Origin of the sequence: Thermodesulforhabdus norvegica (assembly GCF_900114975.1) — a bacterium.
GTDB classification, from domain to species: Bacteria; Desulfobacterota; Syntrophobacteria; order Syntrophobacterales; family Thermodesulforhabdaceae; genus Thermodesulforhabdus; species Thermodesulforhabdus norvegica.
In genome coordinates this window covers 1-51,620 of record NZ_FOUU01000011.1, presented here as the reverse complement: position 1 = coordinate 51,620, position 51,620 = coordinate 1, and the positions used below count along the sequence as shown (strand labels likewise).

At 50.9% G+C, this 51,620-nt stretch carries 50 protein-coding genes; 23 read left to right on the top strand and 27 right to left on the bottom strand.

Annotated features, from left to right (window positions below):
• Positions 1 to 428 precede the first annotated feature (428 nt).
• Together BM091_RS12245 and BM091_RS12240 are read right to left on the bottom strand one after the other, a co-directional pair.
• Complete coding sequence (locus BM091_RS12245; RefSeq protein ID WP_093396147.1) at positions 429 to 1,367, bottom strand: VgrG-related protein; 939 nt, start codon at positions 1,365 to 1,367, stop codon at positions 429 to 431.
• Positions 1,368 to 1,435: 68 nt separating this feature from the next.
• Complete coding sequence (locus tag BM091_RS12240) at positions 1,436 to 2,299, bottom strand: YitT family protein (protein WP_093396146.1); 864 nt, start codon at positions 2,297 to 2,299, stop codon at positions 1,436 to 1,438.
• A gap of 146 nt (positions 2,300 to 2,445) precedes the next feature.
• Between BM091_RS12240 and BM091_RS12235 the strand changes: the two genes are divergently transcribed.
• Both BM091_RS12235 and BM091_RS12230 read left to right on the top strand, forming a co-directional pair.
• Complete coding sequence (locus BM091_RS12235; protein ID WP_177193646.1) at positions 2,446 to 3,099, top strand: LOG family protein; 654 nt, start codon at positions 2,446 to 2,448, stop codon at positions 3,097 to 3,099.
• A gap of 18 nt (positions 3,100 to 3,117) precedes the next feature.
• Positions 3,118 to 3,366, top strand: coding sequence for a tetratricopeptide repeat protein (locus BM091_RS12230; RefSeq protein WP_093396143.1), 249 nt, complete (start codon positions 3,118 to 3,120; stop codon positions 3,364 to 3,366).
• 18 nt (positions 3,367 to 3,384) lie between these two features.
• Here BM091_RS12230 and BM091_RS12225 read toward each other — a convergent pair whose 3' ends face one another.
• The 3 genes from BM091_RS12225 to BM091_RS12215 are packed head-to-tail and all read right to left on the bottom strand — an operon-like array spanning position 3,385 to position 7,295.
• Positions 3,385 to 3,795 (bottom strand): glycine zipper 2TM domain-containing protein, encoded by a 411-nt coding sequence (locus BM091_RS12225; protein WP_093396141.1) that lies wholly within the window; start codon positions 3,793 to 3,795, stop codon positions 3,385 to 3,387.
• Positions 3,796 to 3,810: 15 nt separating this feature from the next.
• Entirely contained in the window at positions 3,811 to 5,784 is a 1,974-nt protein-coding gene (locus BM091_RS12220; protein WP_093396139.1) for an ABC-F family ATP-binding cassette domain-containing protein, read from the bottom strand.
• Positions 5,781 to 7,295: a carboxypeptidase M32 gene (locus tag BM091_RS12215; RefSeq protein ID WP_177193645.1), complete on the bottom strand. Its 1,515-nt coding sequence runs from the start codon at positions 7,293 to 7,295 to the stop codon at positions 5,781 to 5,783. Before BM091_RS12215 ends, BM091_RS12220 begins: the two co-directional genes overlap by 4 nt.
• 106 nt (positions 7,296 to 7,401) lie before the next feature.
• Between BM091_RS12215 and cobO the strand changes: the two genes are divergently transcribed.
• Complete coding sequence (cobO, locus tag BM091_RS12210) at positions 7,402 to 7,926, top strand: cob(I)yrinic acid a,c-diamide adenosyltransferase (protein ID WP_093396138.1); 525 nt, start codon at positions 7,402 to 7,404, stop codon at positions 7,924 to 7,926.
• Between the two features lie 12 nt (positions 7,927 to 7,938).
• Positions 7,939 to 8,130, top strand: coding sequence for a hypothetical protein (locus tag BM091_RS12205; RefSeq protein ID WP_093396136.1), 192 nt, complete (start codon positions 7,939 to 7,941; stop codon positions 8,128 to 8,130).
• 5 nt (positions 8,131 to 8,135) lie between these two features.
• Here the strand turns inward: BM091_RS12205 and BM091_RS12200 are convergent, their stop codons facing one another.
• Positions 8,136 to 8,903: an MBL fold metallo-hydrolase gene (locus BM091_RS12200; RefSeq protein ID WP_093396135.1), complete on the bottom strand. Its 768-nt coding sequence runs from the start codon at positions 8,901 to 8,903 to the stop codon at positions 8,136 to 8,138.
• Between the two features lie 187 nt (positions 8,904 to 9,090).
• Between BM091_RS12200 and BM091_RS12195 the strand changes: the two genes are divergently transcribed.
• The 6 genes from BM091_RS12195 to BM091_RS12170 all read left to right on the top strand — a co-directional run bounded on the left by BM091_RS12195 (position 9,091) and on the right by BM091_RS12170 (position 15,697).
• Positions 9,091 to 10,710: an ABC transporter substrate-binding protein gene (locus tag BM091_RS12195; RefSeq protein ID WP_093396133.1), complete on the top strand. Its 1,620-nt coding sequence runs from the start codon at positions 9,091 to 9,093 to the stop codon at positions 10,708 to 10,710.
• 81 nt (positions 10,711 to 10,791) lie between these two features.
• A complete protein-coding gene (locus BM091_RS12190) occupies positions 10,792 to 11,796 on the top strand; it encodes an ABC transporter permease (RefSeq protein ID WP_093396132.1) in 1,005 nt (334 codons plus the stop codon).
• Positions 11,797 to 11,823: 27 nt separating this feature from the next.
• Positions 11,824 to 12,714 (top strand): nickel transporter permease, encoded by an 891-nt coding sequence (gene nikC / locus BM091_RS12185; RefSeq protein WP_093396130.1) that lies wholly within the window; start codon positions 11,824 to 11,826, stop codon positions 12,712 to 12,714.
• Positions 12,715 to 12,719: 5 nt separating this feature from the next.
• Positions 12,720 to 13,703: an ABC transporter ATP-binding protein gene (locus BM091_RS12180; RefSeq protein WP_093396129.1), complete on the top strand. Its 984-nt coding sequence runs from the start codon at positions 12,720 to 12,722 to the stop codon at positions 13,701 to 13,703.
• Positions 13,696 to 14,670, top strand: a complete 975-nt coding sequence (locus BM091_RS12175) for an ABC transporter ATP-binding protein (protein ID WP_093396127.1) — start codon at positions 13,696 to 13,698, stop codon at positions 14,668 to 14,670. Before BM091_RS12180 ends, BM091_RS12175 begins: the two co-directional genes overlap by 8 nt.
• 37 nt (positions 14,671 to 14,707) lie before the next feature.
• On the top strand, positions 14,708 to 15,697 hold the full coding sequence (locus tag BM091_RS12170) for a methyltransferase (RefSeq protein WP_093396126.1): 990 nt from the start codon (positions 14,708 to 14,710) through the stop codon (positions 15,695 to 15,697).
• 3 nt (positions 15,698 to 15,700) lie between these two features.
• Here the strand turns inward: BM091_RS12170 and BM091_RS12165 are convergent, their stop codons facing one another.
• The 7 genes from BM091_RS12165 to BM091_RS12135 are packed head-to-tail and all read right to left on the bottom strand — an operon-like array spanning position 15,701 to position 22,261.
• Positions 15,701 to 16,297 carry a VOC family protein gene (locus BM091_RS12165; RefSeq protein ID WP_093396124.1) on the bottom strand — a complete coding sequence of 199 codons (597 nt, stop codon included), beginning with the start codon at positions 16,295 to 16,297 and terminating at the stop codon, positions 15,701 to 15,703.
• 24 nt (positions 16,298 to 16,321) lie between these two features.
• A complete protein-coding gene (locus tag BM091_RS12160; protein WP_093396192.1) occupies positions 16,322 to 17,614 on the bottom strand; it encodes an AMP-binding protein in 1,293 nt (430 codons plus the stop codon).
• Between the two features lie 51 nt (positions 17,615 to 17,665).
• Entirely contained in the window at positions 17,666 to 18,397 is a 732-nt protein-coding gene (locus tag BM091_RS12155) for an ABC transporter ATP-binding protein (RefSeq protein ID WP_093396122.1), read from the bottom strand.
• Between the two features lie 2 nt (positions 18,398 to 18,399).
• Positions 18,400 to 19,191, bottom strand: coding sequence for an ABC transporter ATP-binding protein (locus BM091_RS12150; protein WP_177193644.1), 792 nt, complete (start codon positions 19,189 to 19,191; stop codon positions 18,400 to 18,402).
• The gene (locus BM091_RS12145) at positions 19,188 to 20,141 is read right to left on the bottom strand and encodes a branched-chain amino acid ABC transporter permease (protein WP_093396121.1); all 954 of its coding nucleotides are present in this window, start codon (positions 20,139 to 20,141) and stop codon (positions 19,188 to 19,190) included. The genes BM091_RS12150 and BM091_RS12145 overlap by 4 nt, the downstream gene beginning before the upstream one ends.
• A gap of 18 nt (positions 20,142 to 20,159) precedes the next feature.
• Positions 20,160 to 21,041 (bottom strand): branched-chain amino acid ABC transporter permease, encoded by an 882-nt coding sequence (locus BM091_RS12140; protein ID WP_093396119.1) that lies wholly within the window; start codon positions 21,039 to 21,041, stop codon positions 20,160 to 20,162.
• 32 nt (positions 21,042 to 21,073) lie between these two features.
• Positions 21,074 to 22,261: an ABC transporter substrate-binding protein gene (locus tag BM091_RS12135; protein WP_093396118.1), complete on the bottom strand. Its 1,188-nt coding sequence runs from the start codon at positions 22,259 to 22,261 to the stop codon at positions 21,074 to 21,076.
• Between the two features lie 302 nt (positions 22,262 to 22,563).
• Between BM091_RS12135 and BM091_RS12130 the strand changes: the two genes are divergently transcribed.
• Positions 22,564 to 23,484 (top strand): ADP-ribosylglycohydrolase family protein, encoded by a 921-nt coding sequence (locus BM091_RS12130; RefSeq protein WP_177193643.1) that lies wholly within the window; start codon positions 22,564 to 22,566, stop codon positions 23,482 to 23,484.
• An 84-nt stretch (positions 23,485 to 23,568) separates the two neighbouring features.
• On the top strand, positions 23,569 to 24,960 hold the full coding sequence (locus tag BM091_RS12125) for a beta-barrel assembly-enhancing protease (protein ID WP_093396115.1): 1,392 nt from the start codon (positions 23,569 to 23,571) through the stop codon (positions 24,958 to 24,960).
• A gap of 18 nt (positions 24,961 to 24,978) precedes the next feature.
• Here BM091_RS12125 and gatA read toward each other — a convergent pair whose 3' ends face one another.
• From gatA to BM091_RS12110, 3 genes are read right to left on the bottom strand one after another with little or no spacing between them, the layout of a single operon-like run.
• Positions 24,979 to 26,451 (bottom strand): Asp-tRNA(Asn)/Glu-tRNA(Gln) amidotransferase subunit GatA, encoded by a 1,473-nt coding sequence (gatA, locus tag BM091_RS12120; RefSeq protein WP_093396113.1) that lies wholly within the window; start codon positions 26,449 to 26,451, stop codon positions 24,979 to 24,981.
• A 16-nt stretch (positions 26,452 to 26,467) separates the two neighbouring features.
• Entirely contained in the window at positions 26,468 to 26,761 is a 294-nt protein-coding gene (gene gatC / locus BM091_RS12115; RefSeq protein ID WP_093396112.1) for an Asp-tRNA(Asn)/Glu-tRNA(Gln) amidotransferase subunit GatC, read from the bottom strand.
• Positions 26,737 to 27,276 carry a hypothetical protein gene (locus BM091_RS12110; protein WP_093396110.1) on the bottom strand — a complete coding sequence of 180 codons (540 nt, stop codon included), beginning with the start codon at positions 27,274 to 27,276 and terminating at the stop codon, positions 26,737 to 26,739. The genes gatC and BM091_RS12110 overlap by 25 nt, the downstream gene beginning before the upstream one ends.
• Before the next feature lie 156 nt (positions 27,277 to 27,432).
• Between BM091_RS12110 and BM091_RS13760 the strand changes: the two genes are divergently transcribed.
• Positions 27,433 to 27,921, top strand: coding sequence for a metal-dependent hydrolase (locus BM091_RS13760; protein ID WP_143083146.1), 489 nt, complete (start codon positions 27,433 to 27,435; stop codon positions 27,919 to 27,921).
• Here the strand turns inward: BM091_RS13760 and BM091_RS12105 are convergent.
• From BM091_RS12105 to amrB, 5 genes are all read right to left on the bottom strand, one after another.
• Complete coding sequence (locus BM091_RS12105; protein WP_093396109.1) at positions 27,861 to 29,195, bottom strand: hypothetical protein; 1,335 nt, start codon at positions 29,193 to 29,195, stop codon at positions 27,861 to 27,863. The two genes, BM091_RS13760 and BM091_RS12105, sit on opposite strands and share 61 nt — an antisense overlap.
• A 3-nt stretch (positions 29,196 to 29,198) precedes the next feature.
• Positions 29,199 to 30,938: an FAD-dependent oxidoreductase gene (locus tag BM091_RS12100; RefSeq protein ID WP_093396107.1), complete on the bottom strand. Its 1,740-nt coding sequence runs from the start codon at positions 30,936 to 30,938 to the stop codon at positions 29,199 to 29,201.
• Between the two features lie 254 nt (positions 30,939 to 31,192).
• Positions 31,193 to 32,704 (bottom strand): glycosyltransferase family 39 protein, encoded by a 1,512-nt coding sequence (locus tag BM091_RS12090; protein WP_093396104.1) that lies wholly within the window; start codon positions 32,702 to 32,704, stop codon positions 31,193 to 31,195.
• Complete coding sequence (locus BM091_RS12085; RefSeq protein ID WP_093396103.1) at positions 32,701 to 33,798, bottom strand: glycosyltransferase family 4 protein; 1,098 nt, start codon at positions 33,796 to 33,798, stop codon at positions 32,701 to 32,703. Before BM091_RS12085 ends, BM091_RS12090 begins: the two co-directional genes overlap by 4 nt.
• Before the next feature lie 14 nt (positions 33,799 to 33,812).
• Complete coding sequence (gene amrB, locus BM091_RS12080; RefSeq protein ID WP_093396101.1) at positions 33,813 to 35,027, bottom strand: AmmeMemoRadiSam system protein B; 1,215 nt, start codon at positions 35,025 to 35,027, stop codon at positions 33,813 to 33,815.
• A 188-nt stretch (positions 35,028 to 35,215) separates the two neighbouring features.
• Between amrB and BM091_RS12075 the strand changes: the two genes are divergently transcribed.
• From BM091_RS12075 to BM091_RS12050, 6 genes are read left to right on the top strand one after another with little or no spacing between them, the layout of a single operon-like run.
• Positions 35,216 to 35,818 (top strand): helix-turn-helix domain-containing protein, encoded by a 603-nt coding sequence (locus BM091_RS12075; RefSeq protein WP_093396100.1) that lies wholly within the window; start codon positions 35,216 to 35,218, stop codon positions 35,816 to 35,818.
• Between the two features lie 30 nt (positions 35,819 to 35,848).
• Entirely contained in the window at positions 35,849 to 36,445 is a 597-nt protein-coding gene (locus tag BM091_RS12070) for a 2-oxoacid:acceptor oxidoreductase family protein (protein WP_093396098.1), read from the top strand.
• Positions 36,442 to 38,184 carry an FAD-dependent oxidoreductase gene (locus BM091_RS12065; RefSeq protein ID WP_093396097.1) on the top strand — a complete coding sequence of 581 codons (1,743 nt, stop codon included), beginning with the start codon at positions 36,442 to 36,444 and terminating at the stop codon, positions 38,182 to 38,184. Before BM091_RS12070 ends, BM091_RS12065 begins: the two co-directional genes overlap by 4 nt.
• A gap of 25 nt (positions 38,185 to 38,209) precedes the next feature.
• Positions 38,210 to 39,376 carry a pyruvate ferredoxin oxidoreductase gene (porA, locus tag BM091_RS12060; RefSeq protein ID WP_093396095.1) on the top strand — a complete coding sequence of 389 codons (1,167 nt, stop codon included), beginning with the start codon at positions 38,210 to 38,212 and terminating at the stop codon, positions 39,374 to 39,376.
• Complete coding sequence (locus BM091_RS12055) at positions 39,373 to 40,266, top strand: 3-methyl-2-oxobutanoate dehydrogenase subunit beta (protein ID WP_093396094.1); 894 nt, start codon at positions 39,373 to 39,375, stop codon at positions 40,264 to 40,266. The genes porA and BM091_RS12055 overlap by 4 nt, the downstream gene beginning before the upstream one ends.
• A 4-nt stretch (positions 40,267 to 40,270) precedes the next feature.
• Positions 40,271 to 42,031 carry a B12-binding domain-containing radical SAM protein gene (locus tag BM091_RS12050; protein WP_093396092.1) on the top strand — a complete coding sequence of 587 codons (1,761 nt, stop codon included), beginning with the start codon at positions 40,271 to 40,273 and terminating at the stop codon, positions 42,029 to 42,031.
• Here the strand turns inward: BM091_RS12050 and aroC are convergent.
• Positions 42,018 to 43,091 carry a chorismate synthase gene (gene aroC, locus BM091_RS12045; RefSeq protein WP_093396091.1) on the bottom strand — a complete coding sequence of 358 codons (1,074 nt, stop codon included), beginning with the start codon at positions 43,089 to 43,091 and terminating at the stop codon, positions 42,018 to 42,020. The genes BM091_RS12050 and aroC overlap by 14 nt on opposite strands.
• Before the next feature lie 106 nt (positions 43,092 to 43,197).
• Here aroC and clpS point away from each other — a divergent pair, with 106 nt between their 5' ends.
• The 3 genes from clpS to aat are packed head-to-tail and all read left to right on the top strand — an operon-like array spanning position 43,198 to position 46,607.
• Positions 43,198 to 43,512 carry an ATP-dependent Clp protease adapter ClpS gene (gene clpS / locus BM091_RS12040; RefSeq protein ID WP_093396089.1) on the top strand — a complete coding sequence of 105 codons (315 nt, stop codon included), beginning with the start codon at positions 43,198 to 43,200 and terminating at the stop codon, positions 43,510 to 43,512.
• A 3-nt stretch (positions 43,513 to 43,515) separates the two neighbouring features.
• Positions 43,516 to 45,861 (top strand): ATP-dependent Clp protease ATP-binding subunit ClpA, encoded by a 2,346-nt coding sequence (gene clpA, locus BM091_RS12035; protein ID WP_093396088.1) that lies wholly within the window; start codon positions 43,516 to 43,518, stop codon positions 45,859 to 45,861.
• Positions 45,858 to 46,607, top strand: coding sequence for a leucyl/phenylalanyl-tRNA--protein transferase (gene aat / locus BM091_RS12030; RefSeq protein ID WP_093396086.1), 750 nt, complete (start codon positions 45,858 to 45,860; stop codon positions 46,605 to 46,607). The genes clpA and aat overlap by 4 nt, the downstream gene beginning before the upstream one ends.
• Here aat and BM091_RS12025 read toward each other — a convergent pair.
• Positions 46,588 to 47,355 carry a hypothetical protein gene (locus BM091_RS12025; RefSeq protein ID WP_093396085.1) on the bottom strand — a complete coding sequence of 256 codons (768 nt, stop codon included), beginning with the start codon at positions 47,353 to 47,355 and terminating at the stop codon, positions 46,588 to 46,590. The two genes, aat and BM091_RS12025, sit on opposite strands and share 20 nt — an antisense overlap.
• A gap of 191 nt (positions 47,356 to 47,546) precedes the next feature.
• Between BM091_RS12025 and hisF the strand changes: the two genes are divergently transcribed.
• Positions 47,547 to 49,133 (top strand): imidazole glycerol phosphate synthase subunit HisF, encoded by a 1,587-nt coding sequence (hisF, locus tag BM091_RS12020; RefSeq protein WP_093396083.1) that lies wholly within the window; start codon positions 47,547 to 47,549, stop codon positions 49,131 to 49,133.
• Here hisF and BM091_RS12015 read toward each other — a convergent pair.
• The 4 genes from BM091_RS12015 to BM091_RS12000 all read right to left on the bottom strand — a co-directional run bounded on the left by BM091_RS12015 (position 49,127) and on the right by BM091_RS12000 (position 51,290).
• Positions 49,127 to 49,621 (bottom strand): MamS/MamX family magnetosome protein, encoded by a 495-nt coding sequence (locus tag BM091_RS12015; RefSeq protein ID WP_093396082.1) that lies wholly within the window; start codon positions 49,619 to 49,621, stop codon positions 49,127 to 49,129. The two genes, hisF and BM091_RS12015, sit on opposite strands and share 7 nt — an antisense overlap.
• A 23-nt stretch (positions 49,622 to 49,644) precedes the next feature.
• Positions 49,645 to 50,379 (bottom strand): tetratricopeptide repeat protein, encoded by a 735-nt coding sequence (locus tag BM091_RS12010; RefSeq protein WP_093396080.1) that lies wholly within the window; start codon positions 50,377 to 50,379, stop codon positions 49,645 to 49,647.
• A 138-nt stretch (positions 50,380 to 50,517) separates the two neighbouring features.
• On the bottom strand, positions 50,518 to 50,967 hold the full coding sequence (locus BM091_RS12005; RefSeq protein WP_093396079.1) for a DsrE/DsrF/DrsH-like family protein: 450 nt from the start codon (positions 50,965 to 50,967) through the stop codon (positions 50,518 to 50,520).
• Positions 50,964 to 51,290 (bottom strand): ArsR/SmtB family transcription factor, encoded by a 327-nt coding sequence (locus BM091_RS12000; protein ID WP_093396077.1) that lies wholly within the window; start codon positions 51,288 to 51,290, stop codon positions 50,964 to 50,966. Before BM091_RS12000 ends, BM091_RS12005 begins: the two co-directional genes overlap by 4 nt.
• Positions 51,291 to 51,620: the final 330 nt, after the last annotated feature.

The following is a 51,620-nucleotide window of genomic DNA, read 5'->3' as shown; positions in this document are numbered from 1 at the left end:
GTCGCAATCCCCTCAAATCGGGTCAGGTTTTCCGACTGCGTCCTTATAAATACACGAAATCATTAAGCCGTCAAGCGCTTTTCGGTAAACCTCCCCCAAAAAAGGCCTCCCGATGAAATTTAGTCAATCCAAAGTCACCCTCTAAAAGTACGCAAGACACCGGAATGTTTAGATAAACGATTTTCGGTAAACCTCCACCAGACCCCATTCTACCGTCAATTGAGGATTGCCGGGAAGCTCCCGTAGTCTCGTAAATTTTATTAGTTGACCCTAAAAGTGCGCAGGGCCTCTTGCTTTGAAAAACCCGGAGATCGTCAGAAAAGGGCGAAGAAGAAGAAGCACTGAAGAGGAGGGTTTCGTAATGCCGTTGCACTCCGATTATCACGAGACCCTCTGATCAAATCGGCAGAATCCCGTCCGGTTATGGCTCAGGCGGTTATTGTGAAAGTGCTTGAGTTCTTCTTTTCATTCCCCATCATAGAGAGAAGCAGCTCTTTTTCTCCGGCCAGACGGCTGAGTACCGCCCTCTCGATGCGATCGGGAAGCCTGCCGAAACGGGTGGCCCTGGCTTCGTAAAGCCTCTTCAAAAAGTCCTGCTCGTTACCGGGAATGCCATGCCGGGACACCGTTTCCTCAACGAGCCTGAAAGCTCCGGCTACCCCATGCTGGACGGCCGTACTCCAGAGGGCTTCTCTCAGGGCTTCCGAAGTACCATCAACGTCCCATCCGAAGGCCTTCTCTATTTTTTCCTTCAGGGGTTCGTAGAACTTTTCTTTGATGAAGGAGTGCTGAATTTTTGCAAACTCCTCCGGGTTTTCCGAAGCAATGGCCTTCCACTCGTCCGGAAAGGCTCCCCTCGTAGATCCCGTATCGGCATTGCCGGAGCGACGAAGCCTTTCTGCCCATTCCGGTTTCACTTTATCTAAATAGTCGAGAAATTCGTCAACGGTACCCCTTCGGGAGGAAAGTTGATAGATTCCGTAAGAGGTGCCGCCTGAGGGATCGTAGCCTATTGCACCCGGAGCACTTCCGGACTCAAAGAAGGCAGACACATAACCCATGGTACCGCCGTCGCTTTTCAGCGCCGAATCCAGTGTGCCCGTATTATGACCTCCTTCGTCACGGTTCTGACCTGCAGGGTTTTCCGACAAACCGGGGGAGGACGAAAAAACACCGGAAGGGAAGGTTAGATGTGTCACTCCGGGCCTCAGTCCCTGAGGTACTTCTAAGGGAAGGTCCCGGGAAAAATCTTCCAGCACGGACAGGAAAAGGCTTTCCTGTCTGATCTTTATCCACCTCCGTAATACAGCGCCGAAAAGGTCGTTGCTATAAACGTTTTCTGAGGACGGAATTCCTTCTGTGTTCATTTGAACCCTCTACAGGCTATGGAGTAACCGGCTTCGTTCCTCTGTTAAGCAAATAGGGTGCCAGTATTCTAGTACACCTTATAGCGGCCGTGCCTTTTTCCCAGAACTTCCAGGGTTTCATTAATTACGATGAATGCTTCGGGATCGACGGAGAAAATCCCTTCCTTTATTCTCGGCAACTCCGTCATGGTGGTTACCGTCATGATAAGAGTGCGTTCCTCGCCCGTGTAAGCCCCGATCCCTCTGAAGACCGTCGCACCACGATGAATCCTGTGCAGAATAAAATCCACTATTTCCTGCCACCTCGCCGATATAATCAATACCAGTTTTCGCCTGTTAAAACCGGCCACCACGGCATCCAGAACCCTGCTGCTGGTATAGACGTATATTATCGAGTAAAGAGCCTGCTCCATGCCGATGAAGAACCCTCCGCCTATTAGGACCAGTGCGTTGCAGAGTGTATAAACCACCCCCATGCGGATGCCCAGGCGGCGGTTCAGTACGATTGCCAGCACGTCCAGTCCTCCTGCAGATCCCAGTGAGCGCAGCACGATCCCTGCACCGGTGCCGCAGATAACCCCGGCCATAAGGGCCGCCAGTATGGGATCGTCCATGGGAAGCACCGGCGGTCGGATCAAGGAAGCCAGAAGGGAAAAGATCAGCATGCCGTAGGCTGTGTAGGCCATGAAGCGGAAGCTGAGATAGTACCAGCCCAGGAGAAAGAGGGGGATGTTGAGTAAGAAGTAATAAGCGCCGACGCTTAAAAAAGGCATCGTATAATGGAGTATGATGGCGATCCCGACGACTCCGCCGCTGAGTAGCCTGTGGGGCACAAGGACGGAGTTCATTCCCATGACGAAGATTATCGATCCGGCGCTTATGAGGAAAAGATTCGAGAGAAGAGAACGAAAATCCAGCTCTGGCTTTTTCATCGGGTAATCCCTCCGCACTCTGGGGCAAATCTTAACAGAGCTTCCTGAATATACAACTTTCCGCTCCCAACGACATCTTTTACTTTTGCCGGCATCTTTTGTATTTTGTGCTGGTCTCGTTTCAACTTTAAGGGAGGACGGCGGTGATGAAGGAAAAGCAGTACATCATCGATGCGATGACGGTACAGGATTCCTGGAGGCTTTTCAGAATACTGGGTGAGTTCGTTGACGGCTTTGAGGCTCTTGCCGACATCTATCCGGCAGTGTCCATTTTCGGATCCGCAAGGGTTAGGCCGGGAGATGAGTATTACGAGAAAACGGTTGTCATTGCCCGGGAGCTGGCCAGGGCGGGGTTCAACATAATTACCGGTGGAGGCCCCGGAATAATGGAGGCCGGTAATAAAGGGGCCGCGGAAGGAGGGGCTCAATCTGTGGGGCTCAACATCAAGCTGCCCTTTGAGCAGGAAGCAAACCCCTACGCCAATGTGCGCCTTGAGTTCCGGTATTTTTTTGTGAGAAAGGTGATGTTCGTAAAGTATGCCCAGGCCTACATAGCCATGCCCGGCGGGTTTGGAACCCTCGATGAGGTTTTCGAAGCCCTTACGCTCATACAGACCAAACGGCTCAAGGCCTTTCCCGTGGTTCTGGTGGGATCCGAATATTGGGGAGGCATTATCGGCTGGATTAAGGAGGCTCTCCTGTCCAGAGGTTACATTTCTCCCGAGGATCTGGATATAGTAACCGTTATGGACGATCCCCAGGAGGTCGTAAGGTTTATCAAACGGATCGTTATTCCCTAGGGCAGGAGGTCAAAAAAGATGGGCCTTTTGAGCTGGCCTAAGCAACTTTTTTATAATCTCGGTAGCCGTGTAGCCATTTTTCTCGTCAGGAGGAGAATAAAGAAAGGGCGCACCCAGCCTCACGTTTGGCTCGTGCTGGCACGATTACACGAAGTCCGTCGGGAATACAATACCGCCGTGGAAGTGCTCAGAATGGGGTTGAAGGAGTTCCCGAACAACCCCATTCTGAACTCACACCTTAAGCGCCTGGAGAACCACTCCGGCTAGGTTGCGGTTCCACAGAGTTCAGTAGTTGAGCGGAACCCGTTCGTACCTTTCTTCTCTGACCTGCTGGCCGTACCCCGTTCTCACCCGCACCGTTGCGTAATCGGGACCGTAGTAAACGGGATCCGACTGAACCCATTCACCCGTAGTACGGTTGTAATAGGTTACGGTATCACGCCTGTAGGCCGCTTCACGGGCAGCTCTCTGGCTTATTTCGGCAAGGCCGTATCCGGTTACGGCTCCGAGAGCTCCACCTATGACGGCACCTCTCCAGCGATTGTTTTCATCGACGAGAGCTCCTATACCGGCCCCCACGGCCCCAAGCCATGCGGATGTCTCGTAATGTTGCTGGGTTGAAGGCCCCGGAACGCAAGCCGTAAGAGACGCAAAGGTCAGGAGCAGTGTCAGCACTATCACGACCGTTTTTTTCATGGACAAACCCTCCTCTTAACCGCACAATTGTGCCCTGAACTCCCTTTCCAGCTCTTCCAGCTTAATTGATTTTTCTTCCCATAACAATGTCAAACGATTGTTTTCGCTTTTGAGTTCCGAGTAACGTCTGTTCAGTTCCCCGATTTTTCCGGGGTCCCGGTAGGTCTCGGGCTCTGAGAGTAGCTTTTCAATTTGCTCCATTTCTTTTTGTATCTCTTCAATCCTCTCTTCTATGTGGGCTATTTCGTCCATAAGAGGTTTTTTCCGCCGATAGAGGGCATTTCGGAGTTCGGCTTCCAGCCTTTTGCGCTCGTCGGAGGACTTTTTCCTGCGTTCTCCGCCGGCTTTCCGGTCTTCTTTACGGTTTTCTTCGCCTGCCTGGCACAGACGGTTCTTCCATATTTCCTCGAAATCCCGGTAGTTTCCGGGGAAGGCTTCAACCTTGCCCTTATCAAAATACCACACCTGCGTTGCCAGGGCGTCTATGAATTTCCTGTCGTGACTGACGAAACAGACGGTACCCTCAAACTCCAGAAGGGCTTTTTCAAGGGTTTCTCGTGATGGTATGTCCAGGTGGTTTGTGGGTTCGTCGAGAAGGAGGAGGTTTGGTCGTTCGAAGATGAGTTTGCACAGGCATAACCTTGCCTTCTCACCACCGCTCAACACAACCGTCCTTTTATCGAGGTCGGTATCTCCAAACCCGAAAGCCCCGAGAATCTGCCTCACCTGAAAGTTCGTGAGGTCTCCTGACACCGAGAAAGCCTCTTCCAGAACGGTGAAATCCGGGTTAAGCATCTCCATGCGGTGTTGGGAAAAATATCCTATTTTTACTCTGGTGCCCAGGGCTATAGTGCCGCAATCTGGGGTGACTTCGCCTGCGATCATCTTGAGCAGAGTGCTTTTCCCCGTACCGTTGGCTCCTATAAAGGCAATTCTGTGGCCCCGCTCGACCAGAAGGTTCAAACCTTCATAAAGGGTGGTGTCGCCAAATCTCTTGGAGACATTTCTCAGTTCCACCACCACACGACCGGACCGCTCGGGCTGTGGGAAAAGGAAGTCTATGGGTTCAACGGAAGGTGGGAGTTCTATCAGCTCCATTTTTTCAAGCATCTTTATTCGGCTCTGGACCTGCCTGGCACGATCTTTCCTCACGCGGTTTCTCGCGATGAACTCCTCAATCTGCCTGATTCTCTCCTGCTGTTGTTTGTAGGCAGACCGCAGGTGCCTCAGCCGTTCTTCCCTTTGTTCTCTGTAGGAGTCGTAGTTTCCCTGGTATTCGTAAAAACTCCCGTTTTCCAGCTCCCAGATGCGGAATACGAGGCGGTTAAGGAATTCCCGATCGTGAGATACCATGACAAGAGAACCTTTAAAGCTCTTCAGGAACTCTTCAAGCCACATGATGGAAGGCCAATCGAGGTGGTTCGTGGGTTCGTCCAGAAGGAGTACGTCGGGTTCGGAAAGGAGAAGCCTGGCCAATTCGGCTCTCATGATCCAGCCCCCGCTCAGAGAACCGAGAGGTCTGTCCCACCATGCTTCAGGAAAGCCGAGCCCCGATAGGATCTTCTCGGCGCGGGCTTTCAGGTCGTATCCGGAAAGACTCTCCAGTTGCTCAAGAGCTCTCGCGTAGCGAAGGGCCAGTTTCTCGGTTTCCTCCCGGGTTGAGACTTCTTTCATGAGGTGCTCTAACTTGCTTATTTCCTCTTTCAGCAGTTCCAGGTCTCTGTTGACCTTCTGGACGTGGTCGATCAGTGACCCTTCTGCAGAAAGCGAGCATTCCTGAGGAAGATAGGCCACCCTGACGTTCTTCGGACGGGTTACGGTACCGCCGTCGGGTTCGATTTCCCCGGCAATGATCCGGAGAAGGGTTGTTTTACCGGCGCCGTTGGTTCCGACCAGACCTATTTTGTCCCCGGGACGGATTATGGAAGATACTCCGGAAAAGACCACATCATCTCCAAAGGTTCGGGAAACATTCTGCAGTGCTATCACGGATTGCCCTCTCCCAGGTAAAGTAGTTCCAGCTTGTTTCGCAGGTAATCACAGAAAGGCCGGATATCGATCCCCCTGCCGGTTATTTTTGCAATGAGCTCCCGAGGTGTGTGGCGTCTGCCTTTGGAGTATATGTTTTTGTCGAGCCATTCCAGAATTGTGAAAAACTTTCCGCGGCTGCACAGTTCTTCCAGAGGACCCAGGTCCTTTTCCATTGCTTCTTTTATTTGAGCTGCGTAAATGTTTCCGAGAAGGTAAACGGGAAAGTAACCGAAGAGCCCGGCGCTCCAGTGTACGTCCTGCAGTGCTCCTTCTTCCTCTTTTGATGGAGAAATCCCAAGGTGAGTCTTCATGAATTGAGCCCATGCTTCGGGAACTTCCCGGACGGACATTTCCCCGTTTATGAGTTTTCTCTCCAGCCGGAACCTCAAAATAATGTGCAGGCCGTAGGTTACCTCATCGGCTTCAACCCTTATAGGAGATGGTTTCACGACGTTCAGGGCCTTCCAGAATTTTTCCAGAGGCACATCTGCAAGGATGGGAAAGTGTTTCAGGAGGCGTGGATAGAAGAACTTCCAGAAACCCTTTGACCGCCCGATCTGGTTTTCCCAGAACCTTGCCTGTGCTTCGTGAAAGCCGAGGGAGGCATACATTCCGCAGGGAGTTCCCCAGTGCGATTCCTTCAGGCCCTGATCGTAAAGGGCATGGCCCGTCTCGTGGAGTATGGCAAAGAAGGCCGTGCGGAAGTCCCCGGTGTTGTAGCGGGTCGTAATTCGGACGTCTCCGGGGCCTATGTAGGCCGTAAAGGGATGGGCACTTACGTCAAGCCGACCCGCCTTGAAATCGTAACCTATACGCCCGGCAACAAATCGACCGAATTCCTCCTGGATCTTCAGGGGAAAGTACCTGAAAAGGAAGGAATCGTCTATGCTGTTCGGCTTTTTCATTGCCAGCCCAATAGATTCTTCGATGAAGGGCAGGAGGGAACAGGAGATTTCGTGGAATTCGCAGGCGGTCATGGAGGGCTCGAAAAGGTCTATCAGGGCGTCGTAGGGCTCCTTTTCGTAACCTGCCGCCTCGGCCTCTTCTCGTTTAAGCCTCACTATCTTTTCCAGGTAAGGTTCAAAGAGACCCCAGTTTGACCGGGCACGGGCCTTTTCCCAAACGGATTCAGCTTCCGAGGTGGTTTTTGCGAGTTCCTCCACCAGCTCCAGGGGGATCTTTGTTGCCCTCCTGTGCCATCGGCTCCATTCGCGCATGTTTGCGTATTCCGCACTATCCGGTTCGTGTGAGTCCGTGGAGGCAATTTCAAGCCATTCTCCAACTCTCGGGTCTCTCTGCTTTTCATGGTAAAGCCTGCTGAGGTAGGCTATCTGTTCCGAACGGTGCGAATGACCCTTCTCGGGTATGAAACATCTCTGATCCCAGGAGAGAAGCTCCATTGTGGACTCAATAAGGAAGAGCTCTCTGCTCCACTTTACCAATTTTTCGTAAGCTTCACGGGCATTCATGGTTTATTTCTGCCTTATCCTTCGTCTTTTGTTTGTCTCCTTTTTACGACACTGGCATAATACTTAAAAAGACCTCCAGAGAAATCATTTCATAAGGGGAGAGAAAGTGAAGCGCAAGGGGCTTATAGTGGTTTTTACCGGTGAAGGTAAAGGCAAAACCACGGCCGCGCTCGGTATGGCTTTGAGAGCGGCGGGTCATAATCTCGACGTGGGAATTTTTCAGTTCATAAAGGGGTCATGGCATTACGGGGAGATGGAGTCGATTAAGAGGCTCCCCGGCGTTGAAATGTACAGGCTTGGTGAGGGTTTTACCTGGAAGAAGGAGGACACGGGTCGTGATGCAGAGCTGGCCCGGGAAGGCTGGAAAAAGGCCAGAAAGGCGATAATGGACGGACGATACGACATGGTAATACTGGACGAGATTAACTATGTATTTCATCATGGTTTTCTGGATCCTGTCGAGGTTTGCGATGTGCTCAAGAATCGGCCTCCACAGCTTCACGTTGTGCTGACGGGCAACCATGCTCCTCAGGAGATAATAGACATAGCAGACCTGGTCACGGAAATGAGGATGATAAAGCATCACTATGTGGATCAGCAGATAAAGGCGCAGAGAGGGATCGAATTCTAGGAGGGTTGAGCTATGACGGTCTATCGGAAAAAAGAAGGCAGTGATGTGTGGCACTGGTGTACCAATTGCCCTGAGTACCCTACGGGGGAAAACGTCATCGAAAGGCATTCCAGGCCTGATTACGGCACACTGTGTTCCCTTTGTGAGGTGAAAGACAGGGCAGGGGACTGCAAGAAAGACAGCCTTTTTTCCGTGAGAAAATAACCCGATCAGAACTCGAAGCGGTCTCCGGGACGTGGGAGAAAGGCCTGGAAGGTCTTCGTTGAAGCCAGTCGTCGTTCGATTTGAAGCTCATGCCACCTTCTCACATCCCGCTGAAGATGGACGAGGGCAAGGTTTTTGACCCCTGCTTCTTCTGCTGTCGATAGAGCGCTATCTACGGTGCCGTGTCCCGGGACTGCGGGCTTCACGTCAAAGGCCTCATGAACCAGCAGGGTAGCTTCACGGGCCAGGGCAGTGGATTCGGAGGTGGGTCGGCCGTCGCCGCTGTAGCAGACGGTACCGTCGGGAGAGGTCACGGCCACACAGAGATTCCTTTTTGAGTGGTCTGTTTCTGCAAAGGCCCACCTGAGGCCGTTTAACTCAAGATCTTTTCCGGGCTCGCACTCAAGGAAGGACAGAGAAAAACGGAAACGGGACATAAAGCCCGGATAGGCGAGTTCTAAGGCTTCGGTGACCACCTCCTGAATGTTCCGTTGTCCCAGAACGATTAAGGGCTTTGTGCGCCCCATTTCCCACATTCTCAAAAGCAGGGCAGGCAATCCCATGAAGTGGTCACCGTGAAAGTGAGATATCCAGATAAGATCGAGGAATTCCGGATCCGGAAAGTACTTCCAGTAGAACATGGGAACGGAGAATCCACAATCGAATAGTATGTTGCGTTCCTCGTTACCGTAGGATCTGGCGGAAATCACAAAAGAAGTATTGGGAAAACGGTCGTCACAGGCTTCTCCCACACCGACAAACAGAACCTTCATATTCCTTCCTCCGTAACCTGGGGTTGTTACTCCAAAATACCCTAATCACCGTCCAATTCAATAATCATGTTTCTCTCGTATAGCCCGAAAGACCAAAAGGGCTTTGCAAATTTTTGAAAAAAAAGTAGAAAGTCTCCGTTGGGTAATACAAAAAATTGTTTTCGTAAACTTAAACCGGGAGGGCGTTATGAAAAGGGGGATTTTTTTGTTTTTGGTCTGTTTTTGCCTTGTTTTTTCTGGAGTAGTGGGGGCCTCTGAGGAAAAACCCAGGTACGGTGGGACCCTGGTTTTCGGGCGCGGTGGAGATAGTGTCGGTCTGGATCCGGCCTTTGAAACGGACGGTAATTCTTTTATGGTCTGCGATAACGTTTACGAGCAACTCGTAGCTTATGCCGATGAATCAACGGACATCATTCCCGGTCTCGCCGAGTCCTGGGAAATATCGGCTGATGGTCTAACCTACACCTTTCATCTCAGGAAGGGGGTAAAGTTTCACGACGGTACCGATTTTAATGCCGATGCGGTGGTGTTTTCTCTGGGCCGTCAGATGAAAGAGAAGAAGGTCAAATTTTACAAGACCCAGTGGGAGTTTCCGAAGGATCAGCCGCCTCCGGAGTACTGGCTGAGCATGAACATGGACGACATCATCGATTCCATAGAGGCCGTTGACGAATACACCGTTGTTTTTAAGTTGAAGAGGCCTGAAGCCCCGTTTCTTGCCAACCTGGGTATGGACTTTGCCTCCATTGTAAGTCCCTCGGCCGTTTTGAAGTACGGGCCTGATTTTAAAAGTCATCCCGTTGGAACGGGCCCCTTCAAGTTCGTCAAGTGGATCAAGGACGATCGGATTATCCTTGAAGCTAACGAGAATTACTGGGACGGCAGACCCTATCTGGACCGGGTTATCTTCAGGGTTATTCCCGACAATTCCGTCCGTTTTCTGGAGCTGAAGACGGGCAACATACACATCTGTCAGTTTCCTAATCCCGAGGACATCGCACTTGCCAAAAAGGATCCCAATCTCAAGCTCGTTTCACAGCCCGGCATGAACATAGGTTACATAAGCTTTAACCACACAAAGCCTCTATGGCAGGATAAGCGCATCCGCAAGGCCATTGCTTACGCAATAAACAGGAAAGCCATAGTTGACAATATTTACTACGGTCTCGGAACGGTGGCAAAAAATACCATACCTCCTATCATGTGGGGATATAACGACTGCATAATTGATTATCCCTATGATCCTGAGATGGCCAAGAAGCTTCTGGAGGAGGCAAAATTTTTCGAAAAGCTCAAGGAAGCAGGCCAGACCAAGATTACTCTCTGGAGTATGCCTGTGCCGAGGCCTTATAACCCGAACGGTATGAAAGTCGGTGAGGCCGTTCAGGCCGATCTTAAAAAGGTGGGCATTGACGTTGAGCTTGTGACCTTTGAATGGGGTACTTATCTGAAAAAACAACGAGAGCAGGATCCTTCGATGGATCTTTTCCAGTTGGGCTGGACCGGAGATAACGGAGACCCGGACAATTTTCTTTCCATCCTTCTGGATGGTTATGCCGATCCCAACGTGCGAACTCAGTGGAAGAATCTCGAGTATCATGAGATTATTACCCGTGCGCGTATGACCTTTGACAAAGAAGAAAGAATCAGGCTTTATAAGAGAGCTCAGGAAATAATTCACGAGGAGGTGCCGCTCATAAACGTGGCCCATTCTCTCGTGATATGGCCGATGCAGAAAAAAGTCATGAACTACAAGCTTCATCCGACGGGGAGTGTTTTCCTGAAGAGAGTCTGGCTTGCAGAATAAACCGGTGAACTCTGGCACCGTGGGAGAGGAACCATCGTACTCACGGTGCCATTTTTGTGATCCGGGAGGGTCGATGGAGAAATGCTCAGGTTTATCCTTAACAGACTGGTTTCTCTGGTTCTGACGGTGCTGGGTATTTCAGTACTGGTCTTCCTGATGATTCACATAACCCCGGGGGATCCCGCAGAAATGATGCTGGGAGAGAGGGCTTCAGAGCAGGCTCTTAAAGAGATGAGGGAGCGTCTGGGGCTGGATCAGCCCATCTACGTTCAGTACGGGCGCTTCCTGTCCAGACTTGTTCACGGTGACCTGGGGAGAGCACTGCGTACAAACGAAAAGGTGACCAAAGAAATTGCGGAGCGGTTTCCTGCAACGGTTGAACTTTCCGTAATGGCAATGATTTTTGCTATTTCCATTGGAATGACCGCCGGCATCATATCGGCAACCCGTCAGTATTCGATTTTTGATTACCTGAGCATGTTCTTTTCTCTCGTGGGAGTTTCAATGCCCATTTTCTGGCTGGGCCTCGTTCTTATAATCCTGTTCTCCCTGCAGCTTGGCTGGTTACCTCTATCGGGAAGGCTCAGCTATGACATACATCTGGAAACCATAACCAACTTTTACATCATAGACTCGATACTGACGAAGAACTGGGTAGCGTTGAAAGATGCCCTATGGCATCTGCTTTTACCGGCTTTCACCCTCAGTACAATACCCATGGCTATAATAGCCCGCATTACCCGCTCCAGCATGCTTGAGGTGCTCAGGCAGGATTACATAAGAACGGCCAGGGCCAAGGGGCTTTCGCTCTGGGTGATTTACTATAAGCATGCCCTTAGAAACGCTCTCATACCCATCGTCACGGTTATTGGGCTTCAGTTCGGAATACTTCTCGGAGGTGCCATTCTAACGGAAACGATTTTTGCCTGGCCGGGGATAGGTCTCTGGCTTCTGAACGCGGTTTATGCCAGGGATTTCAATGCCGTTCAGGGCGGCACCATGCTGATTGCAACCACCTTTGTGACAATAAATATGCTTGTCGACGTCCTTTATGCCTGGATAAATCCCAGAATAAGAGTTAGCTGAAGGAGTGGCAGGGAGGTAAGTTTTTACATGTCAGCGGTGGCAGATTCTTACGAACGGTCTCAGAGCCCTTTTGTGGAGTCTTTAACCCGTCTGAAAAAGAACAAAACTGCCCTGGCAGGTGCGGTGATTATTATTTCTTTCGTGCTGATGGCAATCTTTGCCCCTATGATTGCACCTCACGATCCCATCGAACAATCCCTTTACTCAAAGTTAAAGCCTCCTTTCTGGTACGATAACGGATCGCTGGATTATCCTCTTGGGACGGACGACTTCGGTCGGGACATCCTGAGCCGCATTATTTACGGTGCGAGAATTTCCATGGTGGTGGGTCTAGTTTCCGTATCCATTGCTCTCCTGTTCGGAACGGTTTTGGGAGCCGTGGCCGGGTACTACCGTGGAAGAATTGACAACGTGATAATGCGTTTTATGGATTTACTGCTGGCCTTTCCTTCCATTCTTCTTGCCATAGTAATTGTTGCTTTTGTAGGACCCAGCCTGAAGAATGCCATGATCGCCATAGGGATTGTCAGCATACCTCGCTACGCAAGGCTCGTCAGGGGCTCTGTTATGGAAGAGCACGCAAAGGACTACGTGCAGTCTGCCCGTGCTCTTGGCGCAACGGATGCCCGTCTTCTGTTCATTCATATTCTGCCCAACTGTCTTGCGCCTATAATCGTTCAGACCACTCTGGGGTTTGGATCTGCAATTCTGGAGGCCGCAGCACTGAGCTTTCTGGGGCTGGGCGCTCAACCACCGACGCCTGAATGGGGGGCCATGCTGGCCAACGGCAGAGCTCTCATCCTGCGAGCATGGTGGGCGGTGACGTTTCCGGGGTTCATGATATTGCTTGCGGTACTCGGGTTTAACTTGCTCGGCGACGGCCTAAGAGACGCTCTGGATCCTCGGTTGAGGGAGTAGACGGAATGAGGGAACAGAACGGTATTGTACTCCGGGTGGATGACCTACACACTTACTTTTTCACCGAAAGGGGCGTGGCCAAAGCGGTCAGCGGGGTTTCTTTTGAAGTAAAATCGGGTGAGATGCTTGCCCTTGTGGGTGAGTCGGGTTGTGGAAAAAGCGTGACGGCTCTGTCCATAATGCGCCTGATTCCGGATCCTCCTGGTAAGATAGTCGGCGGCAGGATAATCTTTGAAGGCAGGGACCTCACCAGGTTGCCCGAAAAGGAGATGCGCTCCATCAGAGGCAACAAGATCAGCATGGTTTTTCAGGAACCGATGACTGCCTTAAATCCCGTTTTCCCTGTAGGTGATCAGGTAGCCGAAGTGCTGTTGTGTCATGGTAAGGCCACGAAAAGGGATGTTAAGGACAGGGTCATCGACTTGTTCAGACAGGTGGGCATACCGGCTCCGGAGAGGAGGATTCGGGATTACCCGCACCAGATGAGCGGCGGTATGAGGCAGAGGGTTGTAATAGCCATGGCGCTGGCATGCCGTCCGAGCCTGATTCTGGCCGACGAGCCCACGACGGCACTGGACGTTACCATTCAGGCCCAGATACTGGAACTCATGAAGGAACTACAGCAAAAGACCGGCACGGCCTTTGTTCTGATAACCCACGATCTGGGGGTTGTTGCCGAGATGGCCGAACGGGTAATCGTGATGTATGCAGGAAGAATTGTGGAAGTTTCGGATGTGGTGAGTCTGTTCAGAAATCCCCTGCATCCTTACACTCAGGGGCTTATGGAGTCGGTTCCCGGATGGGCAGAGGGGAAAGAAAAACAGAGGCTTAAAACCATCCCGGGGATCGTTCCGAGCTTACTTCGACTTCCGGAGGGATGCGTTTTCAACGACAGATGTAGCCGAAGCTTTGACAGGTGCAAGCTTGAAGAGCCCGACCTTGTAGAAATCGAAGATAAAAGGCTTGTGAGGTGTTGGCTCTATGAATAGTGGTAACTCCTTCATTGTGGAGCTTTCCTCGTTGAAGAAGTATTATCCCGTCACGGGAGGAGTCTTTCGAAAAACCGTAGGTTTTGTCAGGGCCGTGGACGGTGTTGACCTTGCAATAAAAAGGGGGGAAGCCCTGGGACTCGTTGGTGAAAGCGGCTGTGGAAAATCAACCCTGGGCAGGCTGGTTCTCAGGCTTGAAAGACCGACAGAAGGACGGGTTAAGTTTGACGGCACCGACATTCTGTCGCTATCCAGAAAAGAAATGAAACCCTATCGTCGGAGAATGCAGATAATATTTCAGGATCCTTACTCGTCGCTCAATCCTCGCCAGACCGTGGGTAGAATTATAGGAGAGGGCCTGACCATTCACAACATAGGTTCGAAGTCGGAGCGGGAAGAGAAAGTCCGTGCCATGATGGAAGTTGTGGGACTGAGGCCCGAGCACATAAATAGATACCCTCACGAGTTCAGCGGTGGACAGCGGCAGAGAATATGCATAGCCAGAGCACTTATACTGGAACCGGAGTTCGTGATATGCGACGAACCCGTATCCGCTCTGGACGTATCAATTCAGGCCCAGGTAATAAATCTTCTTCTTGATCTTCAGGAGCGGTATAACCTTACCTACCTCTTCATAAGTCACGACCTGTCGATAGTCAAACACGTGTGCGACAGGGTTGCCGTTATGTACCTTGGTAAGATAGTCGAGCTGGCAGAAAGAAAATCCATCTTCAATTCGCCACTCCATCCCTACACGAGGGCCCTGCTGGAAGCCGTTCCGAGACCTGATCCGGAGCGTCAGTTGCAAAGACCCAATTTAAAAGGAGACCTGCCCAGTCCTCTAAATCCACCATCAGGGTGCTCCTTCCATCCCAGGTGTCCTGACGCACTGGAGGAGTGTTCACGGCATTTGCCGGAAATAAAGGAAGTAAAGCCGGGTCATCTGGTCCGGTGCCTGTTATATTAATGTTGAGAAATTTCTGAAAAATCAGGGAGACCCTGTTATGAGCACAGCTCAGGAGTTCAGTATTCTTGAAGAGTTAAGATGGTTCATGAAAAACAGAGTGGTTTTTACCGCAGCAGAACTGAATATCTTCGACATCATCGAAGCCGGTGAAGCCCGGGATGCGGAGGCCCTGGCACGTCTCAAAGGCGTAAACAGTCGAGGACTAACCCGGCTTCTGGATTGCCTGGTCGGCCTTGGGTACCTTGAAAAGAAGGATGGTGAATATTCCGTTACCGAAAAGGGATCTTATTTGACATCGAAGCACCCCCGCACGATACTTCCCATGGTTCTCCATAATGCTCACCTGTGGAAAAACTGGACTCATCTCACGGACACGGTTACTCTGGGAAGCAATCCCCGACGGATTCCGGTTATGGCAGATGAGTTTTCCCGTAACGCCTTTATACGGGCCATGCACGTGATTGCAAGATCGCTTGCCGAGGACGTGGTCGGCTCCTACGATGCTTCAGATCGGAGCGTTTTACTCGACATAGGCGCAGGCCCGGGAACTTATACTATTGCTTTCCTCAGGAAGTATCCTCACATGAGGGCTATCGTATTCGATCTCCCCGAGGTTATACCCCTGTCTCGTGAATACATAGCCTCTGAGAAGCTGGAGGATAGGGTATCCTTTGTGGCAGGTGATTTTTATCATGATCTTCTTCCCGAAGGATCGGACCTTGCCCTGCTTTCGGCCATCATTCACCAGAACAGCCCGGAAGAAAACCTGGCACTGTATCGATCCGTAAACCGGGCTCTTAAACCCGGAGGTAAGCTGCTGATACGGGATCACATTATGAGCGACGATAGAGTGTGGCCCCCGGACGGGGCGCTTTTTGCGATAAACATGCTGGTCAGCACACCCGGAGGCGACACCTACACGTTTTCGGAGGTCGAAAAAACGCTAAAGGCTGCCGGTTTCAGGGACGTTCGCCTGGTAAGAAAGGGCCCGAAAATGGACTGTCTGGTCGAAGCAGTAAAGGCATAATCGCTAAGAGTGCCTCCACCTGTTGGTCCGGTCTCTTAATTGGCGTCCTTCCCCGGGATAGACGATTCTGTCGGAGGCTGGTGTGGGAGAAAGAACCGGCGGAACCTTGTCGGGCTTCGGATCTGGCCCTTCCATGGCAACTTCGGATGGTTGACTGTCCAGCATCATGGGTGTTTTCCGGATGTCCACTTCGGGATTAAGCCAGCTGAATTCTATGGCTACTCCGTTGGGATCAAAGGAGTAAAGAGAAAGAATAAATCCGTGATCGATTACTTCCGAGGTCCAGAAACCCGCCGCATCGAGCTTGTCCTTTATTACCCATAGATCGTCTCTGTGTGTAACGCCTATGGAAACGTGATCAAAGGCTACAGGCCCTTTAACGGGATACCCGTGATCCTTCTCTTCCACCTTCTCCACTCCGGGCCATTCAAAAAAGGCAATGAGGTCCGTTTCGGAGATTTCGAAAAAGTAGTGCCGGTATCCCGGCTTACCGAGACCGAGCACGAGTCTCATGCCCAGAAGATCCCGCCAAAATCGTATCGTTTCGTCCATGTTGTGTGTTACCAGAGCCAGGTGGTTTATGCCGTTGTATTTTACCATCTCAGTTCCCTATCCCCCGGTGACTTATTTTCGTGCTGCCGAATCGGCCCTTTCGTCGATGAAAAGGCGAATTCTGCCCTTTTCGTCCCTTACGAGAGAGCGCAATTCTACGAGCTTTATACGAGGAGTTATGCCGATAAAATTTGCAACCTTATGCCTCATAACATCTACCAGAGTTCGCTGCTCTTTCATCTTATCGTAAAAAAGAGACTCCGTGATGGCCACGCGAATTTCCAGCTGATCTTCGTGTCCTTCTCTGGTGGCAACGAGCTGATAAGGGGGCCTTTCTCCTTTTATCCTCTCAAGAATGTCTCCGATTCTTTCCGGTACGATGTTGATGCCCTTTATTATGACGACATTATCCGCCCGTCCTTCAATACGACTTATCTTTCTGAAGGTCCTGCCGCAGGGACAGGGTTCCTCGATTATCCTGCACAGATCCCCCGTCCGGTAACGGATAACCGGGAAGGCTTCTTTTGTTATGGTGGTGAGGACGAGTTCACCCGTGTGGCCCGGCGGAAGAGTTTCTCCCGTTGTGGGATCCACGATTTCCGCGATGAAGTGATCTTCCTGGATATGCATTCCCGTCCTTTCCAGGCACTCTCCTGCAACCCCAGGTCCCATTACTTCACTGATTCCGTAATTGTCGGTGGCGGTGGCAAAAAGCCGCTCCTCAATTTCACGACGCATTCCCTCGGTCCAGGGCTCCCCGGCGCAGACCACGTACTTCAGAGACAGGGTCTTGGGATCCACGCCAAGTTCTTCCATTCTGTCGGCAATTATCAGAGCGTAGGAAGGAGTTGAGACCAGGACGGTCGTTCTGAAATCCTTCATTATCTTTATCTGTCGTTCCGTCCTTCCCGTTGATGTGGGCAGGACCGATGCACCGATGAGCTCTGCTCCGTAGTGAATTCCCAGACCGCCGGTGAGCAATCCGTAACCAAAGGTCACCTGGATAACATCGTCGGCGGTAACACCCGCTGCAACAAGAATTCGGGCTACCAGGTTACTCCAGGTTTTGAGGTCGTTTTTCGTGTAACCCACAACCCGCGGATTTACCATAGTCCCCGATGAAGTATGAATTCTTACCACTTCTCTCAAAGGTACGGCGAACATTTCGTAAGGGTAGCTGTCGCTCACGTCAGAGCTCGTCGTAAATGGGAGCTTTTTCAGGTCTTCCAGATCGGTCAGGTCGTCTTCCGGCACAAAACCGATTTCTTTAAAGCGTTTGCGGTAAAAGGACACGTTTTTGAAAACCCGGTTCAGCGTGGCCTGAAGTCGCTCAAGCTGTAACTGCCGCAGGCGTTCTCTGTCCATGCATTCGTATTCGGGATCCCATATGTGCGGATTACCGCCTTCTCTCACGGCCTAAGCCTCCCAGATTCTCGGAGTTCCTCTGCCCAGATAGGCCCTTTGGACCTCGCTGTGCTCCAGCAGGGCCTTCCCGGTTCCTTCGAGTACCACCTTTCCCGTTTCCAGTACGTACCCACGATCGGCAATCTTCAACGCCGCCCTGGCATTTTGTTCTATAAGCAGTATGGTTTTCCCTTCAGCACGGAGCTCCTGAATGATCGTGAAGACCTCTTTTACGACGAGCGGAGCAAGACCCATGGAGGGCTCGTCGAGTATAACGAGCTTTGGTTTACTCATAAGAGCACGGGCTATGGCGAGCATCTGCTGTTCTCCTCCGCTGAGCGTACCGGCCAGCTGATTGCGCCTTTTCCTTAAAATCGGAAACCGTTCGAACATTTCTTCTTTCATCTTTTGCACATATTCCCGATCTTTCCTGTAGAGAAAGGCTCCCATTTCCAGATTAACTTCCACGGGAAGAGAAGCAAAGATCTGGCGACCTTCGGGTACGACGGCAATTCCCAGCTCCACGATCTTTTCCACAGGAAGAATGTGGATTGGGCGGTTGTCGAAGAATATCTCCCCTCTGGAGGGTCTCAAAAATCCGCATATGGTTTTCACGAGGGTACTCTTTCCGGCCCCGTTGGCTCCCACGAGTGTTACGATCTCACCCTTTAAAACATGCAAAGACACGCCCTTAAGGGCATGAATCGACTCGTAGTAGGAGTGAACGCTTTTGACGGTAAGCATGGCTAACAGGCTTCGGTGGTTCCGAGATAAACTTCTATCACCTTCTCATCGTTTTTCACTTCAGAAGGCGTGCCTTCCGCAAGTACGTGACCGAAATGAAGCACGAGTATTCGGTCGCTGTATTCCATTACCAGGTTCATATCGTGTTCCACTATCATAACCGTTATCCCCAGATTTTTTATTCTTTTTATCAACTCACCCAGTTCTTCCGTTTCGGCGGCGTTTAATCCTCCTGCAGGCTCGTCAAGGAGAAGCAGTGTGGGTTCGGTGGCCAGGGCACGGGCTATCTCCAGTATTTTCTGCTTCCCCAGAGGAAGCGATCCCGCAGGTTTCCGTGCTTCCGGCTCAAGCCCCACGAATTTCAAAAATTCATAGGCCCTGTCTCTAATATCGCGCTCTTCCCTTCTCATAAAAGGCAGTCTGAAACCACAGGCCATAAACCCCGAATGGCTTTTCACATGCCGTCCCACCATGACATTTTCAAGAACCGTCATGTTTTTGAAAAGTGCTACATGCTGAAAGGTGCGCGATATTCCCAGGCTGGCAATGCGATGAGCCGGGAGATTGTCTATTCTGGTATCTCGAAAAAAGATTCTTCCAGATGTCACAGGGATAAGGCCGCTTATGCAGTTGAAAAGAGTCGTCTTTCCCGCGCCGTTGGGGCCGATTACGGCCTGAATGATTCCTTCAGGTACACGGTAGGATACCTCTGTCAGGGCCTGAAGGCCTCCGAAATTACGGGATACTCCTTCCAGCTTTAGAATCGTGGACTGCTCCTGTTGCCTCTTAATCATGTTCTCCTGCGAACCAGCTTGCTCAACGCCGGAACTATGCCTTCCGGTACAAAAAGCGTTATCGTCAGAAGTATTGCTCCGTAAATGATCATCTCCCACTCGGCAAAGACATGGAGCCATTCATTGCTGAGAAAGGTCAGCAGAACCGTTCCGAAAAGGGCACCCCACAGATTGTTCATCCCGCCCACCATTACCATGAGCACAAACCTTATGGACCACAGAAGATCAAACGAGCTGGGGCTGATAAATTCCACGTAGTGAGCGTAAAGGCTTCCGGCAAGAGATGCAAGCACCGCGCTGAGAACAAAGACCTGTACTTTGTATCTGGACACGGAGATTCCCATAGCCCCCGCGGCCTTTTCGTCTGCATGGATGGCAAGGAAAGCCCGGCCGATTCGTGAATGTGCCAGGTTATGTGAAAAGACGATCACGGCCGTAACGAGACCCCAGACGAGAAAGTACCATTCCAGAGGTGAGTCCACGCGCCACGTAGCGATTTTTAACGTATCTATCCCCACGAGCCCTGAGGGTCCCCCGGTAAGCTCCACTTCTTCGTTGAAAACGATGTGGACGATGACCCCAAACCCGAGTGTAGCCATTGCAAGGTAGTGGCCTTTCAGCTTCAACGAGGGAAGGCCCACAATAAAGGCAACGGCGCCGGTAAGAGCCATTCCTGCAATCAGGGCCGCCATCGAAGGCCACGAATAAAGGGTTGTCAGTACCCCTGTGGAATAAGCCCCTATTCCCATAAAGGCTGCCTGGGCCAGAGAGATCTGTCCTGAATAGCCCATGAGAAGTGAAAGTCCCAGAGTCACCAGAGCGAATATCCCGGCAAATATCATTACGTCTATGTAGTGGCTTATGGGCTGAATACCTTGAAAGAGAAAAGGAAGAATTATTACGGCGACGAGATATATTCCGAATTTCACTTCCGAACGGGAATAATCCATCTTATACTACCCTTTGAATTAAAACCTTTTTACCCCGGCAGCCTCGGTACTCCCGAAAAGCCCCTGAGGCCTTACGAAGAGAACAAGAAGCAGTACCACAAGGGCTACGGCGTCCTTATATCCCGAGGACAGATAGCCCGCACAGAAGGACTCACCAACGCCCAGAATAAGACCCGCAATAAGGGCACCCCAGAAATTGCCCAGTCCCCCCAGAACTGCGGCTCCAAAGCCCTTGAGCCCCAGCAACGCCCCCCGGTCGTACTCCATAAGAGAAAGAGGAGTGACGATAACCCCTCCTGCCGCCCCTATTACAGCGCTGAGCACAAAAGAAAGCAGAATCATCTTTTTAACCGGAATGCCCATCATTCTTGCTGCGTCGGGATTATCGGCACAGGCACACATGGCCTTGCCGTAATAGGACCTGTGAAAGAAGAGCGAAAGGGCAGCCACAATCAGGGCCCCAATACCCATGATCCACAGGGACTGTTTCTGCAGGGCAGCCCCGCCAATGATGATGGGAGGACCTGGAGTGAAAGGAGGAAGTCCATAGGGATCTTTTCCCCATGCCAGCATGGCCCCACCCTTCAGAATAATCGAGAAGGCTATGGTGACTATTATCAGCGAAAGGACCGAGACATTGCGGGCCTGGCGGATTATAAAGCGGTCGAAGCAGAAACCGATAAACCCCACCGTTACAACGGCTCCGACAAAGGCCAACCACAGGGGTAAGTGGAGGGTTTCGCAGTAAAAGACTGCGAAAAGCCCTCCCAGCATCACGAATTCGCCCTGAGCAAAGTTTATTATTTCCGTAACGTTGTAGATGATGTTGTAGCCGATGGCAACGAGTGCGTAGATCGCTCCGATGGTCACACCTGCAAAAAGGTACTGAAGCCAGTCCATGAAACTGCTTCCGCCGTGTCTCCTTCAGGTAACTATTCCGCCAATACCCACTCCTGATCGCGGACGACTACCATTACCAGATCTTTCTTGCTCAGTCCATTGTGATCCTCTGGGGAAAAATTGAAAACGCCGCTTTGCCCCACAAATCCGGTAAGATTTTCGAGGTAGTCTCTTATCTTTGCCCTATCAGGCCCGACGGCCTTAAGAGCAGAAATGGCAAGCTGGATGGCATCCCAGGCATGGCCGCCGAAAGAAGAAACCGGCTCGTTGTACCTTCTACGGTATTCGTTCCAGTAATCCATAATAACCTGCTTCTGGGGATGAGAATCGGGAAGCAGATCGCCCACAACGACGGCAGAAATGGGGAAGAAAACACCGTTGGCGGCATCACCCAGGAGTTCCAGGTTTTTTCTGCTTCCGAATCCATGGCTTTGATAAAGAGGAATTGAAGTCATACCCAGATCTCTCCAGGTCTTTACGGCAAGGATCTGAGTGGGGCCTATGGACCAGTTAACAATGGCATCAGGCTCAAGAGACCTGACTTTGGTGAATTGAGCCGTGAGATCCGTATCCTTGGGACCGTATCTTTCATCGGCAACGATCTCAAGCCCATACTGCTCTGCATATCGAAGCAACTCTTCCCGCCCGCTTGCTCCAAAGCCCGTTGACACCGAAAGAATTGCGATCTTCTTGTAGCCCTTGCTTTTCATGTGTTCGTAAATTCGTTCCACAGCATGACTGTCCGATGGAGCCGTCTTGAAAATCCAGCGCCGCTCTTCAACAGGGGTAACAATTTTGTAGCTTGCCGCACAGGAAATAAGAGGAACCTGCTCCTTTTCCGCAATGGGCGCAACGGCAAGGCTCTCACCGCTTCTGGTCGGGCCTATAATTACGGAAACACCGTCTTTCTTGATTAACCGCTTTACCGCAAGCGTCGCTTTGGTTGCATCGCTTTCGTCATCGTAGACTATGAGTTCAACCCTGTGGCCGTTTATACCACCCGACGCATTGATTTGATCAACAACCATTTCAGCAGTCTTCTTCTCAGGCTCTCCCAGAAAGGACGCAACCCCGGTCACCGAGAAGACGGCACCGATTTTGTAAGCCTCTTCTGCACAAAGCCCAATCGGTAGCCGACAATAGAAAAGAAAAAGGGTTACAACAATTCCTACAAAAACACTTGCCACCAGAGATTTTCTGTTGTACTTCTCCGCTCGCATGGTGCACCTCCTTGTTAATAAAGTTTCACAAAACGAAAAGCCGTGGGTTTTTAGCCCACGGCTTTTACGATTTAACTTCGGCCGCGGGCAGCCCTTACGGGGTCTGCCCGACAGCCGCCTTCGGGCAGACCCCTAACTAAAAAAGTAAAAGCAAAAACCGGAAAAAGGAGTTTTCATGATGTGAACGCTCCCTTTTGTGACTCCACGCAGACAGTTGATCATATAGCGAAAGCCTCGTATAAGAATCAAGAGAAAATCCACTCCTGTCGCAATTTTGCATCTTCTGTTACGGTATGCGGCCCTTGTGCACAAAAGTAAGAGCCGAAAAGTTTACGGGTTGTCTTCTCGGGCTCGCCCTTGGAGATGCCCTTGGTGCGCCTTTTGAAGGTAGATACACGGTAAGAGGCGGCGAGATCGAGAAGATTGCCAGCAGTCTTGAGCTTTTGCGTTATACCGATGATACCCACATGGCGATAGGGGTAGCCGAGTCTCTAATCGCATGCCGGGGCCTGGACGGCGAACACATGGCAAAAACCTTTGTACGAAACTTTCGGAAGGAGCCCTGGCGAGGCTACGGTCCCGGACCCCCGGAGGTCTTCCGGAGAATAGAATCCGGAATACCCTGGTATTCGGCCGCCGAGGAGGTCTTTCCCGGAGGATCCTACGGCAACGGCGCGGCAATGCGCATCGCCCCGGTGGGCTTGTTTTACCACAGGAACCCTGAAAAAATAAGAGAAGCCGCCTATCTCTGTAGCCGCATCACCCATACGCACCCCCTTGCGAAAGACGGTGCCGTCGTAATTGCTGCAGCCGTAGCCTTTGCCGTAGTTTACGGATCGGAGGGGCGGAGGAGCGATCTTTTAGATTATCTGAGCGCCTTCTCGCTTCCGGAAGTATATCGAAGCAAGCTGGGGAAAATCCCCGAACTTGCACTGAGGGGGGACAGGCGGGAGGTGGTTCGGGAACTGGGCAATGGAGTAGAAGCCTTTAATTCTGTGCCCACGGCAGTATATTGCTTTTTGACTGGAGACTCTTTTGAAAAGACCGTAACCGGGGCAATAAGCCTCGGAGGGGATTGCGATACCATTGCTGCCATGGCGGGGGCCATTGCAGGGGCCTGGTGGGGCATAGAGGCAATTCCCTCGAGATGGCTGGAAAAACTGGAGAACGCAGAATACATTAAATCGCTGGCTCGGAAAATCTACAAACTGACCGTGGATTAGGCGGGATTTTTATTAGTATTTTCGTCGGAAAAATATGGAGTATAATGTTAAAGATAACTTCTTCTAAGGAGTACGAAGTCGGTCATGAAAAGAATAGCTCTTTTATGCTTTTTCGTCCTGATCCTGTCGCCTCTTTTTGACGGCGCAGTAGCACTGGAAAGAGCCGATGAAGAAAAACTGGGGCGGGAAATAGTTCAAAAGGTTGAAGAGCGCTATGGCTTTTTTACCGATCCCGATGTGGTCATGTATGTGAGGCGTGTTGGAGATAGAATCGTTTCGGCAATCGATGATCCCTCCTACAGGTATCAATTCTATGTGGTCAACCAGGAGGTACCCAATGCCTTCACGATACCCGGTGGACATGTGTTCATAAACAAGGGGTTGATAAAAATTCTCGACGGCGAAGGAGAGCTTGCATCCATACTGGCTCATGAGATCGCCCATGCCCAGGCTCGCCACATCCACCGCCAGCTGGAACTCCAGAAGGCCGTGGCCGTAACGACTCTTGCGGCGGGTATAGTGAGTGCTCTCCTGGGAAGTGATCCCAGCTTATCTCAGGCCGTTGCTATTGGGGGAGCTGCCGGATCTGAGACCCTGGCATTGGCCTACAGTCGTGACCACGAAAGGGAAGCGGACCAGATCGGTACCAGATATCTGATAAAGGCCGGCTACGGCCCCGAGGATGCCGTCAGAGCCTTAAAGAGGCTGGCGGATCGAACGTGGGGAGGGAATCCCGGCGTTCCGGATTATCTCAAAACCCATCCCGGCGTGTTTGAGCGTATAGACCGATTAAGCTTGATGACAGCCGATTATGGCCCGGGAACGCAGAGCCCGGAAAAAGGGGACACCGAGTTTTATTTCGTAAAAGCCCTGGTATATGCCCGATCGGGGGATTTAACCGGCCTGGAGTCCCTGATAAACCGATGGGAGAAGCAAGGTATAGACAACTGTATTATTGAATTCGCCAGGGCACTTTACTTTAACGGCCGGAGTGACTACTCGGCGGCAGTTGAGAAGGCAACGAGGGCTCGAGATCTGTGCGGGCTTAACAGTTATACGGCGGCAGTACTCGCCGATTCCTATTTCAAGATGGGGAAGTCTTCGGAGGCCGAAAAGGTCCTGATGAGGGCAGTTCTCGCAGACGGTGCCGATCCCGGACTGCATTATCGCCTGGCGATCGTATCCCAGGAGCGTGGCGATTATTCCGAAGCTCTGAAACACCTGAAGGCAATCTCTCCGGAGGACAGGCTTTTCTTCAGAGACTATGACTACCGGCTCGGAACAGTGCTGGGGGTGCTGGGGCGCCTCGGCGAGGCTCATGAAGCACTGGGAGACTATTATAAAAGGGAAGGCGACTTCAGGCTCGCAAAATTTCATTACCGGAAAGCCGTGGAACATACTGCCGACCCGGTAAAAAAGAAGGAGATCATGAAAAAGATGGGTTCGGGAAGGGTCGAAGACCCTTCCAGACCGTAGGTGTGAGCCCTGCTTTTACTAATCCAGGGGCAGGGGCAACCCGCCGGTTTCTTTCTGGTATGCGTGGGCCATCCTGAGAAGCAAATCCTCCCTGAAGTAGGGCGCCAGCAGCTGGAATGCTATGGGAAGCCCTCCGGAACTCATAGAGCAGGGGACCGAAATACCCGGAATTCCCGCAAGGCTTGCCGGCAGGGTGAATACATCGGTAAGGTACATTGCCAGCGGGTTATCGACCTTTTCGCCGATGCGGAAAGGAAGGGTGGGGCTTACGGGCGTAAAGAGCACATCACACTGCTCAAAGGCCTTTAAGAAGTCCTGCTGTATAAGGCGCCTTACCTGGGAAGCTTTTCCGTAGTAGGCTTCATAATACCCGGCCGATAGAACATAAGTCCCGAGCATTATGCGACGTTTTACTTCCTTTCCGAAGCCAACAGCCCTTGTCTTAAGATACATCTCCATGAGGTCGGGAAAATCCGTCTGAGCTCGGAAACCGTACTTTACGCCGTCGTATCTGGCCAGATTGGAGCTCGCTTCTGCCGGGGCGATTATGTAATAAGCCGCAACGCCGTAGTCGGTATGAGGTAGAGAAACATCTACGAACTCCGCTCCCAGCTTTTTCAAAACATCCATGGCCTTTTCAATGGCACCGGAAATTTCGCCGTTAATTTCGTATGAAAAATACTCCCTGGGAATGCCAACACGGCAGGGGAAGGGGGACTGTTCCAGAAGATCGACATAGGAATGAACGGGTTCGGGCACAGATGTGCTGTCCAGCGGGTCGTGTCCCGCAATAATTTGCAACATTAAAGCGGCGTCTTTTGCCGTGCGCGTTATCGGACCGGCCTGGTCGAAGGAAGATGCAAACTCTATTAAACCGTAGCGGGATACCCTTCCGTAGGTGGGCTTCAGACCCACAACCCCGCAAAAGGCGGCCGGAAGACGGATTGATCCTCCCGTATCGGTCCCCAGGGCTGCGGGAACCATACCTGATGCAACGGCTACGGCAGACCCTCCGCTCGACCCCCCGGGTACCCGATCGGTGTCCCAGGGATTGCGTGAAGGCCCGTAAGCCGAATGCTCCGTGCTTGACCCCATGGCAAACTCGTCCATGTTCGTCTTTCCGACGATCACGGCGCCGGCTTCCCTGAGCCGGGAAACACAGGTAGCATTGAAGGGCGGGCAAAAGTTTTCGAGTATTTTACTTCCACAGGTTGTGCGCACCTTTTGAGTACACAGGCAATCCTTTACGGCCACCGGAACTCCGCCTAAAGGGAGCTTCTTCAAAAGCTCTGGATTCTTATCCAGTTTCTCGGCTTCTTCTATGGAGGATTCTTCCAGGACGGTTATAAAGGCGTTGAGAAGACCGTTCATTTCCCTTATCCGCTCGAGACTGGCCTTAACGACCTCCGTTGCCGTCACCTCACCCTTCAGGATGTGTCGTCTGAGCTCGTGAATATCCCACCTTAAAACACTGCCACTACCTCGACTCATAGTACGACTCCTCGACTCAGATTACCCGCGATACTATGAAGAACACGCCGTCGGTCCTCGGCGCATTGGCCAGGGCATCTTCTCGCTTCAGGGGATTACCGTATTCGTCTTCACGATAAACGTTCGAACGCTCCAGAGGATGATGAAGTGGCTCAACTCCTTCCGTTGAGATCTCATTAAGCTTTTCCACGTAGTCCAGTATTGTACCGAGTTCACTCACCATTGAACCTTCTTCGTCCTTATCGAGAGAGATCCTGGCAAGCCTGGCGATGTTTCTCACCTCTTCTACGGTAATTTTTGCTCTATCCATCTTGCAATCTCCGGTTTCTTCTCATCTTCGAACAACTCCACTTGCATCGATCCGTGGAAGAAATGGAGCACCTTTTCTATACCTCTTACGGGCAACTTGCACAATAGCTCATGAGTAATTTCATGAACCCGGGATTCCTCCTGTATTCTCTCCTGCTCTGAGGCATAAAAGCTCTGAAGAAATCTCGCAAACCTGACAACATGAATCAGTTCGTGAGTTACCACGTAGATGAGAAAGGGAAAAAGTTCCAGTTCCGGTTCAGACTGAATCGTTCTCAGTATCACGTGGTCCTGAATGCATATCTTGTAATATTCTCCCCATTCTCTAACCCTGGTTCGAAGAGAGGGGGGTTGTGCGTATCTGAGAATCTGGGCGTAGGCCAGGTCGGTAATCTCTTCAGGAGACAGGTCTCTAAGGCTTTTTATATCATAGCGATAGCGCTTCCACTGAGCCGTGGATATTTTAAAGCGATCACCTACGACGTCCTCGGATATTTCCACGGCAAGCTCAAGCATCTTTATCTCCTCAGGGTTGAAAGGACGCTCGGGTAGTGAGACCATTGTTCCTGCCGTTTTGATTATGCCGGTTGAGTTGTTTTGTCACTCCGGTTAAATCGTCTAAAATTATCAGGAAGTATCGGGAACTGGCAACTTGAGACCACGGAAAGTTTTATGCAAAGCCTTAATCATAGATTGGTTTCCGTAGCCTTTCTTGCCTTCGCAAACGGGACTCTGCCGGAGCTTTCCTATGCATTCTTCATGGCGAGCATTCCGGATCAGATAGAGCGGATAGGGAGAAAGAAGGTTTTAAGGCACCGGGGATGGAGCCATGATCTTGCCCTGTGGGCTTTTCTTCTCGCATTATTTACATGGCCCGGTCTGGTTCCACCCTTGCTCTTTGCACTCAAAGGCGAAGGACTTCTCAGGTTCCGCACATGGGTGCTTATCTATCCCGGGTTTATCCATGTCATCATGGACGCACTGACACCAAAGGGCATCCCTGTGCTCGGCAAATTCCGACTTCGCATTCCGCTCTTCAGCTACGGAAAGTGGAAGGAATACATTTTCTCATGGGTGTGCCTGGGGGCTTCAATGATGGTTCACGCATCGACGATAGTGAAATCGTTAACTCTGCTGCTGAAGCGTATCTTTATTTTGTAGCGAAGTAGCAAACATAAAGCGCCGTACAGGGCTTCGTCGATGAGATCGAAAATTTCCTTGCACAGCCCACCGTGATTCATCTTCGAGCCGAACAGGTAAGAACGGAGGTCGTCAATCCTGGGATCGACGCTTCCCAGTTTGGGAAGTACCCGCTCCTGGGAAAGAAACCTTTCGTAGATCAGCAACCTCCGGGCTTTTGTTGAAAATTCGTCGACCCGACTAGCCAGAAGATCGATCAGATCCTTCCATACAGGCTCATTATGCAAAGTTCTGCGGCGAGTTAGTGCCAGAACCTCCAGGGCGCGTTCCAGAAAGGTTACAAGGGTGAGCATCATGGAATACTCCAGCCCTCTGATGCCTCTTTTCCATCCGAGCAGCCAGGGTTTTCTCCAGAACCACAATAAATTGCGAATTCCGAGGTCTATAAGCTCTTCCAGTTGTCTTCTAATTGCCTGAACTTTTTTCACAATTTCGGGTGATGGAAAGGGTGGGTGGGGCAATTCCGGTGGTGCTTTTGCAGATATTTTGCTTTTTTCCTGCCATTTTCTGTAAGCATGGTCGATTATCCGACGGAGGAGCCGTCTTCCTTCGACATCCCCCGGAGTCTCCAGGTGTGGATAGGATAGAAAAAAAGACCCTTCCCCCAGTTCATACTCCATTATGGCCGGTTTACCGTACAGGTACTTTTCCGGATTTAAGTTAATTCCGTAGGAGTCTTCAAGAGACCTGATGTTAAGTGTCCTGACATCGTCGTAGGGTATGTCCGATACCCAGAATCCAGGAGAGGTTTTTTCGTACAGGGCGATACTGGTAAGGCCGGTAACATTGTCGGGCTCAACCTGAGAGGGCCACCATATTGACACGATTACCCTTTCTGGAAGACCATCCCACACGGGGTGATCTGCATTTTTTTTTATCACCACAGGCCCGCTGGCACTGGGAATGCGGCGCTCCATGGGCAGTCGTTTGACGGGTACTATATTGAGAGTCCTTTTGCCGGACAGCACAAGCCCCACACCGCCGCAAAAACCTATGTAAACGCCGCCATTCCCCACAAATTCTATTATTCGTTCCCTTCCCGGACGGCCCAGAAGTGCCACCTTTTGAGACGCCCAGCCACCCGGCATGAGAAGCACGGGGAAGTGAGACAATATCCCGCCGTGCACCTGGGCCGTTCTAACCACGCAAAAGGGGATATCCATCTCACAGAGCGCATCGTACAGAAACATACCCCAGAGAAAAGACTGATCCCAGAATAGGGCCACCCGATGCATAGGCTAATCGTCTCCGTTTTCGGGAAGTAATCCTGCCATCTTTATCAGGGCCGCACCGCCCTGAACATTTCTTGCTTTTCTACCGAGGTGATGGGAAATCTGTCTCAGAGCTTCGTAGGACCTCAGGCCGGAGTTGCAAAAGACCATAAGGTTTTCAACTTCGGGAACTTCAGCCAGCCTGTCAAGAAGCTCTTCCTGCGGTATGTTGATCCATCTTTCTCCGAACCTTTCAACGAAGGGTCGGGCGTTGACAGGCGACCTCACGTCCAGCACCCGAACCCTATCGCCGGAATCCTCGCCCAGAAAAACCTCGATAAACTCATCGGGGTCTATGGTGTCGTTAAGTCCTTCGATTATGTTTTCCGCGGTATTCGCGGCGGCGTTTACTATATCCATTGCCGAAGCAAAGGGAGGTGCGTAGGCTATCTCAAGGTTTGACAGGTGGTTCAATGTTCCACCAAGCTGTAGCAGAGCGGCAATCGAGTTGATTCTTCCCACCACGGCATCGCCGTTTTTGCCGATTCCCTGAGCTCCCAGGATACGGCGGGTCTTTCGGTCGGCTATTAATGCCATGTACATTAATCCCTGAGTCGGATAAAAGTGGGCGCGGTCCGACTGAACCACATAGGCTCTAACGGGATCAAATCCTTCTTTAAGGGCCTGTTCGTAGGTTATCCCGGTTGTTGCAAGGCCGAGATCGAAGACCTTAAGGCAAAAACTCCCCACAACCCCTTCAAAAGTTGCGTACCCGCCGGCGATGTTCGTTCCGATTACCCGGCCCTGGCGGTTTGCGAGAGAGCCCATGGGAATGTGAACATACCTGCCGGTTACCAGGTGAGGTACCTCGATGCAGTCGCCGCCGGCATAAATAAAGGGATCGGATGTCTGGAGCCTTTCGTTTACGGCAATTGCACCTTTTGGAGTGGTCATAAGACCCGCCTTAACGGCAAGTTCTCCTCTGGGATTTACCCCGACCGCCTGAATGACTATATCAGCAGAAAGCGTTCTTCTGCCGGTTTTAACCCTGAAGGTTCCGTTTTCTTCCCTTATTTCCTCAACCGTTTCTCCCGTGTAAACCGATACCCCCTTTTCCTCCATGTGCTTCTGCACAATTCTGGCGAGAGGCGGCTCCAGAAAAGCAGGCAGCAGGGTAGGGAGTATCTCAACAACCGATACCTCTACGCCCCACATATCGGCCAGCGCTTCAGCCATTTCACAACCAATAGGACCGCCACCTATGACCACGGCAGTGCCGACTTCCCCCCGTGAAAGCTTTTCTCTTATAGCCACGGCGTCGTGAAGGTTGGATACCGTGAAGACATCGGGATGATCCGATCCGGGAATTGGAAGCCTCCTTGGAGTTGCTCCCGTTGCCAGCACGAGATAATCATAGGGAATCTTTTCCACTTTTCCGGTGTTAAGATCTTCCACCACGACCTCTTTCGTTTCCCTCAGGATTTCCGTAGCCCGAGTTCTCGTCCGCACCTCAACACCCTTCACATTGCGGAAGAACTTTGGATCTCTGAGCATGTGAAAACTCGTGCTCATCAGCTCCTTAACATCGCTCACATCCCCCGAAACGAAAAAGGGGATGCCGCACCCTCCATAAGATATAAACTCATCCTGATCGATCATAAGAACATGGGCATTCGGGTCCAGACGCTTCACCCGACACGCTACCTTTGGCCCGACGGCTACCGCCCCTATTATGACGACCCTTCTGGAAACCTGCCTCTTCTTCATACACAGTCCTCCCGAGGAATTTTACTGATTGCCGAAACCGTTAATCCTGCCGCAGTCCGGGCAGGTCCAGGTAATCCCATTGCAGGTCATACCCCAAAGGTTTTCTTCCATGCATTCAGAACAAATCATGAAACCGCAGGGACACCACCAGCAAAAAGGAAACTCTCTTCCACAGGCACAACATACATAACGCTCTGGTTTCCTGCTTCTTCTGCTTCTGTCAGGACGAGACATTTCCCGCCTTTCACATCTCCCTAAAAGGCCTGGTTATCATGCCGTTTTCCATAGACAATAATCTTTTTAATGCCACTGCCAAAAGTTATCAATTGACGCAGTCCACATTTGTTCAAAATGTCCTGGTCAACTGTCCTGTCAGTAACGAAATAACATATAGCGGGATCTCTGAGAACTGAACCATGACCAACCAACACAAAGCGATCTCCACGGCTCCAGTACCAGCCGATCCTGGGGTCGTCCGACGCGACAAGGCAGGTCTGGTTCATAGCCTGAGAGTTCAACCACCCGGACACGTCAATTGTGAGTGAGCTGGTTTTCTCGATCCTTCTTTCTGCATGCAAGACAGCTTCAACCACTACTAAAAGGAAGATTACGGCGACTACGGAGATGGTGAGCCTTTTTTTCAGAGAAAGATTGTCTAGTTGCCCGGTGACCCTCCTCTGAATGCTGTAAAAACCCAAACCCGTGAAGACGAACAGAAGCGCGGCCAGAGGAAAAACATACCTGTAAGACAGAAAGTTACGGAAAAGAAGGTTCCCGTAGCCAGGAAGAAAGCAAAGGGCCAGAAACATGAGTAAAAAAAATTTATGCTTACATTTTCCGAGGTCCTTCAGCCCTGCGAAAATCGCAAGAAAAAAGGGTAAGTGTACTACTTTAACGCAGGTTTCGAGATAGCCAAGAAAATAGATAACGGGAATGTAATGCCTGGCTATGTCGGAAAAATTGGGATGCCAGATTGAATTGGGAAGCTCCTGACCGAGAACGGTCAGCATTCTATAGACACTGCGGTAGTTTTCCAGAAACTCGCCTCCCAGAAAAGCTCTTAACCCATTCCGGAGTTCCTGTAACCTTAAATATTGCTCCCACCCACTCAGGTAGCCCAGTAACACAAGCCCCTGCAAAACGGCAATTCCCAGAGCCAGGCAAACCAAAAACCTTCTCCTGTGAAGTGTTGCCGTTACTCCCGCAAAAATCCACGCAACAATGAGCACGGCGTATTCAATTCTTAGTGCCGCTGCGAACAGGAAACAGATAAGAGCCGTCAGGTAGTGCCCCGTTTTCCCCGAATCGATGCTCGCCAGCGTCCAGAAAATGCCCGTTAAGCCCAACAGCAAGGCCAGGTGATCCCTTATGATCCAGGTTGAGGTCTCATTAAAGATGGGCGCAAGGATAAAGGCCGCAGAACCGTAGAGGGCAGCGCCGGATCCGACGACCCTTTTTATGATACCGTAGAGCGGAATGACGCACAGGGCTGAGGGCAAAAGAGATAAAATTCTCCCTGCAAGCAACCAGTTCCCAGCTATGGAGTGAACAAGGCTTATCAGGTATGGGAAAAGAGGGTATGGGAAGAATTCAAGAGCCCGTTTAAAGTCTCCTTCGGAGATAAATTTCGCACTTATGAGATAAAGAGCACCGTCGGGATTAATTACAGGAGCTTTGCAGGTCAAAAAAATTTTCAAAAGAACCGACGCTGTCGTAAGGCAGATGAGGACTATCCGTTCGTTGGGTCTCAAAGTCGTTAATTTCACCTTACGAAGATCTCCTCAAAGAGAGCAATCAACTTTCTTACGTGAGCATCCAGGGAAAATTTTTTTGCCTTTTCGGCAGCCGCAAGACTCATGGTCTTCCAGGTTTTTGAATCCATTTCGAGTATTTCCAGAATCCTTACGGCAAGTTCTGCCTCATTCGAGGGTTCGTAAAGATGTAGCCCCTCATACCCATGCTCCACTATCTCACAGGCGCCGGCTTGAGAAGATATTATCACAGGAGTCCCCGAGGCCATGGATTCGAGGCAAACATTGCTGAACGTTTCGTACAGGCTTGGAATCACCACTACATGAGCGCGACGGTACAGATCACCGGGTTTCCTTACATATCCCGCAATTTTTACGCGATCTCTGAGGCGAAAGGGAATTTTCAAATCCCCCGGTTTAATCCCCACCAGTGTACAGGTAAAAGGTCTCGATGAAATAAGGTCCAGTGCGCTGAGAAGCCTGTTCACGCCTTTGTTGTAGGAATTGTTACCCACGAAAAGAATATTCCTCACTGCCTGATCGGCTCTGCGGTCATTCTCGGGCGGATGGAATTCGTAAAAATCAACACCTGGATGTATTACGTGAACCTTATCGGGCATTATCGAAAAACCGTAGAAAGTCTCCAGCTGCCTTTTCAGCAGGGCCGATGGGAGTGCAAAATGCGCATTTTTTGCCGTGAACATGCGCTTTTCCAGATACAGTATCGTCTGATGACGCGGAAGAAGACTCAGGAGAGCCGCCTCAGGGTTACCATATCTGAAGTATAGCCACGGTTTGTGGAGTGGGTCATTGGTACAGAAAACATGGAATTCTTTTATACGAGCCCCTGTGTAGATGATGGCGTCGTTGAGCTTTTCTGCTCTGATCTTCAGAGGAACCATGTAAAAAAAGGCAAGGTTTCGCGCTATCGAGCCCCTGAAGGGCATTCTGATGCGAAGATGCTTTAAGCCCGGAAGAGGGTCACAGCGCTCTCCGACGAAGACGACGTCCATTCCCCTGCGGATCAGCCGTCCGGCAACAGTTGCGAAATATCGCTCTGCTCCTCCATAGCCAAACCCACAATATCGCCTTACGAGGACGACCCGCATCCGCAATCCAACACCTATGAGTGAAAGGTCATTGCGGCAAAGGTTACGAAGGATCGGTTCTGATCGACGAATCCGTAACTTACGTCCAGGACACTGCCGGCAACATTCTCCGGTAGTATCCTGTTAAAAACGAAAAGGGGTGATGCCCCACAGATTCTCCTCACCTCATGCTGTTGCCACAGAGCCCGCTCGAAGCCTTCCCTGTCCCGCCCGGCAAGAAGCCCACAGAGATGTCTGTCCTTTGCAATATGCTCTCTTACCGTTACCAAATCCGGCACGAAGGTATCACCGTACCTTGGGCCTACGTGGGCCAGATCAACACTGGCGATCACACCCACATCTTCGTTTATGATTAAATCCGTGAGCACGGCAACAACTTCGTCTATCACTTCTCCTCGCATTTCGTAGTCCTCTCGGGTAAAGGAACACAGAAGTGGAACAATCCTGGCTTCGGGAAAAAGAAGCCCGATAAAGAGAACCTGAAACTCTATGGTGTGCTCTCTGGCATGATGATATTCACCCCCGGTTATATCGAAGAGCCTTATTCTGCTTTTGATCTCTTCGCAGATTTTTTTCTCCACCGGAACAATTCCCATCGGAGTTTCAAAATCTTTTGTGGTAAGTGCGAAGAAATCGTCAAGAGGTTCATGGCAGGTCCCTATGATAAGCCATACTCTGGGGTGTGCCGACTTTTCGGCCTTAGCGTAGGCCATCCCATAGCACTTACCCCCCAGAGACAGATCAATATGTGGCACTACCAATCCCACAATCTTTTCCCGATCGGCCTTTAAATCTGAAGATGCTTCAGGAATTTGGCCCGCCGACTCCAGTAGATTTCTGAGGAATTTCTCCAGCTCCCGGGGATCCTCCGGATAACTGGCCCCGCTATGAGCGGGGTGCCTAATCGGATCTTTTAAGAAAGATTCAACATGACGGGCCACTGTCCCGGCAAATCTTTCGTTGTCAAGAAAGAGACACTCATCCAGGCGTGCGACGAGCTCTTTAATCTGATCGCTGAAAAGCAGTTCTCCCGTCTGCCTCATATAAAAGGCCTGTATGTCCCGGATTGAATTGGTGCCGTCCATAAGGCCCAGGATCGTTATCATTCGTGGATCCACAATCAGTTGATCTTCCGAATACCCGAGCCTATCCCTCAGCAGAATAACCTTTCGACCCTGATAAACCGTCGGTATGGCTTCGACGCCGTACCTTATCCTGGGATACTCCACCCTACAACCCCCATGGAGTTTTGCAAAGGTGAACAAATTTCATTTTGACTAATCACGGCAAAACATGCTAGCATTCAACGAAAAATATTGGAAGATTTCGTTTTCCCCTGTGGGGCCGCGGGATCGTACGGTGGGGTTAGGTAGAGGGTTGAGGTTTCATTGCTACTTTTTAGAAGAGGGGGCGTTAGATGGACAGAGAGGATTTAACCTTGGCGGTCAGGGCTCTTCAGATTGGGAACAAGGTTAGAGAGCTCAGAGAGAAGCAACACTACACTTTACAGGATCTGTCTGCAAAGACCGGGTTATCCAAGGCGCTTCTTTCTCAGATAGAGAACAATCGAGTTATTCCCCCTATTGCGACGTTACTGAGGCTGGCGAAGGCTCTCAATGTGGGTCTCAGTTATTTCTTTCAGGACGAAGTCAAGGGTGAGACCGTATATATCACAAGGTTAAACGAAAGAATCCGGGTTGACAGGCGAGCTCATCACCGGGAAGGCGAAGTTGACTACGTTTACGAAGCCCTGGAAACCAAGAAACACGACAAGCACATGGAACCTTTCTACGTAGAGTTTCCTCCTCTGGAAACCAGCGACATGGTTTTCACGAGCCACGAAGGCGAAGAATTCGTTTACGTGATGGAAGGAACTCTGGAGTTCAGAACGGCAGACCGGGTGGAGAGACTGGAAGCAGGTGATTGCATTTACTTTGATTCTTCTCAGGGACACAGCTTCCGAAGCCTTGAAGACAGGCCTGCAAAGGCAATTGTGGTGGTATGGACAAAGCGGCTCTAGATTTTTGCATAAAAACGGGAGCGCCTTAAAATGATTGAAGTGCGGTTTCACGGAAGGGGAGGGCAGGGTACGGTTGTGGCCTCAATAATTCTCGCCAAAGCCCTCTTTCGATCGGGTTTTTATGTCCAGAGTTTTCCTCTTTTCGGTGTAGAGCGTCGTGGTGCGCCCGTAGAGGCTTTTCTGAGATGGGACAGCAGGAAAATCCTAAAAAGGACGAACGTTTACAGGCCGGATCATGTCGTGGTGATGGATTCCACGCTACTGCAAAGGCCCGACACCCTCAAGGTAATAACTTCCGGCATTAAGCCAGGTGGGTTCATAATAATGAATACGGCCCTCGTCCCTCCTCTGTTGGAACCACTTTCCGAGAATTTAAGACTGGCCTGGGTTGACGCCACAGCTATTGCCCGAAAGCACAGGCTCGGCACCCATACTCATCCCATAGTAAACACAGCCGTTATAGGGGCCTTTGCAAGGGTGCTGGGTGTGCCCGACATTGCGTCGCTGGAAGAAGCCATCAGGGAAGAAATACCAATAAAGACGGAAGCAAACGTTCAGGCGGCTAGAGAAGCTTATGAAGCCGTGGTGATAGGGGACGAAAAGGAAAGGGGAGTAATGGTATCATGATGACACACCCTGGCGTGCCTTTGCTTATTCCCAGGTCCACGACATCCACTGAGGTCAATAAGACGGGCACGTGGCGATTTTTAAAACCCATCTACGATGAGAAAACGGCTCCCTGCAGTGTCGCGTGCCCTGCAGGAGAGGATATCCCCAGGGTGGAGAGACTCGTTTCCGAGGGAGCTTTCAAAGAAGCCTGGGAAATCATTCTGGAAGAAAATCCCTTCCCGGGAATTTGTGGACGGGTTTGCTTTCACCCCTGTGAGCAATCCTGTAACCGCGCTCACTTTGACGAGCCCGTTAATATTAGAGCGGTGGAGCGGTTTCTGTCGGACACGGCCGCAAGATACCGGCTTTCTCCCGATTTGAATCTCCATGACCTTTCGGGATTACGGGTTGCCATAATCGGCTCAGGACCTGCAGGCCTGGCGGCTGCTTACTTTTTTAGAGTCTTCGGCTATTCCTGCGAAGTATTTGAAGCCAGAAGTGAACCGGGAGGGCTCCTGCGATGGGGAATTCCTTCATATCGACTGCCCCTTGAAGTACTCCATCGCTACCTGAAATTCCTGGAAGGTCTCGGAACTGTATTTCACACGTCCCATCCCGTCCCACCTGATGTGATCGGGGAAATGAGCAAGAACTACAACGTGGTTTTTATGGCTCCCGGTACCTGGAAGCCCAGGAGTGGTGGTTTCGAGGGAGTGGAATACGCCGAGGACGGCCTTAACTTTCTGCAGAAGATCAGAGCAGGGCAGGTTGAAAGGCTGGAGGGGGACGTAATTATCATAGGTGGAGGAAATACGGCCGTCGACGTGGCGAGATCTGCAGTAAGAATGGGTGCCCGTCCCCTTATCGTGTACCGGAGACGTCGTGAGGATATGCCGGCATCGGTGGAAGAAATCGAGGCGGCAGAGGAAGAGGGGGTTGAGTTGCTCACACTTCATATGCCCGTGGCAATCCGGCCTGAAGAGGGAAGCTTTAGGGTTGTACTGCGGGAAACCGTCGTAAAAGGAGTGGACGAGGGCGGCCGTGCCGCCTTTGAACCCGGAACAACCGAGCGAGTCATAAAAGCCTCAAGGGTATTTACGGCCATAGGCTTTGAACCCGATCCTCTGTGGCTTCCACCTGCCACCGGTAAAAATGTAATTTCCTGGAACACCGCAACCGTTGTCGTTCCGGAGTCACCCGGTGAGGCGATTAAGGTTTATGCGGGAGACCTGACAACCCCTTCGAAAACCGTAACCTACGCAATTGCGTCGGCAAAGGAAGCGGCCATAGTCTGTGACATTCTAAGAACCAGAGGGCTTTCCTTTGTGAATGAGGAGTTAAAGAGGTCCTCAATTGGAAACGGCCTCTTCTTGTCCATGAATGTCTACAGAAAAGGGCCGAGATCCGGCAGAAGCAAAAAGGTGGTAACCTTTGATGATATAAACGCGGATTACTTTTCCCTGGAGCCGCGCCTCAGGGTGCCTAAACTGCTAATAGAAGAACGGATCGAAAGCTTCCGGGAAATTGAACTCCGCATTGCCGCAAACATCGCAATGAAAGAAGCATCGAGGTGCTTTAATTGCGGGATTTGTAACGACTGCGACAACTGCCGCCTTTTCTGCCCGGATTTATCAGTAAAAATGGACGAGTCGGAACGGGAGCATCGCTTTATAGACTACGATTACTGCAAGGGATGCGGGCTCTGCGTTGCAGAATGCCCGCGCTGTGCGATGAGCCTTGTTGAGGAATCCCATTAGGGCTTTAAAGGAGAGCATGACAACAATGAAAAAGGTGGTTGAAGGAAGTCATGCCGTTTCCGAAGCGGTAAGGCTTGCGAGGGCCGAGGTAATCTCTGCCTATCCCATAACTCCGCAGACCCACATCGTGGAGCTTCTTTCAGAGTACTGCGCCTCCGGGGTTATGAAGGCCAAGTTTCTGAGAGTTGAAAGCGAGCATTCGGCTCTGGCAGCACTTATAGGTGCGGCTTCGGCAGGATGCCGAACCTTTACGGCCACATCTTCTCAGGGACTGGCCTACATGCACGAGCTTTTGCACTGGGCCGCCGGAGCCCGCCTCCCAATAGTCATGGCCGTTGTGAACAGGGCCCTTGCCCCGGGCTGGAACATCTGGACCGAGCAGACCGATACACTGTCGCAGCGAGACACGGGCTGGATTCAGCTTTATTGCGAGGACGGCCAGGAAGCCCTGGATACGACCCTTATTGCCTATAGGCTTGCCGAGTCCATTTATCTTCCCGTGATGGTCATACTGGACGCCTTTTTCCTTTCCCATACCTACGAACCCGTTGATATTCCCGATCAGGAAGAGGTGGACAGGTATCTCCCGCCCTTTGAACCGGCTTTCAAACTCGATTTGGCCAACCCATGCGCCTTCAATCAGCTGGCCCCGCCCAATGTTTACATGGAAATGAGGTATTCCATGCACGAAGCCGCTCTGCGGGCACGGGATGAGTATCTTGAGGCCGAGAGGTCTTTCCGTGAAGCTTTTGAACGATCCTACGGTATTGTCGAGCCCGTTTTCTGCGATGATGCTGAAATAATCATGGTAACCTCCGGGACGGTGACAAGCACCTGCAGGCTTGTTGTTGATGAGCTGAGGTCCAGAGGAGAAAGGGTCGGCCTTTTAAAGATAAAGATGTTCAGACCTTTCCCGGCGGATGACGTAACCCGCTGCCTGCGCAAGGCCTCCAAGGTTGCGGTTATTGACCGTAACATCTCCTTTGGCGCCTCCGGCATTTTTGCCCAGGAAATCAGGGCCGCTCTTTGCAACGATCCGAACAGACCGCTCGTATTCGGGTACGTAGCAGGGCTTGGTGGTCGTGACATAACAGAAGAGGTTCTTTTTGAGATATACGAGGACACCAAAAAGAAAGACCGGCCTGAAAGGCCCGACATATGGATAGGTCTCAGACAAGAGGTGCTGGCATGAGTCAAGATTTCCCCAAATACGAAGGCATGTATTCCGGGCACGTCGGATGTCCGGGGTGCGGTGCCGCCATAGCCATGAGGTTTCTGCTGAAAGGTTTGGGTAACAAGGTAATTCTGGTAATTCCGGCATGTTGCTGGTCGATTATCGCAGGTCCTTATCCTCAATCGGCTCTCAGGGTTCCGGTTCTTCATACGGCCTTTGAAACGGGTGGAGCTGTGTCCAGCGGGATTAGAGCCGCCCTTGATATGAAAGGCGATAGGGAAACGGTGGTTGTAACCTGGGCAGGAGACGGTGGTACCTTCGATATCGGTTTTCAGGCCTTAAGCGGGGCCGTTGAGAGAAATGAAGATATTTTCTACGTGTGCTATGATAACGAAGCCTATATGAACACCGGCGTCCAGCGGAGTTCCTCAACGCCTTACGGAGCCTGGACCACAACGACCCCCGGTGCGGATTGGAAGAAGATGCGTAAAAAGAACATAGTAGAGATCCTGGCGGCCCATCGTATTCCCTACGTGGCTACTGCAAGTATTGCCTTCCCTGAGGATTTTATAAGAAAGGTCCGCAAGGCAAAGAGCATAAGGGGGGCCAGGTTCCTGCACGTCTATGCGAGTTGTCCAACAGGCTGGAGAATGCCTTCGGACATGTCCATAAAGATCGCCAGAATGGCCGTTCAGACGAATATATTTCCACTTTACGAGGTAGAAAACGGGACGAAATACACAATTAACTATCACTCGAAAGGCTATCTCGTTAAAGAATATTTCCGGCTTCAGGGAAGGTTTCGTCATCTTACTGAAGAGGATCTTGAGCAGATTCAGGAGATGGTCAACGAAGACTGGCGGTTGCTACTTCAGAAAGCCGGCTTGACGACCATGAGCGAACATTGAGGCCATGAAGGTCTTGCTGGTTCAGCTCCCCGTGCTGTCCGCCGATCTGGCTTATCCTGCCGAGCATGTTCCTCTGGGTGCCGCTTCTGTAGGGGCTTATGCGTTTCTTCACCTTCCAGGCCTTGATCTGAAGCTCCTACCTCGGGATTTATGCACCTGGGGAGGTGACGAAGCAATCGTAAATGAAATCCTCCTGGAAGATCCGGGGGTCGTCGCCTTCAGTTGCTATCTCTGGAATGTGGAAAGAAGTTGTTATATAGCGGAACAGTTGCGAAGCAGGGGTTGCAGAGCCTTAACGGTTGCCGGTGGACCCGAAGTATGCCCCGACAATACCTGGCTCCTGAACAAAAATATTTTCGACCACCTCTTTATCGGAGAAGGAGAAAAGGCCTTTGCAGAGTTCCTTTCCTGCCTTGCAAGAGGAATGCGGGTTGCAGATAGAGTGCTCGCTTCGGAGCCTCTGAGGCCGGAGGAGTTGGTTTCGCCGTATCTCACGGGTCTGTTGCAGCCTGCACCGTCGGGATCCATCCTGATGGAAAGCCTTAGAGGTTGCAGCTACCGCTGTGCTTACTGCTTTTACCACAAAAGTTCAGGGTTAACCCGGGCGTTGCCAATTGAAAGGGTCGTTTCAGAGATCTTATGGGCTAGGGATCGCGGCGTTCGTGAAGTTCTTTTCACAGACCCTAGTTTTCTTGCAAGACCCGACGCGTCGGGTTTTCTGGATACCATTACCCCCTATACCGGAGGGCTCGATCTCTATGTTGAGCTGAATGCAGAGCATTGCAGCGGAGAAATAGTCAAAAAGTTGAAAGACTGTGGTGTAGTACAGGTAGAAGTGGGGCTTCAGACGGTAAACAGTAAGGCTCTGAAGTCTGTGGGAAGGAAATGGAGCAGGAAAAATTTCGTCGAAGGCGTTAAAAGGCTGAGAGATGCAGGCATAGTGGTTACCCTCGATATCATTGTCGGTTTGCCCCATGATACCCTTGATGACGTTATCCGATCCATTGATTTTGCCATCGAAAAGGAACTTTACGACGAGCTCAATATCTATCCGCTAAGCCTTTTACCGGGCACCGAGCTCAGAAAAAAAGCTGCGGAACTGGGGATCAGGTTCATGATCGAGCCCCCTTACTATGTTCTCAAAACTCCCTGGCTGGATTACGACGAAATATATCAGGCCTTTTCCTATGCCGAAGAGGTTACCGGGTTCGACTTCTTTCCCGTCGAAGTGCCCTACCTGGGCTCGTTACCCGGGAATTTCCTGTCGGTTATTGAGTTAGAAGGTGACGTAACCCCGGCAACTTTCCACAGTTGCTCGTGCTCCTTGAGCATCATCATCAAAAATCCCGGGTGGTGGGAGAGAATCGAATCGGTTAAGTCCTTTGCAACGAGCCTGATCAACAAAAACCCATATATCCTTCTCAATTGGATTATCCCGTCAAAGTTGGTTCCTGAAGGCCCTGCGATGCTGCCGTTTCTTCGAAAACTTTACCTATGGCGACAGCATCCTCTTGACAGAGAATTCTTCTCCACCAGGTCGTCCGTCAACTCATGTCAGGTCTTTATAACGAGACACGATCCGCTTTCGGGCGACTCCAACGTGTGGATCTGGATTCCGCCGGAGGATACAGGGGACGGTGAGTTCAGGATCATACCCGAAAACACCGACGAAAACGTCGCCGAGGATTGGGCGAGGTCTCTGCTTCGGAAAATTACAGGAGAAGACAATCCGGGTTACAGAATAGGCGAAGTCATGTATGCCTGAAGCCGTACTTTGCCACCATCGTCGGATGAAGCATGAAATCTGCCAGAACAAGCAACATCATCGCTTCGCAAACGGGGACTATCCTGGGAATAGCGCTGACGTCGTGTCTTCCTTTAACCGTTATGGTGGTGGGCCTGCCGTCTCTGGTTATGGTCTGCTGGGCTATTCTGATTGAAGGAATGGGCTTTACGGCAACCCTGGCCACTATGTCCATCCCTGAAGATATGCCTCCGAGTATGCCCCCGGCGTTGTTGGAGGCATAACCTTCAGGAGTAATCGGGTCGTTATGTTCGCTTCCCAGCATTCGAGCACACCGAAACCCACTGCCTATTTCAACTCCCTTAACCGCCCCTATTGACATTAAGGCATAGGCAATTCTGGCATCAAGCTTGTCGAAAACCGGTTCGCCCAGACCGGGCGGGCATCCTCTGGCCACAACCTGTACGATGCCTCCGCAGGAGTCCCCCCTGCGACGTATTTCATCTATCTTGACGGCCATGAGTTGGGCTGCCTCTTCGTCAGGGCAGTAGAAGGGATTATTGTCTATTACGGTTTCATCGATTCTGTTACATTTCACGCCGGCCAGCTCCAGGGTATAGGCAACGACGTTTATGCCAAAGGTCGAAAGGAACTTGCGTGCCACCGCACCTGCTGCAACACGTGCAACGGTTTCCCGGGCAGAACTTCTTCCACCACCCCGCCAGTCCCGCAACCCGTACTTCTGCTCATAGGTCCGATCGGCGTGCCCGGGTCGATACGTGTCGGCAAGAGTGGAGTAGTCGCCGCTTCTTGCATCCTCGTTATAGATAATCAGTGAAATGGGCGTCCCTGTCGTCTTACCTTCGAAGACCCCCGATAAGATTTGCACGCGGTCTGACTCTTTCCTCTTGGTGGAGGCAGGGCTCCGGCCGGGACGCCTTCTGTCCAAGTCTTTCTGAATGTCCTCTTCGGAAAGGGAAAGCCCCGGGGGACAGCCGTCTATAACGGCTCCCAGAGCCTTACCGTGGGACTCTCCCCAGGTGGTAACACGGAACATTTTGCCGAAGGTATTTCCCGCCATCTCTTATCCTGCTTGACTATGCCTGATAAACGGTTATTCTTTTTCTTAAAATCTTAACTCAGAAGGAGGAGGATTTTGTACCACGTCAGGGAGGTTGAGCCAAGCCATGAGTGAATGGCAACAGGATCCCCAACATGACTTTGAGAGCCACGTTGAAGAAGATCTCCAGGAACCCCCAATGTACAAAGTGCTCCTCCACAACGACGATTATACTACAATGGACTTTGTGGTGGAAATCCTGCAAAGGGTGTTCAACAAGAGCCACAGTGAAGCCGTACGGATCATGCTGAATGTGCACCATAACGGCATAGGGGTATGCGGTATTTACCCCGCGGAGGTTGCGGAAACAAAGGTGGCGATGGTGCATCATCTGGCAAGACAGAACGGCTATCCACTGCGCTGCAGCATGGAAGAAGCGTGAGTCATGATAAGTAAAGAAGTAGAAGTGATAATAGCCACGGCCATAAAAGAAGCCCGATCAAGGCGGCACGAGTTCTTTACACTGGAGCACATACTTTACGCATTCCTTCTCGATCCGACAGGTCGAAAGATCCTCTATCATTGCGGTGTGGACCTGGATCTTTTGAAGGAAAATCTGGAGGACTTTTTCCAGCGTAAGATGGAACCATTGCCCCACGGTGTTATCAAGGAACCCATGCAGACTTTGAGCGTACAAAGAGTTTTGCAGAGGGCTATATCGCACGCTCAGAGTGCCGAAAAGAAGGAGATTGAGGCCGGCGATATTCTTGCCGCCATGTTCTATGAAGAGCATTCCCATGCCGTGTACTTCCTTAAATTGCAGGGCGTAACCCGCCTGGATGTGCTGAACTACATTTCCCACGGCGTCTCGAAGATCGGAGCCTACGAAGACGAAGAACCGCCCGAAACCATAACGGGACGAAAGCCCGGAAAGCGCAGGAGCGCCCTTGAGGCCTTTACGGTTAACCTTATAGAAAAAGCAGCCCGGGGTCTTATCGACCCTCTTATCGGCCGTGAGCAGGAAATACTGAGAACACTTCAAATTTTAAGCCGCCGTACGAAGAATAATCCAATCTTCGTGGGGGATCCCGGGGTTGGAAAAACGGCCATTGCCGAGGGCCTTGCGTTGAAGATTTACCGTAAAGAAGTTCCCGAGGCCTTTCACAATGTTGAGATATATGCCCTCGACATGGGAGCTCTACTTGCCGGAACGAAATTTCGAGGAGACTTCGAAGCAAGATTAAAGGCCGTAATAAACGAGCTCAAACAGAAGCGGGGTGCAATACTTTTCATTGACGAAATTCATACTGTCGTGGGTGCCGGGGCGACGAGTGGAGGTTCTCTTGATGCCTCAAACATTTTGAAGCCCGTTCTGGCTTCCGGAATGATACGCTGTATAGGATCGACGACCTACGAGGAGTACAAAAACTACTTTGAAAAGGATAGGGCGCTTAGCCGAAGATTCCAGAAGGTGGAAATTACGGAGCCGACTCAGGAGGAAACATACCGGATTCTCAAGGGTCTCAAAAGCTACTACGAAAAGCACCACGGCGTTAAATACTCCGATGCGGCCCTCAGGGCTGCCGTTGATCTATCTTCCAGGTACCTCACGGAGCGATACCTCCCCGATAAGGCCATCGATGTTATCGACGAAGCCGGAGCCAGCCTTAAACTCAAGAATGATCGCCGTGTGCGTCGCATAGTGGGTGTGAAAGACGTGGAAATGGTCGTAGCCAGAATGGCCCGGATCCCTGCCAGAACGGTTACGGCAACAGATCAGCAGAGGCTTATGAACCTGGAAAGGGAACTGAAAAGGGTGGTTTTTGGGCAGGACGAGGCCATTGAAAACCTGGTTAAAGCTATAAAGCGGGCAAGGGCAGGCCTTGGAATTCCCGACAAACCTGTGGGCTCTTTCCTGCTCATCGGTCCCACAGGGGTGGGCAAAACGGAGGTTGCTAAGCAGCTTGCCAGAGCCCTCGGAATACATTTTCTGCGCTTTGATATGAGCGAATATATGGAAAAGCATACGGTTGCGAGGCTCATAGGAGCTCCCCCCGGCTATATCGGCTTCGACCAGGGAGGGTTGCTGACCGACGCCATAAGAAAACATCCTCACTGCGTTTTACTGCTCGACGAGATAGAAAAGGCCCACCCGGATGTCTTCAACATTCTTCTTCAGGTAATGGATTACGCAACGCTTACCGACAATAACGGCCGCAAGGCCGACTTCAGGAACGTGATTCTCCTTATGACATCAAACGCCGGCGCCAGAGAAATGGCAGCATCCTCCATCGGTTTTTCTACAAGGGCTGAGCTGACCGAAAAGGCAAAGAAGGGTATAAAAGCCGTGGAGCAACTTTTCAGCCCCGAATTCCGTAATCGCCTTGATGCCATTATCGCCTTCAACGCACTGGATCAGTCGATCATGGAGATGATTGTCGATAAATTCGTAAAAGAAATGTCCGAACAATTATCTGAAAGAAACGTTACTGTAGCTCTCAGCGATGGTGCCAGGAAATGGCTGGCAGAAAAAGGCTATGATCCGTCATTCGGGGCAAGGCCTCTTGGAAGGGTGATCCAGACGGAAATAAAAGACGTTCTTGCCGACGAGATACTCTTTGGATCCCTGAAAGAAGGTGGACACGTAACCGTTTTCAGGCCCGAAGAAAAGGAGATCCCTCGGGGCACGAAGGTGATAAGAACGGAAAACCTCGTTTTTCTGTGTCAATCTGAGCCCCTTCAGAAGAATAACCGGGTCGGGAAACAGAGCCGGCGGTCGGCAAAGTCATGACCGTTTTCAGACTAACGGAAGAGCTTATTTTCCCGCATCCCGAGCTGGCCGATGAAGACGGTTTGCTGGCAGTGGGAGGGGATCTTTCACCGGCGCGCCTGCTCCTCGCCTATAGTGCCGGGATTTTCCCCTGGTACGATGAGAGCACACCCATTTTATGGTGGTCCCCGGATCCGAGGTTAATTCTGCTTCCCCGGGATATCAAAATATCTCACAGTCTTCGCAGGGTCTTAAAAAAAGGCAGGTTCAGGGTAAGCTTTGATCAGGCCTTTCACAGGGTTATTCGCGAATGCGCTGCCGTAAGGGTTGAAAAGGGGTTGCAGACCTGGCTCATACCGGAGATGATCGAAGCATACGAAAGGTTACACGAGCTGGGCTTTGCCCATTCTGTGGAAACCTGGATGGAAGGGAAACTTGTGGGCGGTCTTTACGGTGTGTCTCTGGGAAGGGCCTTTTTTGGGGAGTCGATGTTTTCAAGGGAAAAAGATGCCTCCAAGGTAGCACTTGTGATTCTTGCCATGGTGCTACAATCCTGGAACTTTCACTTCATAGATTGTCAGCTCCCATCGGACCATCTAAAGAGGATGGGAGCTGTTGAAGTTCCCAGAGCTAAATTCCTGGAGATGCTTCGGGAAGCCCTGAAACATCCCACTTACCGTGGAAGGTGGGAACCCACCGTCGAAGCGATCCAGAGAATTTATTTAACCCCCAGGTCGGAGAAACCGGTTAAAACCGAACGATCTTAAAGGTATCACCACTTCGGGCGGCAGATTGGTTGTTGCCGGACTCATCCCATATCATTCGCTCAAGTACGAACTGATACGTCATGAATTCCTTATCCATTGGTATGAAGGCATAAGCCACGTAGAAAAGAGGAGCAATCTTTTTCTGAAGCCTTTCTTTTTTGGGAACGTCGAGCAAGGAAATCTTTACGGGGATTCGGTCGACGACATTTCCGTCCATGTCCAGCAATTCCAGATAAATACGGTTCAGGGTTATCGGAACTCTTGTGTTGAAAAAGGTTGTTGCGAACAAAAAGGAGCGTTTAGGTGGAGTGTGAACGAGCTGATATACGGAAAGCTCGGGTACGACTCTGGTAATTGCTCCGTAGAGGTTGCTTTTTTCTTCCGGCGATGATGCTCGGTGATCTGGTGGCCTGCTGGTAAAGCTTATGGAAATTCCGTAGAATCGGGTGGCAATATCTTTTAATGCTTTTTCCGGGTCAAAGGAGTCTGTCGTTATGGCGGTTTTCTCCAGGGCCTCCCGAACGATCTCTTTACGGTCGATTACTTCTTCCAGAGCTCTGACCAGATCTCTGGAAAGCGTAGCCGTTCCGCCTCCGATCTCAAATCTTACCTGGTTTTCATCGGCCCAGCAGTAGTCGAGGGTCAGGCGTTTTCCGGTGTTTGTTGTGAGCAGTAGTTGACCTGCTGAAGCCGATAGTTCCTGTGATATTGTAAATACCAGGACCAGTGAGATGATCAATCTAATCATGGGCTGTTCCTTCTTTTTTTGTTTTGGTTTTGTACACAAGGAAACATAATATCTCTTATCAGACGTTTTGCACAACCCCCATAAAAGCCAACTCAAGTCACTTGCTCACTCCCGAGGTTGCTGATATTTTTATCCGCTGCCTGCTTAATTGTCTATAACTATAACCATCACAATTTCAAGGGAGAAATCCCGTGCGCGTTACAGTTCTTGATTACGGAGCCGGAAACGTCAGAAGCGTCGTTAACTCAATAAAATCACTCGGCCATGAGGTCCATTTCGTCCAGAATCCAGAAGACATAATTAATTCTGAAATTCTGGTATTCCCGGGCGTTGGTGCCTTCGGAGAAATGATGAACACCCTGCGGGAAAGAAGCTTCGTAGATCCCTTGATCAGCTACCTGAAACAAAATCGACCCTTCCTGGGTATATGTCTTGGACTCCAGGCACTTTTTGAAGAGAGCGAAGAAGCACCCGGGATCCCCGGCCTGGGCTTTTTCAAGGGAAAAGTGGTTCGCTTCCCGAAAAGCCTTCCGGTGCCCCACATAGGATGGAACGGTATCAAGCCGAAACGGGAGTCTCTGATTTTTCACGGACTGAGAGGTAACGAAAAGCTTTACTTCGTTCACTCTTATCACGTCGTACCCCAGGACAGGTCTATCATCCTCACTACGACAGACTACGGGGTTGAGTTCGTCAGCTCAATACAACAGGGAAACATAATCGCAACTCAATTCCACCCGGAAAAAAGTGGGTCGGCGGGACTCAGAATCCTGAAAAACTTTCTGGCAAGGAGCATCCAGCCCTCTGCTCCGACGATGTCTCCCGTACAAACCCGCCTGGCGAGAAGAATTGTCGCCTGCCTTGACGTGCGTTCAGACGACACGGGACGTCTTGTCGTGACCAAGGGCGATCAATACGATGTGAGGGATCGAACGAGCAAAGCCGTGCGCAATCTGGGAGATCCCGTTGAACTGGCAAGGCGTTATTACGATGAAGGAGCCGACGAAATTGTGTTCTTGAATATTACGGGGTTTCGTAACTTTCCACTTAAAGACATGCCCATGCTGGAAATTTTGAAAAAGACCTCTGAGAACGTGTTTGTGCCTCTTACAATCGGAGGAGGAATCAGAGGCTATAGAGATGAAAAAGGACGCCGTTATTCTGCCCTGGAAGTTGCCTCGGAATATTTCAGATCAGGCGCCGACAAGGTGTCTATAGGAAGTGATGCCGTGCACATCGTCGAAGAGTGCATTTCGAAGGGCTCTGTAGATCCCGATAATGCGATAAGCGCCATAGCCAGAGTGTACGGTTGTCAGGCCGTCGTCATTTCTATAGATCCCAGGAGAGTTTACGCGAGGTCGCCTGAGGAGACCAAACACAATGTAATAGAAACAGAACTGCCGGGGCCTCAGGGTGAGCGATTCTGCTGGTATCAGTGCACCGTCAAGGGTGGACGCGAAGGAAGAAATGTTGATGCCATAACCCTCGCAAGGGTTTGCGAAGAATTGGGCGCCGGCGAAATACTTTTGAACTGCATTGACCGGGACGGTACCAATCTGGGCTACGATATCGAACTCATCAGGGCCGTTTGCGATGCCGTCAACATCCCCGTTATTGCATCGAGCGGCGCCGGATGCGCAGATCATTTTCTGGAAGTTTTCACAAAGACCAGAGTTGAAGCAGCCCTTGCGGCCGGCATTTTCCACAGAAGAGAGGTCAGAATTCCCGATCTTAAGAATTATCTCCGCCGGAAAGGCGTTGAGGTTAACGATTATTGATCTGACCTCTCCTTTTCGAGCTCCTCAGGGCTCATTGCCCAGTAAGGCATACCGTCTCTGGTACGTCTGACCTTCAACTCAAAATGCTCGCCTTTTTTTATCTTGGATGCGATAAATACGTCCTGACCGTCTACCTCTGCCCAGACTCCATAGACCTTGACCTGATCGCCCCTGTGAATCCCCATAGTCGCAGGATCAATAAACCAACGAGGACCCACGTGAACGGTAACCTCCTCGCCGTCCCTGTCCCTGACGACAAGCGCCACCCCTGGAGACATTCCCGGCATCGGGACTACCTCTTTGACTTCAAGGACGGTTCCCTTAAACTTTTCCCGATCTTCCGGAACATAAAGTTTGTTGTACTCACTTCCCGGCTCCCATCCTCCCATCTCCTCCGGAGATCGGGATTTACCGGAGAAAGCCGTACCCGTGTAAAGTCCCAGGAGACCTATGAAAACCAGCAATAACAGAACTCTAACCCCTGACATAACAGGCTCCTCAAAGGGCAAATCTAGTCTCTCTTTTTTTTCCTCGGTGGGGGAAGCTCCAGCCTGAATATCAGAGCCAGGCACCCCACGATTATCCCGATCATCCCCAGCACACTCATCTTACCGGGATCGTAAACCCTCAAATAGGCTCCCCAGATCCAGGGGTCAGCAAATTGACTCGCCCTCTGGAAGTATTCTTCGGCCAGCTCTGTTCTACCCTGTTCGTTCATTATAAAACCCGCAAGCCTGTAAGCCCTACCGGTCAGATAATCGTGTACGCCCTCTGCAAAGATCTTGGTGAGATCTTCCATAGCCTTTCCGTAGTCCCCGAGCATATAATAAGTTCTGGCCCTGTACAGTAAAGCCTCTCTGTTCGAAGGATCCTGTTTCAGCACAAAGTCGAAATCTCGGACGGCTCTGCCGTAGTCTTCCAGGCCGAAATAGGCCCGCGCTCTCAGGTAGTGATCCTGGGCGGTTGCTTTTCCTTTTTCAATGCAAATGTTCAGATCGTCAATCGCCTGCCGATATTTCCCCTGGTAAAAGAGAAAAAAGGCGCGCGCCTTTCTGGCTTCGGTGAACTCCGAATCCATTGCTATGGCCTGATCGTACAGGGCGATTTTGTTGAAGGTAAAGGGAACGGTTTGTGCCTGCTCGTAAAGATGGTAGGCTTTTGAAACCCCATAAGCCCTATCGACCACCATCATCGTGCAGATAAAACAGCCAAGAGCCAGTGCAACTGCTGCCTGCAAACTTCGCATAACTCAACCAAAACCTCCTACAGAACTGAATCTGCTCTCCACCTTGCGAAAGGAGCGCGCCTCTTCTGCCACAATTATCCGAACGTGGCAAGCCAAATGATTTCCCCTCTTCTGGAATCGGCTTTCCTGACACCTCGATTAAATAAACATGTTGATACGACACTCCCTTGCATGTTTAAGGTAATCTTCCGCTGTTTGAATCTCCACCCCTTCGATAAAATCTTCTTCTTTCAGTTCCATCATATCCACCGTCATCTTACATGCTACGAGCTTTACCCCTTCAAGCTGGGCTATTTCAAGGAGTTCGGAAATGGTTGGAATGTTGGCTCCATCAATCTTCTTTTTCATCATCTTTGTTGCAAAGGTTGCCATTCCAGGAATCGCGCCCAGGAACCCCGGAGGATAAAACTTACATACCTCTGCCCTTCCCTTTCGAATTACGTTAATTCCCATAAAGGTGAAAAAGATCGTGGCATCCATGCCCAGTCTTTTTGCGTTGATTGCAAGAATCAGAGGTGGGTAAGCGCCGTCAAGGGTGTCTCTGCTACAGATGAAGGTACAAGAAACCTTTTCGCTGTTGCCGTTCATAAATTTCCCTCCTTTTTAAGAATGTCGGGCTCAGTTGCCGCCTGTGCCCGTACGCACTCCATGATCTTCAGGACGTGGGGGTTGAGAACCCGGTAAAATACCTGCTGCCCTTCCCTTCTGGCCGCTATGATTCCGTGGTTTCTTAAAATGGTTAATTGTTGTGAGACATAGGGCTGAGGCAAGTCCAAATTCCGGCATAAGTCGGATACGCTTTGCTCTTCTTCGGCAAGGAGGTTGAGAATCTTCAGCCTTGCCGGATGGGCCACCGATTTTAAGGCTGCTGCTACTGCTTCCAGTTTTGCGTCGTCGAGATTTACGGGCATGCTAGCCTCTCATCTCATCATAAACATATTAGAATATACATATGTTCAAATTGATTATAAGCCTTTTTTCGTTCCCGTCAACCGTCAAAATTCTTTTTGCTGGCAACAAACTAACTTCCCGGTTTTTGTAGCAGATGGATTGTCCAGCGATTTGCTAGTGTTTGTGTCCGGCGAGCCTGTTCGAGAAAACGGATTTCTGGGGTGTAATGACCCCTATGAATCAAGACCAAAATTCACGTTATTGAAAAGACGATGATCCTCCGTTGTTTATGGTTGGCGGAATCAAAGGGTCATACCCCTTCGGCCTTCGCTCCAGGCCTTGACAACCGG

Coding starts and splice junctions, on each gene's coding strand:
- BM091_RS12245 (WP_093396147.1), bottom strand. CDS start 1,367: ATGAACACAGAAGGAATTCCGTCCTCAGAAAACGTTTATAGCAACGAC.
- BM091_RS12240 (WP_093396146.1), bottom strand. CDS start 2,299: ATGAAAAAGCCAGAGCTGGATTTTCGTTCTCTTCTCTCGAATCTTTTC.
- BM091_RS12235 (WP_177193646.1), top strand. CDS start 2,446: ATGAAGGAAAAGCAGTACATCATCGATGCGATGACGGTACAGGATTCC.
- BM091_RS12230 (WP_093396143.1), top strand. CDS start 3,118: ATGGGCCTTTTGAGCTGGCCTAAGCAACTTTTTTATAATCTCGGTAGC.
- BM091_RS12225 (WP_093396141.1), bottom strand. CDS start 3,795: ATGAAAAAAACGGTCGTGATAGTGCTGACACTGCTCCTGACCTTTGCG.
- BM091_RS12215 (WP_177193645.1), bottom strand. CDS start 7,295: ATGAATGCCCGTGAAGCTTACGAAAAATTGGTAAAGTGGAGCAGAGAG.
- BM091_RS12205 (WP_093396136.1), top strand. CDS start 7,939: ATGACGGTCTATCGGAAAAAAGAAGGCAGTGATGTGTGGCACTGGTGT.
- BM091_RS12200 (WP_093396135.1), bottom strand. CDS start 8,903: ATGAAGGTTCTGTTTGTCGGTGTGGGAGAAGCCTGTGACGACCGTTTT.
- BM091_RS12195 (WP_093396133.1), top strand. CDS start 9,091: ATGAAAAGGGGGATTTTTTTGTTTTTGGTCTGTTTTTGCCTTGTTTTT.
- BM091_RS12190 (WP_093396132.1), top strand. CDS start 10,792: ATGCTCAGGTTTATCCTTAACAGACTGGTTTCTCTGGTTCTGACGGTG.
- nikC (WP_093396130.1), top strand. CDS start 11,824: ATGTCAGCGGTGGCAGATTCTTACGAACGGTCTCAGAGCCCTTTTGTG.
- BM091_RS12180 (WP_093396129.1), top strand. CDS start 12,720: ATGAGGGAACAGAACGGTATTGTACTCCGGGTGGATGACCTACACACT.
- BM091_RS12175 (WP_093396127.1), top strand. CDS start 13,696: ATGAATAGTGGTAACTCCTTCATTGTGGAGCTTTCCTCGTTGAAGAAG.
- BM091_RS12170 (WP_093396126.1), top strand. CDS start 14,708: ATGAGCACAGCTCAGGAGTTCAGTATTCTTGAAGAGTTAAGATGGTTC.
- BM091_RS12165 (WP_093396124.1), bottom strand. CDS start 16,297: ATGGTAAAATACAACGGCATAAACCACCTGGCTCTGGTAACACACAAC.
- BM091_RS12160 (WP_093396192.1), bottom strand. CDS start 17,614: ATGGACAGAGAACGCCTGCGGCAGTTACAGCTTGAGCGACTTCAGGCC.
- BM091_RS12155 (WP_093396122.1), bottom strand. CDS start 18,397: ATGCTTACCGTCAAAAGCGTTCACTCCTACTACGAGTCGATTCATGCC.
- BM091_RS12150 (WP_177193644.1), bottom strand. CDS start 19,191: ATGATTAAGAGGCAACAGGAGCAGTCCACGATTCTAAAGCTGGAAGGA.
- BM091_RS12145 (WP_093396121.1), bottom strand. CDS start 20,141: ATGGATTATTCCCGTTCGGAAGTGAAATTCGGAATATATCTCGTCGCC.
- BM091_RS12140 (WP_093396119.1), bottom strand. CDS start 21,041: ATGGACTGGCTTCAGTACCTTTTTGCAGGTGTGACCATCGGAGCGATC.
- BM091_RS12135 (WP_093396118.1), bottom strand. CDS start 22,261: ATGCGAGCGGAGAAGTACAACAGAAAATCTCTGGTGGCAAGTGTTTTT.
- BM091_RS12125 (WP_093396115.1), top strand. CDS start 23,569: ATGAAAAGAATAGCTCTTTTATGCTTTTTCGTCCTGATCCTGTCGCCT.
- gatA (WP_093396113.1), bottom strand. CDS start 26,451: ATGAGTCGAGGTAGTGGCAGTGTTTTAAGGTGGGATATTCACGAGCTC.
- gatC (WP_093396112.1), bottom strand. CDS start 26,761: ATGGATAGAGCAAAAATTACCGTAGAAGAGGTGAGAAACATCGCCAGG.
- BM091_RS12110 (WP_093396110.1), bottom strand. CDS start 27,276: ATGCTTGAGCTTGCCGTGGAAATATCCGAGGACGTCGTAGGTGATCGC.
- BM091_RS13760 (WP_143083146.1), top strand. CDS start 27,433: ATGCAAAGCCTTAATCATAGATTGGTTTCCGTAGCCTTTCTTGCCTTC.
- BM091_RS12105 (WP_093396109.1), bottom strand. CDS start 29,195: ATGCATCGGGTGGCCCTATTCTGGGATCAGTCTTTTCTCTGGGGTATG.
- BM091_RS12100 (WP_093396107.1), bottom strand. CDS start 30,938: ATGAAGAAGAGGCAGGTTTCCAGAAGGGTCGTCATAATAGGGGCGGTA.
- BM091_RS12085 (WP_093396103.1), bottom strand. CDS start 33,798: ATGCGGGTCGTCCTCGTAAGGCGATATTGTGGGTTTGGCTATGGAGGA.
- BM091_RS12075 (WP_093396100.1), top strand. CDS start 35,216: ATGGACAGAGAGGATTTAACCTTGGCGGTCAGGGCTCTTCAGATTGGG.
- BM091_RS12070 (WP_093396098.1), top strand. CDS start 35,849: ATGATTGAAGTGCGGTTTCACGGAAGGGGAGGGCAGGGTACGGTTGTG.
- BM091_RS12065 (WP_093396097.1), top strand. CDS start 36,442: ATGATGACACACCCTGGCGTGCCTTTGCTTATTCCCAGGTCCACGACA.
- porA (WP_093396095.1), top strand. CDS start 38,210: ATGAAAAAGGTGGTTGAAGGAAGTCATGCCGTTTCCGAAGCGGTAAGG.
- BM091_RS12055 (WP_093396094.1), top strand. CDS start 39,373: ATGAGTCAAGATTTCCCCAAATACGAAGGCATGTATTCCGGGCACGTC.
- BM091_RS12050 (WP_093396092.1), top strand. CDS start 40,271: ATGAAGGTCTTGCTGGTTCAGCTCCCCGTGCTGTCCGCCGATCTGGCT.
- aroC (WP_093396091.1), bottom strand. CDS start 43,091: ATGGCGGGAAATACCTTCGGCAAAATGTTCCGTGTTACCACCTGGGGA.
- clpS (WP_093396089.1), top strand. CDS start 43,198: ATGAGTGAATGGCAACAGGATCCCCAACATGACTTTGAGAGCCACGTT.
- clpA (WP_093396088.1), top strand. CDS start 43,516: ATGATAAGTAAAGAAGTAGAAGTGATAATAGCCACGGCCATAAAAGAA.
- aat (WP_093396086.1), top strand. CDS start 45,858: ATGACCGTTTTCAGACTAACGGAAGAGCTTATTTTCCCGCATCCCGAG.
- BM091_RS12025 (WP_093396085.1), bottom strand. CDS start 47,355: ATGATTAGATTGATCATCTCACTGGTCCTGGTATTTACAATATCACAG.
- BM091_RS12015 (WP_093396082.1), bottom strand. CDS start 49,621: ATGTCAGGGGTTAGAGTTCTGTTATTGCTGGTTTTCATAGGTCTCCTG.
- BM091_RS12010 (WP_093396080.1), bottom strand. CDS start 50,379: ATGCGAAGTTTGCAGGCAGCAGTTGCACTGGCTCTTGGCTGTTTTATC.
- BM091_RS12005 (WP_093396079.1), bottom strand. CDS start 50,967: ATGAACGGCAACAGCGAAAAGGTTTCTTGTACCTTCATCTGTAGCAGA.
- BM091_RS12000 (WP_093396077.1), bottom strand. CDS start 51,290: ATGCCCGTAAATCTCGACGACGCAAAACTGGAAGCAGTAGCAGCAGCC.